The 57,671-nt window shown below is 33.9% G+C and carries 33 protein-coding genes; 20 read left to right on the forward strand and 13 right to left on the reverse strand.

Features of this window, described 5'->3' with window-relative positions:
* The first annotated feature begins 352 nt into the window (after positions 1 to 352).
* A complete protein-coding gene (locus AC23MC_RS04005) occupies positions 353 to 760 on the forward strand; it encodes a helix-turn-helix domain-containing protein (RefSeq protein WP_487567135.1) in 408 nt (135 codons plus the stop codon).
* Between the two features lie 233 nt (positions 761 to 993).
* Here AC23MC_RS04005 and AC23MC_RS04010 read toward each other — a convergent pair whose 3' ends face one another.
* From AC23MC_RS04010 to AC23MC_RS04030, 5 genes are all read right to left on the reverse strand, one after another.
* Positions 994 to 2,079 (reverse strand): MBL fold metallo-hydrolase, encoded by a 1,086-nt coding sequence (locus tag AC23MC_RS04010; RefSeq protein ID WP_487567136.1) that lies wholly within the window; start codon positions 2,077 to 2,079, stop codon positions 994 to 996.
* 10 nt (positions 2,080 to 2,089) lie between these two features.
* Positions 2,090 to 6,808, reverse strand: a complete 4,719-nt coding sequence (gene avs2 / locus AC23MC_RS04015) for an AVAST type 2 anti-phage system protein Avs2 (RefSeq protein ID WP_487567137.1) — start codon at positions 6,806 to 6,808, stop codon at positions 2,090 to 2,092.
* 234 nt (positions 6,809 to 7,042) lie between these two features.
* Complete coding sequence (locus AC23MC_RS04020) at positions 7,043 to 7,579, reverse strand: DUF4136 domain-containing protein (RefSeq protein WP_487567138.1); 537 nt, start codon at positions 7,577 to 7,579, stop codon at positions 7,043 to 7,045.
* A gap of 77 nt (positions 7,580 to 7,656) precedes the next feature.
* Entirely contained in the window at positions 7,657 to 9,651 is a 1,995-nt protein-coding gene (gene hutU / locus AC23MC_RS04025) for a urocanate hydratase (protein ID WP_487567139.1), read from the reverse strand.
* Between the two features lie 2 nt (positions 9,652 to 9,653).
* Positions 9,654 to 9,836, reverse strand: a complete 183-nt coding sequence (locus tag AC23MC_RS04030; RefSeq protein WP_487567140.1) for a C1orf53 family protein — start codon at positions 9,834 to 9,836, stop codon at positions 9,654 to 9,656.
* Positions 9,837 to 9,864: 28 nt separating this feature from the next.
* Here AC23MC_RS04030 and AC23MC_RS04035 point away from each other — a divergent pair, with 28 nt between their 5' ends.
* Positions 9,865 to 10,191, forward strand: coding sequence for a hypothetical protein (locus tag AC23MC_RS04035; RefSeq protein ID WP_487567141.1), 327 nt, complete (start codon positions 9,865 to 9,867; stop codon positions 10,189 to 10,191).
* On the opposite strand, the gene AC23MC_RS04040 is transcribed toward AC23MC_RS04035, so the two are convergent.
* The 3 genes from AC23MC_RS04040 to AC23MC_RS04050 all read right to left on the reverse strand — a co-directional run bounded on the left by AC23MC_RS04040 (position 10,188) and on the right by AC23MC_RS04050 (position 28,923).
* Positions 10,188 to 14,543: a hypothetical protein gene (locus AC23MC_RS04040; RefSeq protein ID WP_487567142.1), complete on the reverse strand. Its 4,356-nt coding sequence runs from the start codon at positions 14,541 to 14,543 to the stop codon at positions 10,188 to 10,190. The two genes, AC23MC_RS04035 and AC23MC_RS04040, sit on opposite strands and share 4 nt — an antisense overlap.
* Positions 14,544 to 14,740: 197 nt before the next feature.
* Entirely contained in the window at positions 14,741 to 22,762 is an 8,022-nt protein-coding gene (locus tag AC23MC_RS04045) for a PKD-like domain-containing protein (RefSeq protein ID WP_487567143.1), read from the reverse strand.
* Between the two features lie 425 nt (positions 22,763 to 23,187).
* The gene (locus AC23MC_RS04050; RefSeq protein ID WP_487567144.1) at positions 23,188 to 28,923 is read right to left on the reverse strand and encodes a T9SS sorting signal type C domain-containing protein; all 5,736 of its coding nucleotides are present in this window, start codon (positions 28,921 to 28,923) and stop codon (positions 23,188 to 23,190) included.
* 281 nt (positions 28,924 to 29,204) lie between these two features.
* On the opposite strand from AC23MC_RS04050, the gene AC23MC_RS04055 reads away from it, so the two are divergent.
* From AC23MC_RS04055 to hemL, 4 genes are all read left to right on the forward strand, one after another.
* A complete protein-coding gene (locus AC23MC_RS04055) occupies positions 29,205 to 31,130 on the forward strand; it encodes a T9SS sorting signal type C domain-containing protein (protein WP_487567145.1) in 1,926 nt (641 codons plus the stop codon).
* 83 nt (positions 31,131 to 31,213) lie between these two features.
* Positions 31,214 to 32,122, forward strand: a complete 909-nt coding sequence (locus AC23MC_RS04060) for a 1-aminocyclopropane-1-carboxylate deaminase/D-cysteine desulfhydrase (protein ID WP_487567146.1) — start codon at positions 31,214 to 31,216, stop codon at positions 32,120 to 32,122.
* Between the two features lie 4 nt (positions 32,123 to 32,126).
* Positions 32,127 to 32,966: a glucosaminidase domain-containing protein gene (locus tag AC23MC_RS04065; RefSeq protein ID WP_487567147.1), complete on the forward strand. Its 840-nt coding sequence runs from the start codon at positions 32,127 to 32,129 to the stop codon at positions 32,964 to 32,966.
* 17 nt (positions 32,967 to 32,983) lie between these two features.
* The gene (hemL, locus tag AC23MC_RS04070; protein WP_487567148.1) at positions 32,984 to 34,264 is read left to right on the forward strand and encodes a glutamate-1-semialdehyde 2,1-aminomutase; all 1,281 of its coding nucleotides are present in this window, start codon (positions 32,984 to 32,986) and stop codon (positions 34,262 to 34,264) included.
* Between the two features lie 42 nt (positions 34,265 to 34,306).
* On the opposite strand, the gene AC23MC_RS04075 is transcribed toward hemL, so the two are convergent.
* Both AC23MC_RS04075 and AC23MC_RS04080 read right to left on the reverse strand, forming a co-directional pair.
* The gene (locus tag AC23MC_RS04075) at positions 34,307 to 34,675 is read right to left on the reverse strand and encodes a hypothetical protein (RefSeq protein ID WP_487567149.1); all 369 of its coding nucleotides are present in this window, start codon (positions 34,673 to 34,675) and stop codon (positions 34,307 to 34,309) included.
* A gap of 77 nt (positions 34,676 to 34,752) precedes the next feature.
* Positions 34,753 to 35,217, reverse strand: coding sequence for a DUF4890 domain-containing protein (locus tag AC23MC_RS04080; protein WP_487567150.1), 465 nt, complete (start codon positions 35,215 to 35,217; stop codon positions 34,753 to 34,755).
* A 139-nt stretch (positions 35,218 to 35,356) separates the two neighbouring features.
* On the opposite strand from AC23MC_RS04080, the gene AC23MC_RS04085 reads away from it, so the two are divergent.
* Positions 35,357 to 35,617, forward strand: coding sequence for a hypothetical protein (locus tag AC23MC_RS04085; protein WP_487567151.1), 261 nt, complete (start codon positions 35,357 to 35,359; stop codon positions 35,615 to 35,617).
* A gap of 53 nt (positions 35,618 to 35,670) precedes the next feature.
* Here the strand turns inward: AC23MC_RS04085 and lysS are convergent, their stop codons facing one another.
* Positions 35,671 to 37,362: a lysine--tRNA ligase gene (gene lysS, locus AC23MC_RS04090; RefSeq protein WP_487567152.1), complete on the reverse strand. Its 1,692-nt coding sequence runs from the start codon at positions 37,360 to 37,362 to the stop codon at positions 35,671 to 35,673.
* A gap of 280 nt (positions 37,363 to 37,642) precedes the next feature.
* Between lysS and lipB the strand changes: the two genes are divergently transcribed.
* Complete coding sequence (gene lipB / locus AC23MC_RS04095) at positions 37,643 to 38,383, forward strand: lipoyl(octanoyl) transferase LipB (protein ID WP_487567153.1); 741 nt, start codon at positions 37,643 to 37,645, stop codon at positions 38,381 to 38,383.
* Between the two features lie 158 nt (positions 38,384 to 38,541).
* Here lipB and rnhB read toward each other — a convergent pair whose 3' ends face one another.
* Complete coding sequence (gene rnhB / locus AC23MC_RS04100) at positions 38,542 to 39,141, reverse strand: ribonuclease HII (RefSeq protein ID WP_487567154.1); 600 nt, start codon at positions 39,139 to 39,141, stop codon at positions 38,542 to 38,544.
* Between the two features lie 195 nt (positions 39,142 to 39,336).
* On the opposite strand from rnhB, the gene AC23MC_RS04105 reads away from it, so the two are divergent.
* The 12 genes from AC23MC_RS04105 to AC23MC_RS04160 all read left to right on the forward strand — a co-directional run bounded on the left by AC23MC_RS04105 (position 39,337) and on the right by AC23MC_RS04160 (position 56,408).
* Positions 39,337 to 42,564, forward strand: coding sequence for a SusC/RagA family TonB-linked outer membrane protein (locus AC23MC_RS04105; protein ID WP_487567155.1), 3,228 nt, complete (start codon positions 39,337 to 39,339; stop codon positions 42,562 to 42,564).
* Positions 42,565 to 42,575: 11 nt separating this feature from the next.
* Entirely contained in the window at positions 42,576 to 44,084 is a 1,509-nt protein-coding gene (locus AC23MC_RS04110; RefSeq protein ID WP_487567156.1) for a RagB/SusD family nutrient uptake outer membrane protein, read from the forward strand.
* A 52-nt stretch (positions 44,085 to 44,136) separates the two neighbouring features.
* Complete coding sequence (locus AC23MC_RS04115) at positions 44,137 to 44,970, forward strand: hypothetical protein (RefSeq protein WP_487567157.1); 834 nt, start codon at positions 44,137 to 44,139, stop codon at positions 44,968 to 44,970.
* A 150-nt stretch (positions 44,971 to 45,120) separates the two neighbouring features.
* Complete coding sequence (locus tag AC23MC_RS04120) at positions 45,121 to 47,040, forward strand: S8 family serine peptidase (RefSeq protein WP_487567158.1); 1,920 nt, start codon at positions 45,121 to 45,123, stop codon at positions 47,038 to 47,040.
* Between the two features lie 104 nt (positions 47,041 to 47,144).
* Positions 47,145 to 49,115, forward strand: a complete 1,971-nt coding sequence (locus tag AC23MC_RS04125; protein WP_487567159.1) for a putative porin — start codon at positions 47,145 to 47,147, stop codon at positions 49,113 to 49,115.
* Positions 49,116 to 49,328: 213 nt separating this feature from the next.
* Complete coding sequence (locus AC23MC_RS04130) at positions 49,329 to 50,690, forward strand: pyridoxal-phosphate dependent enzyme (RefSeq protein WP_487567160.1); 1,362 nt, start codon at positions 49,329 to 49,331, stop codon at positions 50,688 to 50,690.
* Positions 50,691 to 50,791: 101 nt separating this feature from the next.
* Positions 50,792 to 52,066: a DUF2851 family protein gene (locus AC23MC_RS04135; protein ID WP_487567161.1), complete on the forward strand. Its 1,275-nt coding sequence runs from the start codon at positions 50,792 to 50,794 to the stop codon at positions 52,064 to 52,066.
* A gap of 14 nt (positions 52,067 to 52,080) precedes the next feature.
* Positions 52,081 to 52,488, forward strand: coding sequence for a 6-phosphogluconate dehydrogenase (locus tag AC23MC_RS04140; protein ID WP_487567162.1), 408 nt, complete (start codon positions 52,081 to 52,083; stop codon positions 52,486 to 52,488).
* A gap of 8 nt (positions 52,489 to 52,496) precedes the next feature.
* Complete coding sequence (locus tag AC23MC_RS04145) at positions 52,497 to 52,724, forward strand: PspC domain-containing protein (RefSeq protein WP_248435044.1); 228 nt, start codon at positions 52,497 to 52,499, stop codon at positions 52,722 to 52,724.
* An 88-nt stretch (positions 52,725 to 52,812) separates the two neighbouring features.
* Complete coding sequence (locus tag AC23MC_RS04150; RefSeq protein ID WP_487567163.1) at positions 52,813 to 54,309, forward strand: alanine/glycine:cation symporter family protein; 1,497 nt, start codon at positions 52,813 to 52,815, stop codon at positions 54,307 to 54,309.
* A gap of 24 nt (positions 54,310 to 54,333) precedes the next feature.
* Positions 54,334 to 55,203, forward strand: a complete 870-nt coding sequence (locus tag AC23MC_RS04155; RefSeq protein ID WP_487567164.1) for a ComEA family DNA-binding protein — start codon at positions 54,334 to 54,336, stop codon at positions 55,201 to 55,203.
* A 35-nt stretch (positions 55,204 to 55,238) separates the two neighbouring features.
* Positions 55,239 to 56,408, forward strand: coding sequence for an acyl-CoA dehydrogenase family protein (locus tag AC23MC_RS04160; RefSeq protein WP_487567165.1), 1,170 nt, complete (start codon positions 55,239 to 55,241; stop codon positions 56,406 to 56,408).
* Between the two features lie 30 nt (positions 56,409 to 56,438).
* On the opposite strand, the gene AC23MC_RS04165 is transcribed toward AC23MC_RS04160, so the two are convergent.
* A complete protein-coding gene (locus tag AC23MC_RS04165) occupies positions 56,439 to 57,506 on the reverse strand; it encodes an endonuclease/exonuclease/phosphatase family protein (RefSeq protein ID WP_487567166.1) in 1,068 nt (355 codons plus the stop codon).
* Positions 57,507 to 57,671: the final 165 nt, after the last annotated feature.

Consider the following 57,671-nt stretch of genomic DNA (forward strand, 5'->3'; position numbering starts at 1 on the left):
CTCCCGTGAAGCATAAATTTCTTGTTCTGGGTTTTCCATATACATTTTTTTGTGTATAGCTATTTTAGGACAAGACAATGTGGCAATGAGGCAATGTGTCAATTTGAAAATTTGACAATGTGAAGTGGGATGGAAGATGGTAGGTAGGAGAAAAGGGTTGTGAAATTGGGATTACTTGTTGGATTTTGAAATTTTGGTGGGGGTAAAGGTTTGTGTTGAATGAAAAAAGTTTATTTTTGTGTAAACAACCTTGATTGACTAACGACTAAAGCCTAGTGGTTATTTGTCTGATACAAGAGCGATTTGTATTTTACTAACCGGACTTTACTACTAATTTTTATATTTTTGAATTATGAACACGACGACAAAACCAAAACATATTGGCCGAAACATTAGCCGGATTAGAGAATTACGTGGAATGAAACAAGAAGCGTTGGCTATGGCTATTGGCGTGAGCCAACAGACTATTTCAAATATTGAGGGTAGTGAGACTGTTGATGAAGATAAACTACAGTTAATTGCTAAGGAATTGGAAGTAACTGTTGAAGCCATAAAGAACTTTAGTGAAGAAGCTGTTATAAATTATTTTAATAATAATTTTTATGACAATAGCCAAAGTACGGTTGGTAATACCTTGTGCACTTTTAACCCTTTAGATAAAGTAATAGCACTTTATGATGAAAAGGAAAAATTATTTGAACGATTGCTTCAAGCTGAAAAAGACAAAGTGACCTATTTAGAAAAATTACTTAATAAATAATTGAAGGTTCGTTTTTTCTAGGTCTTCTCCTATCGAGATTTGTCGCTTTGTAAAGCCAACAAAACTAATTTATTTTTTCAAAAAAAGCTTTGCGTTTCAATCCGGGCTAGGGGATTGCATTTCAAATGAACTTCCGATTTAAATCCTGCAAGGTTTTTAGAGCCTTGTAGTTAAGGTGATAAATTATATTTAAGAATAATCTATTCTTATTAAATTTTTAATAAAGCTACTCATTATTCTAAATCTAAACTCAAATATTTATCATTTGAGAAAAATAAATTAAAGTTAAATTCATTAAAAATATTGTCTCTATCAATTTTAAAAATATTTCTTAAAGTTTGGTTGTCATGAGTAAAATAAAGATTGTATGTAGAGTTATAATCTCTTTTTTTATTTCTTAAAATTCTCGCAATACATTCTTTAAATGGTAAATTATACTTATTCTCACTATTTGCACTAAAAAGATAGTTATTGCATTTTATCAGATCATAAAGCTTATTACTGTTATTTCCAGTACTGCCATGATGTGAAACTTTTACCAAGTCACATTCAAATTGATTTTCTATTGAATATCCTAAATTTCGCAGTGAAGTAATAACATCGCTAGGATGTGAATCGGCTAACCATAATATCTTTTTATTATTATATTCAGTAATCATTGAAATGCTACTGCCATTTTCAATAGATTTATCTTCAGTAAAATCTTCTATATTAAAATCAACGAGTTTTATTTTATAGTCATTTGGTTTTGGTGCTTTTGCTTCACTAATTGAAGTTATTTCAGATTTTTCTAATTCATTAATGCTACCAAATGGGTACTTTTCTCTTAATTTATCTAATTTCTCGACGGATGGTGTTAAAACAGTAAGTTTCATTCCAAATAAATCAACTATATCGAGTTCAGAAGTAATGTCAATCTCCGATACTTTCTCATTAATTTTCAAATATTCATAAACCATATCTCCTTGAGAAATACTTTTAGAACTACTGATATTTAAAGATAAATTTCTGTTGCTAATATTATAAAATCTAGGGATATTATAGAACCACTGATTTACTGTGTCTTTAAACTCTCCACTTTTAATTAAATCTAAATATTTAATTACTCCACCAATATGATCATCATGAATATGTGTAAGAATCCATAAATCAATTACTTCATTGTCCTTTTCAATTTCCTTTATTTCATCTCCTAAAACAAATCGAAATGTTCTTTCAAAGCCCGAGTCAATAAAAATATTATGGTACTTATTGTCATTACCTAAAAATTTAATTCTAGCTGCATCCCCACATTCAGCTTTATAAAATTGTACTTTCATAATTTTAGATTTATTCCATTTTAAATGAAATCATATTTCCTTTTATTTCTCCATTTTCGATGAAATAAACACCGCTTAATTGTTTAAAATAGTTGTTAATACTATTAGAGTTATAAGACATCTTTTCACCAAGAACAGTCCAAATTATATCTAGATTATTATTACTCAAAAATTCTAAAAATTCCTTTTTTTTTATAAGTAATCCTTTGTAATTCTTATTTTTAACAACAATATTATTAAATTGATTTTTAAACTCTCCGTCAATTGGAGCATATTGTAAATTCATGCCCTCAAAAATTGTTTTACACGGCATATCATAACTAAATTGAGCTCCTGATTTATCATCATTCATATTACTAACTGCATTTGTAGAGGCAATTATAACTTTTAAGTTTGTATCTCGGATAGTTCGCCATTTTAATTCTTCATCACTATCAAAATAAGCAGGCGACCAAAATTTTTCGCGATTTATTAAATGATTATGATCACTACTTTCTGGCATCCAATTTCCCCAAAAATTTTGTTGAATAAGCCAATTAATCATTTTCTTTTTATGATTTTTGTTAATCAAATAACCCTGTATTTTATAAAATATTTCTTTTCGTTGTATTTGATATTTATCTTTTCCAATTGGTTTTGGCTCATCCCAAGATGCGAATTTTTTTAGGTATAGCCAATCCTCGTTTTCTAAATCTTTTTTTCCTAAAACATCTTTAAGGTTTGGTAAATCTTCTAATTTCTCAACCCATTCAGAGTTTGGTTGATTCCAATATTTATAATCTAAATCTTCCCACCATTCTTGTTTTTCATTTAGAATACCTAAATCATCACTTTCTTCATCTTCTTCAATATTTTTTATTATAAATGCCGGGTCAATATCTCTAACATAGAGCTGCCAAGCTCCTTTGTAGAATTCATATTTTTTCTCACTACTCCAGCTAAATTTATTAAGCATATAATTATCTGAAATCATTGCCAAAATTTCAAATAATGCTATTCGTTGGTATTTTTTACCAATTCGCTCAATTCGATTCTCACTGCTATAATTATAACTACTTGTTTGTTCATCAAATTGTCCATGCCATTTATAATTATAACCAATTTTAAATACTCTATCAATTATCCAGTATTTGAAAGAATTAATGTCACTTTTGCCTAACTTCCAATTTTTATATTGATGCTTTGCTTCTAAATAGGGAATGGCTTTGTTTATTACAAAGTCTTTATCTGCATTTTCAAAAGTAGAGTCAATAAGTCCAATACATTTAGTTAATAAATCATCGAGGTTTTTTATTATTGAATCATTATTATTAGTTCGATAAATATGATGATCCTTATTATAATTATTTTTTAACTTCAATATTGAATTTATGGTATTTAAAAATTTCTTTTTATTTCTATTAATAGAATTGTAGAAAAATCGATACTCAACTTCAAATGTAAAGCTAGTTGGGGCAAAGTCATCTAGACATCCATCAATATGTTTACTAAAATCTCCATATCCAGTAACAGAGTGATAAATCCTATTATTCATTAATTTATAATCTCTTTTAGCCTCTGCGTTTTCATAAGGATAATTATATTTTAACACTTCTTCTTCAGTAGGTAAGCGTTCTGGAAGAATACTTTTATAAGGAGGTCTAATTAACTTTACATTTACTTTTAGCTTTGGATTTTTATAAATTGCATATTCAATTGTATTTCGAGCATAATCTCTTAATAATATATGTTTTGGAGGGTTGCCTTTCTTGAAAACTGAATTATAAACAAACCTTGCTATTTTATTTATAGAATCAATATTTTCTGTTCTTAAAACGCAACCATAAGCAATAGCATATAATCGTTCTGATATATATAAATCATCAATATTTTTAAAAGTTTTTAGAACTTGTATTAACGCATCTGGTTGTTGTTCTAGTAGATTAACCATAGCTTTGGTTGTCTGATCTCTTAATTTTCTATTAGTGGTTGATAGAACCCATGTTAAAGTTTGTGCAGTAAGTCTTGTGGTTTCAAAGTCTAATTTATTTGAAATATCTGGAGTCCAAGCCCAATCTATTAATCTACGAATAGGATAGGCAGTATTATCATCATTATATCCACTATAATACCTTAAATGTTGTTGCCAAAAGCTATCTCTTTGTGGCATTTTATGGCTTTTTAAAACTCTAAACATTCTATCGCTATTGAAAGGATGCCCAATAACTGTAGATAATTCAATAAGTTTGCATAAATAATCATCAGTAGATATACGAAAGTATTCTCCTTTAAACCAATTGATAAACTTTTGATTGTCAATACTCTCAATTTTTCTCCAATTCAGACTATCTAATAAAAACCTATTTAACTCATCAATAACTTGTTGTTTATAAAATTTATCTTCTTCATATTCAAAATACCAACTATACACTTCAAAAATTTCAAGATTAAATTTTTCGGGCAATAATATTGAAAATGCTTCTAAAATTCCGTCATTATACCAAAATTCGTCTCTATCTGAAAGCAACTTTCCAAATTCATTTTCCTTTTTAAAAACTGTTAATACTTCAGATGGGGTGTTAAGTTTCTTTAGTAATTCATCAGCAACATAAAAGTCTCCAAATTTTTGATAAGCAAAATATAATATTTCTTCTGTTTGATTACTTTCATAATTTAGTTGAGGATTTGTAATAAATATGTTTTCTTCGATCAAATCATTCAATAAAAGTTTGTTATCTGGAAACGCTTCTTTTAGTAAACGCTTCACATCTTTTAAAAGTAACGATTTGTTTTCGTTATTATAATTTGCTAAAGCAACTTTATGAATTGCTTCAAGCACAACATTAGAATATTTATACTCTTCACGCTTTTTTTGGAATTTTAAATTTATTGAATTGATGTATATTTCAAATATTTTACTTACACCTTGAAAACCTTGAGGGAAAGTTTTATCTGGAGTATCTTTTATAGTATTACATATTAGTTGTAAAAATAAAGGTTTAGTAAATTCGGGGGCAAGTATCGGAAAATGAGGCTGTTTTAAATCGTGAAAATCGCAAAACAATTTAAGTGCTGCATATTCATTTCCTTTGAAACCTACATGAGTTTTAAAAGTTATATTGGGGTTGTTTTTTACATTTTCTGGAATTACAAAATCTAAATAAGTAGTTCGAATAGTTAAGACTAAACCAACAAAAGGGTATTTATTAAATTCATTTATGAAACCAGCAATTTGCGATTCCCACAAATTTGCTCCTGCACCTTCATTGATAGCATCAATCAGTAGTAAAACTCTAGAACCAATATGTTTTCCTATATTATTTAAAGTTTCTAAAAGTTGTTTATTTGTACAAGAAATAGATAAGCTAGAATTGATATTTTCCCAAATACTTTTATTCTCCACAAAATGTTGTCCAAGCAATAAAAGAGTTGGTAAGTTCTTTTCAATTCTTTTTTTTGCAATATCTCCTAGTAAATGTGATTTTCCATTTCCAGCATCTCCTTTGATTATTAAGTAAGGATTGTTAGCTAAATTAACATTCAACTTATTCGATATATTATCAATAAATTCTTCATTACCATGCTCAATTTCTCGCAATCTACTTATTTCTTTTTCGTAAGGAGAATGATAATTATAATCCTTTTTGACATCTTTATTCTTTTCTTCTTCTTCTCGTCTTAATTTATAAAGTTCACTTGTTTTTACTTCAATTTCTTTATTGATTTTGTTTATCGAATCAAATATCCAATTTAGTTCTATTTTTTCAGTAATTGATTTTTTTTGATTTTTGACCCAATCTGTAGTTTTTTGTTTAAGACTATTTTGGTCAGATTCAATTTTATCAAGATGGATGTTGTTCACTAATTTCCTGTAACCTTTTTCTAAAATCCATTTATCAACTATATTTAGAAATCGTTTAAAAAATAAATTGTCCTTTGCAATATCATTGAAAATTTTGGCAATTGGTAATTGAAAATTTAAGTCTTCATTGAATCGTGGACCTAAATTTTTAATTGCAGTTTGAATATGTTTACTGAAAAAATCTGGAGTTAAACCATAATCGCCAAAATAACTAAAAGATATTTTTGTTAAATAATTTTTATCTAAAATTTCATTTACAGTTTCGATATACTGACAATAGATTACTTTTCCTTTTTCTTGGGGTCTAAATCTTGTAAAAATTCCATGTAAATACAATTCATCATTGGCAATTAAAAAAACACCACTACCTGAAAAACCTTGAGTGTTGTATTCTGAGTAATCCTCTTTCTGTTCTACTTGAAATCTATTATCAATATTCTGAAGCCAAGTTGGATTTAAGACAGCTATTTCTTCTCCAAGAGTTGCTTTAGGAAATCCTTTTATTATAAAACTAGAATAAGAATGCCTTTCATTGATTACTGGTATTACAGGTATAAATTTTAAAATATTTTCAATAATAGATTTATCGAAAACTAAAACTGCAACATCTTTAGTAATTTCTGTAGATAAAAAATCAGGGTTAATTATATATTTTACTGTCTCATATCTTAATAAAAAAGGATTGTAAAAATTAACGTTAACCTCTTTTCTAATATCACAAAATTCATCATTATCTATAAAAAGACAATGCGAAGCCGTTAATACGTATACTTTATCCTTAAGATTAACATTATAAAATATTACTCCAGTTCCTATGAAACTTAAATCTTCCGAGTTTTGTAGCCTTACTGTTGAAGTAGTTATTAATTTATCAAAATAATCTGTCATATCTTTAATTTCATATTTTTATTAAAAGTAAATTTAACATCTACAAAAGACATTGTCAACTTTACTTATTAACACTTTTCTGTAAAACTATAAACTAAAAATGCAAAATTTTTACGGAAATCCGTAATTTGAGAAAGTTTCTAAAAAATAAATCAAGAACCTTACAGCATAAAAAAACCGAAGCATTTCTACTCCGGTTCTATTTGTTCACTGCAAACTGCTACTGCAAACTGTTTACTTTTTCTCAGGAGGATATTGAGCTAATATCTTAGCCACAAATTCATTAATGCGTTCGTCTTTTTTATCGATGTTTCGGGTTAAAACACCAATGCCTTCGCCTTGCCAAATGAGTTCCTTTTTTCTATTGTCAATCAAGTCGATAAATAATGTTCCTTCAACATATGAGGAAACGCTGGTGTTCATGCCACCCCACATCCAAGGGTTCCATCCCCATCCCCAACCATAACCCCATCCGGCGTTGAATTGGTTTACGTCCACTTGTTCACGTTCTTTCGTGAAAATATTCACTAATAAATCAGGCGATTCACTTTTGGTAAAACCTTTGGCAGCCATTTGTTCGTCAATGGCACGAAGGATTCTTTTTTTGTCTAAATCGGAAATCTCGACTTTGTCAATTCCGCTTTTTTGAAATGCATAGGTTTTGTACTGATTAAAATCGGCATTTTTGTCGTAATCAGAATATACTCTTACTGAACTGCACGAAGCGAGTGTAAAAAGTAGTAGTAGGGGTAAAAATTTGAGTGTTTTCATAGCTTTTTTTGTTTCAGGTTTCAAGTTTCAGGTTTCAAGTCCTGTGGGATAACTTGAAACCTGAAACTTGAAACAATTTATAATAAATCATCATCTACTAAATTAGGGATGGTAACTTTCAATAAAGGTTGCGTCTCCATTGCTCTTTTAATTGCAAAAATAGCTCCTTCGTTGCGGGCCCAATTTCTTCGGGCGATTCCATTATTTACATCCCAAAACAGCATCGATTTTAATCGTCTGTCGCTGTCTTCTGTACCATCAAGAACCATACCAAATCCGCCGTTTATTACTTCGCCCCAACCAACTCCGCCGCCGTTATGTATTGATACCCAAGTTGCTCCACGGAAACTGTCGCCAATCACGTTGTGAATCGCCATATCTGCAGTAAAGCTTGAACCATCATAAATATTGGACGTTTCGCGATATGGTGAATCGGTTCCGGAAACATCGTGGTGATCTCTTCCTAAAATGACATAACCAATTTCGTTTTTAGCAATGGCTTTGTTGAATGCTTCGGCAATTTTCATTCGTCCTTCTGCATCGGCATATAAAATTCGGGCTTGCGAACCCACGACTAATTTATTTTTCTGAGCTTCTTTAATCCATTTAATATTATCCTGCATTTGCTGCTGGATTTCGATTGGAGCGGTTTTAGCCATCTCTTCCAAAACATCACATGCAATTTGATCGGTTTTGGCTAAATCTTCCGGTTTTCCGCTGGCACAAACCCATCGGAACGGACCAAATCCATAATCAAAACACATTGGTCCCATAATGTCTTGCACATAACTCGGGTATTTAAAACGAATGCCGTCTTTTGCCATCACATCGGCACCAGCACGGGAAGCTTCTAATAAAAAGGCATTTCCGTAATCAAAGAAATACGTTCCTTTGGCAGTGTGTTTGTTCACAGCGGCCGCATGACGAACTAATGTTTCTTTCACTTTCGTTTTAAAAAGTTCAGGATTATTTGCCATTAATTCATTCGATTCTTCAAAAGAAAGACCAATAGGATAATAACCTCCCGCCCATGGATTGTGCAATGAAGTTTGGTCTGATCCTAAATCGATATGAATATTTTCTGAATCAAATCGTTCCCAAACATCTACGATATTTCCGAGATAAGCGATTGAAACCACTTCTTTTTCAGCTTGAGCTTTTCGAACACGATTTACTAAATCATCCACATTTTCAATCACTTCATTAATCCAACCTTGCGAGTGACGAATGTGTGTAATTTTCGGATTAACTTCGGCACAAATGGTAATGCAACCGGCAATATTTCCGGCTTTTGGCTGAGCACCACTCATTCCGCCCAAACCTGAAGTGACAAAAATGGAGCCTTCCGGATTTTTTTTAATTTTTCTAAAACCGTTCAAAACCGTAATGGTTGTGCCGTGAACAATTCCTTGCGGACCAATGTACATATAACTTCCGGCCGTCATTTGTCCGTATTGAGAAACGCCTAACGCATTCATTTTTTCCCAATCATCCGGTTTTGAATAGTTTGGAATCACCATTCCATTCGTTACAACAACTCGTGGAGCATCTTTGTGGGATGGAAATAAACCCATTGGATGACCGGAATACATTACCAACGTTTGCTCATCCGTCATTTCCGAAAGGTATTTCATCGTTAACCGATATTGAGCCCAATTTTGAAAAACTGCACCATTTCCGCCATACGTAATCAACTCGTGCGGATGTTGAGCCACAGCATAATCCAAATTGTTTTGAATCATCAACATAATCGCTTTTGCTTGTTCGCTTTTGCCGGGATATTCTGAAATTGGTCGGGCATACATTCTATAATCCGGACGAAGACGATACATATAAATCCGTCCGTATTTTTCTAATTCTTCTTTGAATTCGGGTAGGAGAGTAGCGTGTTGATTTGGTTCGAAATAACGTAACGCATTGCGAAGAGCTAATTTTTTTTCTTCATCCGAAAGTATTTCTTTTCGCTTTGGAGCGTGATTTATATCAATTTCATAGGATTTTGGAGAAGGTAATTCGGTTGGAATTCCTTCTGTGATTTGCTCTTTGAATGATTTGGTTTGAATTGCTTCCATTTTTATTTTTTTGGTTTTATTTGCCCGGTTTTTTTATCAAACCCATACGGACAATGTCGGCATCCGCTTTTGCAACAATGCCCTCTTTTTAAATGATATTTTTCAGTAAAACATTTATAACCTTCGGGCGTGTAATAGAAATCTTCGCCTTCGATTAATTTATTTTCAGAATTTGGTGTATTCATAACTACAAAATTAGCAACTTTGCAACAAATGTTTGTATTAGTTTTTAAATATTTAACCCCAAAAGGTTTTCGTGGACTTACTTTGTATCCGTTTGTGTTTTTAAAATACAAATCGGACAAAGAAAATGTAGTTTTGTTGAACCACGAACGTATTCATATTCGACAACAAATTGAATTGTTGGTTGTGCCTTTTTTGGTTTGGTATATCTTGGAATATTTAGTTCGATTGATTCAATTTAGAGACAGAAATTTAGCTTATCGTAATATTTCGTTTGAAAGAGAAGCCTATGAAAACGAAAAAAACCTTCACTATTTAAAGCAAAGGTCTTTTTGGCGTTTTATCAATTATCTTTAATAAATTACTTTTTCGATGGAAGTAGCTCCGTTTTGTAATTTTATTTTCAATAGTAAAGTAGAATTGTTTTTCTGTAAACTATTCAATATTAATTGATTTGCATTGACATTGTTGTATTCCGCTAATTTTTGTCCCAACACATTATAAACCAAAATGGATTCCATTAATTCGATGGTAGAATGAACGGTGACATTTTCATTAGATGTTACTCTGACAATATTCTCCAAAGAAAAATCAGGATTGCTCAGCGTTTCATTTTGATAAATAACTTCAAAACGATTGTTGAATGTTCCTTGTTCCGATGTAAATGAATATGGATTTTCTTTGATGTCGTGAATGGTATTCGTCAAATTATCTTTTAAATAAATAGCTTGATTTTCAAATAAACCATCAATGGCTGCAAGAGCAATTGTGTATTGACCACTAGTTGGAATATGAACGCCCATCGGAACAATATCATTCTCATCAAAAGGCAAACTTCTTCCTTGAATGGTTAGTTTTTCTTCCTCTAAAAGCGAATAAATTATCATATTTCCGGCAACTGCTGTATTTGCATCAAAGAAACTATCTCTGCCCATCGTTGCATTTTCTATGTAGCCGACTAAAGTTCGATCATTTAGTCCGTTTGAATTAATGATGTCAAACCACATTCTGTGTCGTTCTAAATCGGTTAAATTAGTTTGTGTTTCAATTTGGTTTGCATTTCTGTAGAACAAACTGTTGTTATACACTGAATTTCTTAAACCATTATTAAATGAAACAACATCTGAAGCCGGAGGACCATCAATCATTTGAACAAAGAAACCTTGACCTGCTCCTATAAATAAATCTGAACCTGCAGCGGGACAACAAGTAACACCTGTAAAATTGTATATATAATAATCTCCTGGTGTATAATTATAGGCATACGTATCATAAAAAGGACTTGTTATTGCAGCAGGTAACGTTCCGTGTGTCCATAGTCGTACATTTCCTTCAATTTTAGTATTGTTATTGAACAAAAATTGACTTGCTCTAATTGCTGAAGGATAGGGATTGCCAATTAAATTATAATTATCACTTAGGTTCGTAATTTCTGTTCCATTAATTCCATAATGTGTGGCTGTATTGGTGTCGCTACCTCTTGTAATTGCAGTTGTGATTTGTCCGTTATTAGGAACTCCAATGAAGCTTCCATTGAGGGTTGTTGGCGTATTTCCAAAACTATTTGGGCCACGCATGATATAACCCACGGCGGGTTGCATTGTACTTCCTGCTGCTCCAACCCAATAGCCTTGACCACCGTTTGGATTTGCAAGTGTTGTATTCCAAGTGAATATTGGACCCGGAGCAATTGGAGCGGGGATATTGCTTACATTGAATCCGGCAACAGGAGAAGACCAATAGACATAGTCTAATCTTCTAATGTCAGTATCTCTTCGGTAAATGATATTTCCGATATTGGTTGTATTATTAATTTGAACTAAACTGGAATTATCATGTATGTCAAAAGTTCCGTTGGCTTGCACATTTACCCAATCTGTTATGGTGATACTATTGTTTGAATTTACTGTTAGCGTAGCATTATTTAAAATACGTAGTGTTCCTCCTAAGCCGTTATAATTTGTTCCGGAAATTATTGGATCATTTGGTGTAACCGGAATTAAAACACAGTCAGAGCTATTTGGTATACCAACAGGAGTCCAGTTGTTGTTTTTATTCCAATCCGAATCAATTGAGCCGTTCCACGTTTTGTCACCTAAAACCGTAACGATAGTTTCGTCATTTTCAACTATTGTAGAGCCATTACAAAGGGCATAAGTAACTTGTGCTGTATAAGTTGTTGTAACAGTTGGACAAACGTTTATTGTATCAGTATTTCCAACAACAGGTCCAGATGTTCCTGAACCTTCAAACCATTGAATAGAAGTGATAGATGGACCTGCCGGAACAAAACGCCAAGCTTCATCGGTGGTTGTCCAATTAGGACTTAAACCATTTCGGCCCGGAGCAACCACAGCTTGAGAGGCAGTTGCATTTTGAATGCCAACAATAGCATTTCCATAATTCCAAGCATCACTATAGGCAAAGGAATATGAATCAATGTTTTTTTCTTTAATGTATACTTCAATGATGTTGGTGTCTTCATACAACACAATCATACCTGTATAAAGAATACTATTATCAAGAAACATAGGTACATTATTCCATCCAGCAACTAAAGCTCTACATCCTGTGTTTAGAGTGATTAATTCCCATGCAACTTCACCTCCTACGCTTGGATCTATATCGTGATAAACTCCATAAATCGTATTTGCGAATAAAGCTCCAGCTGTACTAGGTAAATTTGCATCGAATTCAAATCCCGAAGCACCACCCGCCGCTGCCGTATTAAAGCTAATCATCCCATTTGAACCCATAATACATGAATTATAGGTATTTCCATAAAAACAAAAATCAAAAGGAATATTGATTTCTGGCGACCAAATATCATCAATGTTCACACTAACAGGATTTTGTAAGCAATTAAATTGATATGGAGGATTATAGGTAATCGATTCTACGGTATACGATGAAGTATCGCCCAATTGTAAATAAGTTGCTTCTAGATCAACACACGTTGAAACAAAATTACAATCCATAGGAATTGGATCTGCTCCATTTAATCCTAATCCGCCGGATTGAACAGAAGGACATGCCAAAGCCGTGGTTCCGGTTCCTGAGCCATTTGTACATGGATTAGTAGTACAATTGATTATAAAGCTAATATTTCCACCTGCTGCACTTTCAGGATCCAAAAGAAAATAATACTGTACACCAGCAGATAGAAAAAAAGTTGAACTGGTTGAGGCACCATATAAATCATCAATACAATTCCATCCTGTATTGCTACAGCCGTCCACCACAGCTTTATAGTGGTAATCTATTGTGTCAAATGAACTTGTTTGTTGAATCGTGTAAGTTCCTGACTGAGTAGGTGTAAAAGTATAAATTGTTTCAATCCCCGGAGTTGTCCATCCACAAGTGGAATTAGGATAGCTTCCACTTCCTGAAACTATATTAACATTGATTGTTGAACCACAAGAAGCAATATTTGTTAAAGCTGAACATGGATCAACTGGCGTTGAGACGCACATTGTAAACGTGCCCTGGCCACTTCCGTTTGAATAACTATAAACCCTAACAAAATAGGTGTTGCCTATGGTTAAGCCACTTACAGTTGTAGATTCGTTTCCTGAGATAGTATTGTCTACACAGGCTAAACTTGTAGGAGTGCCACATGATCCGCTAAAAACTTGAAGCACAGCATCGCTTAAAGTGCCTGGTGTTACTGTTACATTATGATTAGTTGAAGTTGCTATAAAACTAAACCAAACATCGTCATCTGCAGTTCCTAAACAGCCGGCCATCGATTGACTTGCACCAATTGAGGAACCTGATGTTGAAGTTGTGCACGCATTGGTTGGGTTTACACTTAAATTCACAGCATTTGAGCAATTATCGTTACCAATAGGAGCGGAGCATGTTCTAGATATAGTGAATGTGCCTGTAGTTGAACTGCCAGATGACCAATGAGCAACATAAACATAGTATGTTGTACCATTAAGAGTGCTAAATGAAGCAGATTCAGGACTAGTATCGGTGCAGGCAATATTAGTCATTGAACCACATGTTCCCGTTGAAACAGAAAGTTTTATATCAAAAGAAGGTGTAGTGGAAATTGTTGTGACATTGCCATTGCCAACAAAAGTATACCAAACACCATAATTTGACATAGTGCAACCAGAAACATTAGTAATGTTGGTGGTGCCAACAGTTGTTCCGGCTAAATTGGTTGTTCCGCAAGGAAGTGGTGTTGCATTAGAACATAAGTCATTTACAGGACTTGGAGGAGCTACTCCTAATAAAGTTAAAGTTATTGTGCCATGTGCTTGATTTATTGAAGTCTCACAGTTGAATCGATTTAATTGCATGCGGTAATCTCCTGTTGCAGGTGGGGTAAAATCTATAGAAGCGGCTGTTCCTGCACATGCGGGTCCATTATCGTCATTAAATGCAACTGAGGCTGAGCCTGCAGCATTAAAAATAGTTAGTTGTGTGTCTAATCCTGAACCACAATTGGATACTCTGTATATATTTCCGGCAACCATGTTGGTCACTAGAAAGTTCCTTCTTCCTGCATTATTTTGAGGTGGAGAGCATGTAATGCTACTGCCAACAATTGTTGGTGCAGCGGTTGTGCAATGAATATTGGCGGTATAGGCAGCACACTGTGCATTACTATCAATTGTGTTATAAAAAAATAGAATAATTATTCCAATAAAACGACAAACAGGTAAAGGAAAAAAAACTCCCCAATTTTCTTTTTTCATGGTGTGGATTAAATTTGATTCCACTAAAATAAATATTTTAATTTAAAATGTAACAAAATGCTAATCATTTGTTAATAAATTGTTATAAAGTACAATTTAATCGTTAAAACGAAAAGATTGTATCAGTGTTTACTTATAAATAAAATAACGACCTCTATTAAAGAAGTCGTTATTTTTATTCATGTAAACTAAAAATATCAGAATACTTTTTTCGTAATTTTAAGATTATCAGATGTAATAATTGTAACCATCAAAACCTGATCTGCCATGAGTTGTGTATCAATTGATAATGTGGTGTTGTTAATATTGCTCACAGTTTTAATCAATCTACCTTGAATATCATAAATTTTCACTTGATCCATTGTTATGTTTCCTGTAGAAATTTGAATGAATTTTGTTCTGTCTTTGTAAACTATGACTTGATTTTCAGGTGTTTCTGGAACTCCAAGTGTTTCATTTTGATAGATTATTTTAAAACGATTTTGTTGAATTCCACCTTCGGATGAAAACGAGTAGGGAGCCAATTTTAAATCGTGAGTTACGTTCAGTAACTCATCTTTCACATAAATTGATTGATTTTCAAATAATCCGTCAACAGCTAAAATGGCTAGGTGATAGGAGCCTGAATTTGCAGTTTTAATTGTTATTGGCACTTTATCTGTTACTGTAAAAGGTAACGATCGACCTTGAATTGCAAAAGTTTCTTCATTTATGTTGGAATAAATTCCTAAAGAACCCGAAGCTTTTTCATGAGCATCAAAAAATGAATCTTTATCGTTTGAAGCTCCTTCCACATAACCAATTAAAGTCGTTGTAGATTGATTATTCGAATTGACAATATCCAACCAAATTCGGTGTCTTTCTAAATTTGAAATTGAATTTTCATTCGATGAATTTTCAGCATTTCTAAAGAAATTATTATTTGGAAAAGCATTACTTCTTTGCAAGTTATTAAAGTTTACTTGAGCTGATGCATTTCCCGGACCATCAACCATTTGAACAAAAAAGGCTTGTCCTGTTTTTATAAAATCGGAAGCAGTAGGAATTGTTGGTCCCGTGAAATTGATGAATAAATAGTCGGATGATGAATAGTTATATCCAAAACTACCGTAGAAAGGATTTGTTCCGCCAAAAGTTAAATCTGTTCCGTGCGTCCACAGTCTAGCACTACCCAAAAGAACACTACTGTTATCTGATAAAAATTGTAACGCATTGATTGCTGATGGATATGGATTTCCTAATAAATTCCAGTTGTCATCTAGGTTTGAAATTTGAGAACCGTTTAAACCTGAATAAGGTGCTCCGGTATACATACCTCTTTCAATAGTATAATTTATTGAACCATTGTTTGGAACACCGGTGAACGTGCTCGAAATGGTGGTTGGAGCCATTGCGGAATTAGATGAACCACGAACGATGTAGCCTCGACCAACTTCCATCGTGTTTCCATTTGCATTAACCCAAGTTCCTTGACTAATATTACCAAAATTACCGTTTCCATTCACTTGAATTGGATTCCATTTGTATTTTGGACCTTGTGGCGGACTTGTGTAAATTGAATTCAATAATTGATTTGCAACCGGTGATGACCAATAAACATAATCCAGTCCGTCAATATTGTTGGCTTCTCTGATGTATGTTATGTTTCCACTATTTGCAACATCATTAATTTGAACTAAACTTGAATTGTTTTCTATTTCAAAAATAGCATTGGCTGCAACAGAAACCCATCCGGTAACAGTTATCGAATTTCCGGAAGCGATAGTTAAATCTGCACTTGCCATCAACGAAATGGTATTTGCAAAAGCTTGATAATTTGTTCCTGAAATAATTGGATCATTTGCAACATTTTGAATCACAACACAATGGTCAGAAGTTGGAACTCCGTTAGGTTGCCAATTTGAAGGATTATTCCAATCTGAATTTATCGTTCCCAACCATGTTTTGGCATTGCTGGTTACTTCGATGCAATTACTAAAAGCAACACAAGGAACACTGTTTAACGTTGAGGTTACCCTAACTTGGTAGTATGTTGTTTGAGTTACAATTGGTGGATCATACGTTGCACTCGTTGCACCGGAAATAGTTGTCCATGAACCACCACATCCAACTGTGCTTCTTAACCATTGATAAGATAATGTTCCACTTCCGCTTGCTGGTGAAACAATTGTAAATGCATTTGGATTATCTATCGGTTGACAAACCGTTTGATTTCCATCAATCACAGAAGGTGTTACCGAATTTACAAATACAGTCACAAAATTAGAAGGTGCTGAACAATCCACTCCATTAACAGTTGCAATTGCCATTCTTCTAAAATATGTAATTTGAGTAATTGGACCCGGAGCATCGTAAGTTGGATCAGTAGCACTTAAAATATCAGACCACGGCCCGGCACCACCAGTTGTGCTGATTTGCCATTGGTAGCTTAAATTTACTCCGGTAGCAGCAACTGTCTCTGTAAATGGTAAAGGGTCACCACCATCACAAACCGTTCTATTACCATTTATCGTTCCTGCGGTAAGTGTATTGGCGGTTACTGTAATACAATTGCTTGCAACCGAACACAAAACGCCATTTAATGTTGAAGTAGTTATTCGTTGATAATAAGTCGTTACTGTAACTCCGGATGGCGGGTCATAAGTTGCTGATGTTGCTCCTGAAATTGTTGTCCACGGACCACCACATCCAACGGTATTTCTTTGCCATTGATACGTTAATGTTCCAGCTCCGGTTGAAGGAGTTAAAACTGTAAAAGCATCCGGATTGTTTCCACATAGAGTTTGGTCACTTCCTATTGTTCCTGCGTTTACTTCATTAATGGTTACGATTATACAATTACTAAAATCGGAACAAGGAACTCCATTTAAGGTAGAAATTGCAATTCTTCGGAAATAAGTTGTTACAGTTAAACCGGAAGGAACGTTGAGTGTGGCATTAGTTTCGCTGGTTATATCAGACCAAGTTCCGCTACAACCATCTGTGCTACTTTGCCATTGGTAGGAAATCGTGCCTGATCCCGTTGCATTTACACTTGAAAACGCAGCTGGATCGCCTCCGCTACAAATTGTTTGATTACCCGAAATTGAACCCGGATTAATAGTGTTTACCGTAATTTGAACTGGCGTTGAATTTGCTACAGAACATTCTACGCCATTGACAGTTGAAATAACCAAACGTCTAAACCAAGTTGTTTGATTAATTGGTCCCGGAGCATCATAAGTAGTACTTGTAGCACCAGAAATATCAGTCCAAGGACCTGTATTACTCAGTGTGCTACTTTGCCATTGATAGGATAAATTCAAACCTGAAGCAGGAGTAATTTGTGTAAAAGCAGCCGGATTTCCACCTAAACAAACTGTTTGATTTGAGGCGATAGTTCCCGGAAGAACATTAGGTGCAATAGTTACAGAAATTGTAATTGCAGAACCGGTACAACCATTAGAAGATGGTGTAATAGTATAAGTCACCGTTTGAGGTGATGCGGTGTTATTGTTTAATGTGTTTGGGATAATAAAAGTACCCCCGGCAGCAATACTTCCTGAATTTCCTGAGTTTCCACCGCTAACATTTGTAGTGTTATTTCTTGTCCAAGCAAAGCTCATTGAAGCATCTGTGATATTTCCATTCACATTAATTCCGGCACTTGTCCCACTACAAAAAGTAGAATTTAAAACACTTGCTGTTGCAACCGGTCTTGGTCTGATTGAAACGTTAACAATTTGTGGTGTAATGCTGCAAATGAATGAACCACTCGGAGGACCCGGATAATTATAAACACTTGGTGTAATTGTAATTGGTGTAACAACAGTTGCATTTGTGTTGTTTTGAACCGTGAGCGGACCAATATTTGCAGAGGATGTTCTGAAAATGAAAAACTGCACTCCACTTGTATTTCCAATTGGACCTCCAGATGCAGCAGAAACAAAATTCGAATCAGCACTCCATGAATAACGAACTGCAGATGATGAGAAATGAAAAGAACTAATTTGTGGAGTAATTGCTGTTCCAGAACAAACTGAACCACTTGGGATATTGTCAAGGTCAAACGTAAATCCAACATTACTAACTACTTCCACAAAAATCACATTGCTAGTTACTGTACCACAAATATTGGTAACAATTAATCTGTAAAACGTGTTATCTGCTCCAAAATTAACAAACGGAGGTTGGTAAGATACTCCTGTAGCTCCTCCAATATTAGTAAAAGTTACATTATCATCGCTTCGTTGCCATTGATACGTGTTTACTCCAGAGCCGCCTGTTACAGGTGTTGTGATTGTCAAAGCAGCCGGAGTTGATAGTAAACAAACGGTTTGCGGAGCATTGATAGTAGGAGCTGTTAATGTTGCATAAACCGTTACAGAGGCAGTTGTTGTACTGAAACATCCATTTGGAGCTGTTGCTGTTATTGTAAAAATAGTAGTTTGTGTAGTTGAAGTGTTATTAGTTAAAGTGCCATTAATTGAATTTCCGGTTCCGTTTGCTGCAATGCCGGTGAGATTTGTTGTGTTATCTCTCGTCCAACTGTAGGTTGTGCCTGCTACTGCATTTGGATTAGTTAAATTAATGGTGTTTATGGCTACTGAGTTACATCTATTTTGTGATGTCGGAGTTGCCAAAACTAAAGGTGAAGCTTGAACAATCACTTCAACGGTAAGATGATCAGACAGACATCCATTAGCGGAAGCTGTAATAGTAAAAATAACTGTTTGATCAATGTTTGTTGTATTCACTAAAGTGCCTGAAATTGTATCTCCACTTCCATTTGAAACTAATCCGGTTACATTAGTGGTGTTATCTCGAACCCAAGTGTAGGTTGTTCCTGCTATGTTATTTGGGTTGGAAATTGTTATGGTAGAAAAATTTATTTCTCCACAAACGGTTTGCGTTAATGGAATCGCATCAACCGTAGGTGTTGGATTTACGGTAATTGAAAATGTGGTGGAAGTTGAAGCACAACCATCAGTACTCGCAATAATTGTAAACGTAGTTGTTTGAACAAAATCGGTTAAATTTGTTAAACTTCCGGTTATAAAAGTCCCTGTTCCATTTGATGGAATTCCGATAAGATTGGTTGTGTTGTCTCTAGTCCAAGAATAAGTTGTTCCAGTGACATTATTTGGATTTAAAAAATCAATTTGTGTAATATTTTCTTCTGAACAAACCGATTGACTCAATGGAAATGCATCAACGGTTGGTATTGGTTTTACATCAACACTTATTACAAAAGTATCTGAAAAACATCCTTCATCAGAAACAGCATAAACAGTGAAATTGGTAGTTTGAACTGTATTTGTTGCATTGAACAACGTTCCATTTACAAAATCTCCGCTTCCTGAAGTTGGCATTCCTGTAACATTTACATCATTATCCCTTGTCCAATTGTATGTGATTGTTCCAGATAAATTATTTGGATTTGAAAAATTGAATGTTGTAAATGCTTCACCTGAACAAATTTCTTGTGTTACCGGAGTTGCGGAAACAGTTGGTTTTGGATGTACAAAAAGTGTAATCGTGAACGTGCTTCCAATACATAGTCCTGAATTTGCTGTAACATTATATGTCGCTGTTTGAATTGTATTAGTTGGATTGATAAGTGTTTGATCCAATGATAACAGACCATTTTCTGCTGTTCCTCCGGTAATTCCACCACTAACAGTTGGTAATCCCCACGAAAAAGTTGTTCCCGTTGGGATAATATTTCCGCCACCGTTGGTTGGAATTATGTTGAAATTTTCTTCGCTACAAACATAATCAATCACGTTGATGCTATAGGGTTTTGGATTGACCGTTACTACTATTGTGAATGAGTTTCCAACACAAGAACCCGAAGTCCCCGAAGTTGGTGTAACTGTGTAAGTTGCTGTTTGTACTGAATCTGTTGGGTTAATCAATGTATCGCTAATTTGAGATTCGCCGCTTTGAGCCGTTCCGCCTGTAATTCCACCTGTAACAATTGGTGCTAACCAAGAATAGGTTGTGTTAGATGGAACAATAGTTGTTACATCAGGATCACCATTAATTGGAGAAATTACAAACGTTTCTTCACTACAAATCGTGATGACTTGATCAAAAATAGTTGGCTCTTCATTCACAACCAAAGTAGCATTAATTGTTGTTGCATCTGGATTACAGCCATTTGAAACAATACAATAATAATCTGTTGCAGAATCGTTTGGAATTGTTGGATTAATTGATAACGTTGGGGTATTGCTTCCGCTGATATTTCCTCCATCAACTAATGGAATAGCACCTTTATACCATTGATAAATTAAATTTCCTCCTGTTGCATTAATTATAAAATCAACCGATTCTCCTGCACAAACAGTTTGAGTAATTGCGGGTTCTAACGTAATTGCCGGAATGTCATTTACAATTAAAATTGAATAATCAGAAGTTACAGGATTACACGGACTTGTTCCGATAACAATACAATAATATTCTGTTGAACTATTTGCAGGCGATAATGAACTTATTGAAAGTGAAGCGGTTGTGGCTCCCGAAATAAAAGCATCATCGGTTAAAGCAGTTACACCATTATACCACTGGTAAGTTAATCCCGTTCCGTTTGCAATTACTGAAAAAGTTGCAGTGTCATTACTACATAAAGTTTGTGTAACAATGGGTTGTGTGCCAATAGCAACATTTTCATTCACAATAATAGTGGCAAAATCAGTTGTTACAGATGGAGTACAATTTCCTATAATTTCGCAATAATAATCAGTTCCGTCATCCAATAGTGAGACTGGATTTAAAGTTAGAGTAGGAGTATTGGCTCCTGAAATATTTCCGCCATCAGAAAGTGAAATAGCTCCTTTAAACCATTGGTAGGTTAATCCTGCACCATCGGCTGAAGTAGAAATTGAAACAGAATTACCCGAACAAACCGTTTGAGAAACGACAGGTTGTAATTTAATTTGTGGTGATTCTACAACTACGATAGTTCCGGTTGTTGCAAAACATCCTGTTATAGAATCAGTGAATGTAAAGGTTGAATTTCCTAATAAAATTCCGCTCACAAGTCCCGAATTGTCAATCGTTGCAACGGATGGGTTATTACTAATCCACGTTCCGCCGGAAGAGGGCAAAAGTTGAATTGTATTTCCTAAACAAACTTCGGTTGGTCCGGATAAGAGTGGTGGAGCAGTAACATTTACTGTAATTGTTGCAGAATTTGAACAATTGTTTCCATCCGTTACAGTATAAGTTATTAAAGAAGAACCTGATGAAACTCCACTTACAATTCCACTAGAATCGATGGTAGCCACAGAAGTATCTCCACTTGACCAAACTCCACCCAAAGAAGTGTTAAAGAGTGTTGTTGTTGTAAATGGACATAAATCTGTAATTCCCGTAATAGGATTTACTGTTGGTAGCGGATGAATCGTAAAACTTCCTGCACTTGTTGCATTGCCTGACGGACTTGTAACACTAATTGTTCCTGAAGTTGCACCGGAAGGAACTGTTGCCGTAATTTGAGTGTTATTTATTATGGTAAATGAAGCGGAAGTTCCGTTAAAATAAACATTTGTTACACCGGATAAATTTGTTCCGTTGATGGTAATTAAATCTCCTGAGTTAGCACAACTACTGGTAGGAGAAAAACTAGTTATTGTAATGCCTAATGTATAATAAACAGTGATTTGAATGTAATCTACTGAAGCAGTTCGGTTAAAGTTATTTGATTCATTTTCAACTAATAATGCCACACCAAAATTTGCGTCATTTATTTCGGCAGGAGTCCAAGTTGTTCCCCATAAATTGGTTGCTCCACCATAATTTGCAACAGCCATTGATGTTGGCCAATCAATTGGGGATGCCAAATTGTTTCCAACGACGTTTCCATTTTTAACTAATCTTAGTATATCGTCATCGACGCTGTCTCCGTTAATGTTAGAATTACTACGTCTCATAATAGAAACTTGAATTCCATTAATTGTTGCACCGGCTGGAATTGTAAATCCATAGTTACGACCTCTTAAGTATCTGGAATTGTCACCATCACCTAGGCTGCAAGTGGCATAGTTGAAGTCATCGGCTGTTATGGATCCTGGATTAGACCAATTTGTTCCAAATCCTGATGTGAAACCGATTCCGGCATCATTTGGGCCTTGCGTTTGAGCATATATAGATGAGCTACAAAAGATTAAAAGTAGCGTAATAAATTTTATTTTAAATTTAGTTAAACTTAAAAAAAAGATGTAATGTTTCTTCATGATCTACACGGTTTAGATATAAAAGTATTTAGTTGAATTTGAAACTTTTCGAATCATTAGTGATTAGAAAAGCATAGTTGTCATTAAGCAATATGAATTGGGGACGCATATTGGTTTAATGAAAAAAATTTTGAAAATGGAATTTGGAATACAGTTTCAAAAGCCGATACGGAAAAAATAGAAATCTATTTATCCGAAATTTAATTTTGGGAAGTGTTTAAGGAAATGGTTTTGTAAAAATAATTGGAAATGAGCTATTTACAATAAATAATCGTTGAATGAGTTGTAAAACTCGACAAAATGAATTATTTTCAAATAATCCATTTTATTTTAACAAAAAAAACCGTCTGAGTTTTTTTCAGACGGTTAAAGTTATTTCAGTTTATTTTATTATTTCAATAAAATATGTTTGTAAGAATTACTTTTTAAAATAAAATCTTTTTAATTGTCACATTATCGTTTTCAGTAATTATTTTCAATAATAGCGTTTGATTACTTTTTTGTTCATTTAAGATGAACTCATTAGCATTAACAGATTGATATTGATTTATTTTTCTTCCTAGCATATCAAAAACTTGAATTTCTTTGATTTGTTCATTTCCTGATCGAACAACAATTCTATCATTGGTGATGACTTTTATTCCAAAATTTTCAATATTATCTATTCCTAACGTTTCATCTTGGTATAATAATTCAAAACGATCATTATAAACACCTGTATTTACTGTAAAAGTATATGGGTTTGCAGATAAATCATGAACCGTATTTAATGCTTTGTCTCTTAGATAAACAGTTTGTTGGTTTGAGAATATTCCATCAACAGCAGCAATTGCAATTGTATAAATACCATCATTATTTACTTTAAAACCAAGCGGAACAATATCATTTGAATCAAAAGGCATTGGTCTTCCTTGAATACTAGCTTTTTCGGTTTCAATTAATGAATATAAAATCATTGCATTACCGGCTTTTGTATAAGCGTCAAACATACGATCTTTTTGATAGGTTGCACCTTCTACATAACCAACTAATGTTCTACTCATTGTTCCGTTTTGAGCAACTAAATCAACCCATATTCTATTGTGTTCATTCTCTGAATTTCTTTCATTTAGGTTTGCATTTCTATAAAATTGAGCATTGTTATTTCTAACCCTCATAGAGTTTGTAAAGTTTGCAGTGGATGTTGTTGCAGCTCCGTCGTTCATAATTACAAAGAAACTTTGTCCGGCAGGAATAAATCCGTCATAGGTTTCAGGACCACTTAACGTTCCTGTTCCATTGTGAATGATATAGTCTGCAGAAGTATAATTATATACAAAACTACTATAAAATGGATTTGGCGTAGAGTTGTTTGGTAATGTTCCGTGAGTCCAAACTCTGATAGAACCCTCTAAATTTGGGTTTGCAGCCATGAAATCTGTGTAACGAATGGCAGACGGATACGGATTACCAATTAGGTTAAAATTATCGTCCATATTTGTTATAACAACACCGTTTGTTCCTGCATAATCTGGTCCGGTATAACTGCCACGTGCAATAGGAACACTTATATTTCCATTATTTGGCACACCTATAAAGTTTGCAGTGAATTGTTGTATTGTTGTGTTAAAAGAATTTGGTCCGCGAACAATATAACCTTTTCCGGGGATCATATTTTCATTGGCATTAGACCAAGTTCCTATACCAGCATTGGTGTTGGCAAGAGTTGTGTTCCAGAAAAATCTAGCAGAAGCAGGAGTTCCTGTTGAAACAGCATTTACATGGAAAGGAGTAACTGGTGAAGACCAATAAACGTAATCTAATTTTCGTATGAAAGCATTTCTTCTATACAGAATGTTACCTGTATTTGTTGCGTTATTTATTTGGACAAGACTAGCATCATTTTCAATTTCAAAAAGAGCAGTTGGTTGAACTTCTACCCAATCTGATACTGTTATTGCATTATCTGATTTTATAGTTAATGAAGCTCCGTTTAATACTCTTAAATTTTTTGCTAACCCTTCATATTCAGTTCCGTCAATTTCAGGATTATTCGGTGTAACTGGAATTGTAACACAGTCTAAGCTATTTGGAACTCCGGCAGGAGTCCAGTTGTTTGGTTTGTCCCAATCTAAATCGATAGATCCGTTCCAAATTTTATCTTCGATTACTTGAACTTCTGTTTCATCTGTTTCAACTACAGTTGATCCGTTACAAAGTTCATAGGTTACTCTTGCTGTATAAGTTGTTGTTGTTAGCGGACATACTTCAATAGTATCAGTTGTTCCAATCATTGGCCCTGAAGTTCCGGAACCTTCAAACCATTCTAGCGTTGTGATAGGATCTCCAGATGGAACAAATCGCCATGCTTCATTTGTTACTGTCCAGTTTGTGCTTAACGAGTTTCTGCTCGGAGCAACTATGGCTTGAGAGCCAGTGCTATTTTGAATACCTACTACTGCGTTTCCGCCATTCCATGTAGAACAAACATTTTTTTCTTCAATATAAACTTCTATCACATTAGAATCTTCATAAAGCACCATCATTCCTGTGTAAAGTATTGAATTACAAGTATTTGAGTACATTGGAATATCGTGCCAAGAGGCAACTAAGGCTCTACATCCACTATCAAGGTAAATTAATTCCCAGCCTACCGTACCGCCTTTACTAGGGTCAATATCGTGATAAACACCATAAATAGTATTATTAAATAAAGCACCAACTGTACTTGGTAGGTTGTTAGCAAATTGCCATCCTGCATAACCACTGGCATTAGATGTATCAAAAGTTAATGTTCCATTAGAGCCAATTAAACAAGAATTATATGTGTTTCCAAAAAAGCAGAATGAGAAAGGCAAATAAATTTCACTAGACCAAACATCATCAATATTGACACTTACAGGGTTTGCAAGACATTCAAATTGATAAGGAGGTGCATAATCGATAGATTGAACAGTATAATTTGTTGTTTGCCCTAATTTTAAATAAGAAGCTTCTAAGGTTGTGCATGTTGAAGGAGCATCACAGGCAATTGGATCTGGATTTGCACCACTTAATCCTAATCCACCTGAGGTAACAGAAGGACACCCTAAAGCGGAAGTTCCTATACCTTCACCGGCAGAACATGGAGTAGTTAAACAGTTAATTTGAAAACTAACGCTTCCACCTATACTATTCTGAGGATCAATCATAATGTAATAAGTTGTTCCTGCAGACATGTAAAATGTATAACTAGTTTGGGCACCATTTATTGCTTGGATACATGCCCAACCTGTGTTGTTGCATCCAGTTGCTGTGGATTTATACTGATAATTTATTGTTGTGTATGAACTTAATTGTTGAATTGCAAAAGTTCCAGACATTGTTGGAGTATAGGAAAAAATACGCTCTAAGCCAGGAGTCGAATTTTCACAAGCTGAATTTGGATATAAACCTGCTCCGGATTCAATAGTTGCATTTGTCACTGTTCCACAGCCACTAATGGTAGTTACAGAATCGCAGGGGTTTTCCGGAGTAGTAACACACACAGAAAATGTTCCACGGTTACCAGAATTATTCCCGTAACTGTAAACTCTAAAATAGTAAGTTGCTCCAATTGTTAATCCTGTAACAGTAGCAGATTCCGGAGAGTTTGAAGCAGTTAAATCTTGACAAACAATGCTTGATAAAGAACCGCAAGACCCATTGAATATTTGCAAAACGGCATCACTCAATGTGTTTGGATTAACAGTTACAGTATGTAAAGTTGATGTAGCCACAAAACTAAACCAAACATCATCATCGGCAGAACCGGCACATCCGGATTGAGATTGTGTTGCTCCAATAGTAGTTCCAGTTGTTGAGACAGTACATGTTGAATTAGAATTTACCGCAACATTAAAGGCACCACTACAATTATCATTTATAGAATTAACACAAATTGAAAATGTTCCTTGACTAGTTAAGTTTGCACTGCTATAGACTCTAACATAGTAAGTGTTTCCAATAGTTAATCCCGTTGCATTTGCAGTTTCAACTGAACTTCCACTGGTAGAATTTCTACAAATAATACTAGTTAAAGATCCACAACTTCCGCTAAAAACCTGAAAAACAACATTGTCCATTGTACTTGGAGTAACAGTAATCGCTTGTATGTCGCTGAGAGCAACAAAGCTAAACCAAACATCATCATCTGCTGTACCTGAACAACCTGTTTGAGATTGTGATGCATATTCTGAAGTACTGCTTGTTGTATAGGAACAACTCGAATCCGGATTAACAGTTAGTGCAATTGCATTAGAACAATTATCATTTAATGCATTTGGAATCGTTGTAACACAAAGATTAAAAGTTCCTTGACCAGTCCCATTTGCAAGATTATAAACTCTAACAAAATAGGTGTCGCCCACTGTTAATCCTGTTAATGTTGCGACTTCATCACTATTATCATTGTTAGCATTTCTACAAACAACACTTGTTAAAGAGCCACAATTTCCTCTAAACACTTGTAAAACGGGGTTCACTAAAGTACCGGATGAAACAGTCACAAAATGATAAGAAGAAGTTGCAGTAAAGCTATACCAAACGTCATCATCAGCAGTTCCAGTACAACCTGCTTGAGATTGAGAAGCATATTGGGTTGTTCCGCTTGTAGTTAATGTGCATGTTAAGTTTGGATTTACCGGTAATGTTATAGCATTTGAACAATTATCGTTTACGGGATTTGGTATAGTTGTAACACACAAAGAAAACGTTCCTTGTCCCGTTCCATTTGCTGCACTGTGAACTCTTACATAATAAGTAGCACCAACAGTAAGTGTTGTAAATGTGGCTACTTCATCATTGTTATTGCTGAATACATTTCTACATAAAACACTCGTAAGTGTTCCGCAACTACCACTGAAAATTTGTAAAACTGGATTCACAAGCGTTCCTGCTGAAACAGTAACGGTATGATTAGTTGAAGTAGCAACAAAGCTATACCATACATCATCATCAGCTGTTCCAGAGCAACCGGCAAATGATTGACTTGCAGATTGAGTTGTTCCGCTAGTTGTTGCAGTACAAGTTAAATCAGGATTTACGGTTAATGCAATTGCATCAGAACATTCATCATTTATGCTTGTTACACAAACAGTAAAGGTTCCCTCACCACTTCGATCGTCAGCACTATGAATTCTAACAAAATAAGTGTTTCCAATAGAAAGACCGGTTAGGGAGGCAACTTCATCGCTATTGTCGCTGTTTGCATTTCTACATGAAATACTAGTTAATGAACCACAGTTTCCGCTAAAAACTTCTAATACTGGATTTGCCATTGTTCCGGCAGAAACAGTTACAAAGTGTCTAGATGATGTAGCTACAAAACTATACCAAACATCATCATCTGCTGTTCCTGAACAACTTGCTAGTGATTGGGTTGCATTTATCGATGTACCGTTTGTTGTTGATGTGCAAGTTAAGCCTTGATTTACAGCTAATGAAGTTGCATTAGAACAATCATTATTCACCGGAGGTACAGCTGAAGTTAATGAAATATTATCTATAGCCGCTGGTGGCTGTGTTCCTGAACCATTATTGTTTACCCATTCAAAAATTAATCTAAATGAGTTTCCAGCATAATTGGTTGGCAAATTAACAGTTGTATTAGTCCAGCTTGCTTGATTGTTATAATCGCCAATTAAAATTCTGCCTGTTGGAGCAGAACCTGTTGGACCAACTGGAGTACCGTAAGTGGGTGTAAAACTTGTTGGTGTAATCCAAACTCTTAATCTGTCGTTTGTTCCTTCACCTCTTCCAATCCAATCAAAAGATAATTCAATGGTTGTTTCTCCAGACGGAATAGTCACATTTCTATACAAATGTGTTCTTCTTGTTGTTGTTAAAGTATAAGCATGTGGAGGTATTAAACTCAACGTATTATTTGATATGTAAGCACAACGAAGACCTGAGTATCCGGCAGACGCTCCACTGTTACAAACCCATTGGTTTTGCGACGTTGATCCGGTTGTTGCAGTCCATCCGTTTAAACCAAAAGTTAAACCTGATTCAAACCCTCCATTGGTTCCAGGATTAATGTGAACCGTTTGTGAACCGGCGTAATGGAAAGTAAATAGTAAAAATACAAACAGTGACCTTGATAAAAGTTTTAAGCTTGTATCTTCTTTTTTTATGCTATTAATTAGTATAGAATTATTTTTCATGACTTATTAATTTTAAAATGAGTTTTTATTTCTTAATTTTTGACTCAACAAATATATTTAAAATCCGATAAAGTGTATATAAAAATCGATGAAATGCATTAAAATGTAATTTTTATAAGAAAAGTAGCATTCAAATGTTAAAAAAACAGGCACTTTATCGATGGGTTTTAAGATGATTTTTAATGTTTTGGTTGTCAATTCTTTATTTTGTTAAAAAAAAGTTTCTCCAAAAAATGATATAATAAAATAATTACTTAAATTTGATTTTTAAGTTTTTAATTATGAGAAGATTAATCAATGTTTTTTTGGTAGTTGCAATTGGATTCTTCGGTTTTCAATCGCATGCTCAACTATTTGTTAACTCCGGAAGTTTTCTATATGTAAACGATCAATATGTTACCGTTACGCAAGATGTAAATTTGGCTACTACCGGAAATATCTATTTGCGTAACGAAAGCCAATTGCTTCAAAAAACAACAGGTAGTTCTGCTAATACTGGATTAGGAACGCTTTCTGCATTCCAAGAAGGAACTTCAAATAATTTTGGATATAACTATTGGTGTTCACCGGTTGGAGAGCCATCAGTAGCTTTTGGAAATTCTAATTTTGGTATTTCTTTATTGAAAAGACCAACCGGATTAACAACTTTTGGAGGAGAAGCAATTACTACCGGATTAAATGGTACTACTACAAACTCAGCTCTAACTATTTCAAGTCGTTGGATTTATACCTTAACAACTGCTAATCAATACTCAAGTTGGAACTCTATAGCCGCAGCTACTTCTATTGGAGCTGGTCAAGGTTTCACCATGAAAGGCGTGAGTGGTTCAGATAACACTACCGTTTTAGGTGTTCAAAATAATCCCGGAAACAATCAACGTTACGATTTTAGAGGTAAACCAAATGATGGAAATATAAATATTCCGGTAGGAAATTCAGTAGCTGGAGGTACATCTTACACCGAAAGTACTTTGACAGGAAACCCTTACCCTTCGGCAATTAATTTGAATTTGTTTTTGTTAGAAAACAGTGGTTATACAGTTGATTATGGAACAGGTATCGCTACCCTTACAGGTGCTCCAATCATAAATGGAATAGCCTATTTTTGGGAACATCAAAAACCGGCTACTTCACACGTTTTGACTGATTATGTGGGAGGCTACGCAACTTATGTGCCTAATGGTGCTACTGTATTTTCACCCGGAACATACACAAGTGCTCCTTGGAATACTTACAATGGTGATGGTTCGCTAAATACACCAGGAGCATTAGCAGGAACAAATTACCGCAGAATGTTTTCTCCTGTTGGTCAAGGATTTATCATCAAAGGAGCTGTAACTTCCGGAACTGCAGTGATGAGAAATCGTTACCGCGTTTTTAACAAAGAGGGTGTAGCCGAAAATTCTCAATTTGAACGAAATGCGTCTAATTATGAAACAAATTCAAATTCAGATACAAATTGGCATGACATCCCGAATTTAACAGGAACAGATTATACGCAATTTTCTAAATTGCAAGTTCCTCAAATTAGAATACAAACTATTTTAAATAATCAATTCACAAGAGAGGTAGTTTTGGCATTTAATCCAAATTCTTCAGATGGTTTTGATGTTGCTTTTGATGCTCCGGCACAAGGAAGCAACTTGCCAACAGATGTTTATTTACCTGTAACTAATGACAATCAATTTGTAATTTCAACATTACCATTTGATATTAATAAAAGAATTCCATTTGCTTTAAAAGCTGTTAATCAATCAACATTTAGAGTGTATGTGGGTGATATAATTAATTTTGATGGTGCAGATAATGTTTTCCTTTTTGATAAAGAAACTAACATCTACCATGATATAAAAAATAGTTTTGTAGATATTAACTTGCCAGCCGGCGGAACAACAACAGATCGTTTTGAAGTTACTTTCTTAAATGAGACATTAGGAAATGAAAATATAAAAAGTAATCAATTTATGATTGTTCAAAATAATGAAAATGAATTACTTTCAATCAGAAATCCTAATTTAGTTGATATAAAATCAGCAACATTATTCGATATTACCGGAAAATTAATTTTCACTAAAGAAAAATTAGGAGCAGAAGAAATCTATTCGTTTTCAACGGTTGGATTAAGTGATAGCATTTATATCATAAAATTAATTACTACAGATAATCAAGAAATTAGTAAAAAAGTATCTATTTTTAAAGTCAATTAAAATTTATTTACAATAATAAAAAGGAGACAGTTCGTTAGAGCTGTCTTTTTTATTTGATAGCATTTGAATACCTTTGCAACACTATGATTTTTGAGGTTTTTAATCAGGAAATAAAAGAATTCGATAATAAAATTTCACTTTTTATCAAAAGAGAAGATATAATTCATCCGTTTATTTCCGGAAACAAATTTAGAAAGCTAAAATACAATCTCTTTCAAGCAAAAGAAAAAGGATATTCTACGTTATTAACTTTTGGGGGAGCTTATTCAAATCATATTGCAGCAGTTGCTTTTGCAGGAAAAGAGTATGGTTTTAAAACTATCGGAGTAATTCGAGGAGAAGAACTTTCTTCAAAAATAAATGATAATCCCACACTGTCATTTGCTCAACAAAATGGAATGCAATTTTATTTTGAAACAAGAGAAAAGTACCGATTGAAAGAGTTAGAAAGTTATAAGAACGATTTAAAATCATTGTTTGGAGATTTTTATCTCCTTCCCGAAGGAGGAACAAATGCATTGGCGATTCAAGGTTGTAAAGAGATTTTAACAGAAGAAGACAATGCGTTTAACTATATTTGTTGTTCAGTTGGTACAGGTGGAACAATTTCCGGTTTGATAAATGCTAGTTTACAGCATCAGAAAGTAATTGGCTTTCCGGCTTTAAATGGTCATTTTTTAAAAGATGAAATTTCTAAATACACCAATAATAAGAACTGGGAATTAAATGAAGATTACACCTTTGGAGGTTATGCAAAAACCACAAATGAATTAATAAATTTTATAAATTCATTTTATGATAGCACTAAAATACCATTGGACCCCGTTTATACAAGTAAAATGATGTTTGGGATTCATGATTTAATTCAGAAAAATTATTTTCCAAAAGGTTCAAAAATCTTAGCCATTCACACAGGTGGATTGCAAGGAATCAAAGGGATGAATGAAAAATTAGAAAATAAAAAATTACAAAAAATAAAGTTCGATGTTTAAAAAAATGCTCTTCGTTTTAGGTTTGTTGTTATTGGTCTCCTGCTCAAGTTCTAAACCGGTAGTGAGAACCACTAAAAAAAGTACACCCGTTACTAGAACAACAAAGAAACCGGTTGCAAAATCGACTTCAGGGAGTAAACAAACTCAAACTACATCAAAACCTACTACAGAAGTTTTAGAAGCAACATCTAACGTAAAAGTAACCACAGAAATGGTTTTAAAATATATCGATGATTTTAAAAATATAGCCAAAGACAATATGCATCAACACGGAATTCCAGCTAGTATTACCTTGGCACAAGGGATTTTAGAGTCTGGAGTTGGTCAGGGTTCATTAAGCAAAAAAGCAAACAATCATTTTGGTATAAAATGTCATAAAGAATGGACAGGGCCTAGTGTTCGCCATGATGATGATTCTGCTCAGGAATGCTTCAGAAAATATGACGATCCAGCCGATTCTTACCGTGACCATTCATTGTTTTTAACATCAAGAAGTCGCTATGCCTCTCTTTTTGATTTGCCTAGCGATGACTACAAAGGTTGGGCAAAAGGACTTAGAGCTGCGGGCTATGCAACCGACACAAAGTATCCCGATAAACTAATTAGTTTGATAGAACGTTATCAGTTAAATCAATATGATGAAGAAGTGTTAAGAAGTTCATCAACAACTTCAAGAAAGGTAGTTTCTTCAGGTAAAACTGTAGAAAAGGAATATGTGGTAACCAAAGGAGATACTTTGTACTCACTATCAAAAAAATTCAATATTTCAATAGACGAGCTAAAACGAAATAATAACATGAAATCAGATTCACTTTCTGTTGGACAGGTTATTTATCTAAAATAATTCAAAAAAAAACACCAATGCAATACCAAAGAAGCAGCAAACTATTTGCTGAAGCTGAAAAAGTAATTCCCGGCGGAGTGAATTCTCCCGTTAGAGCATTTAAAGGAGTGGGTGGAACGCCTATTTTTGTAAAAAGTGCCAAAGGAGCCTATTTGTTTGATGAAGACGGAAATAAGCTCATTGATTATATTAATTCGTGGGGGCCAATGATTTTAGGTCATGCTCATGAGCCTGTTATCGCTGCTATAACAGAAAGAGCAAAATTGGGAACTTCCTTTGGAATGCCTACCGAACTGGAAACTAAAATAGCAGAACTAGCCGTTTCTATGGTGCCCAACATTGATAAAATTCGTTTCGTAAATTCGGGAACAGAAGCCTGTATGAGTGCTATTCGTCTCGCTCGTGGATATACAAAGAGAGATAAAATTATCAAATTTGCGGGCTGTTATCATGGGCATTCCGATTCATTTTTAATTCAAGCAGGAAGTGGTGCCAGCACTTTTGGCATTCCAAATAGTCCAGGTGTAACCCAAGGAACTGCTAAAGACACCTTGTTAGCCAAATACAATAATATTGACAATGTTAGAGAATTATTTGAAAATAACAGAAATGAAATCGCTGCTATAATTATTGAACCGGTTGCCGGCAATATGGGATGTATTCCTCCGCAAAATGGTTTTTTAGAAGGTTTAAGAAGATTGTGTGATGAAAACGATACCTTATTAATTTTTGATGAAGTAATGACAGGATTCAGACTCGCAAAAGGAGGAGCTCAAGAATTATATGGAATTAAGGCTGATATTGTTTGTTTTGGAAAAGTAATTGGCGGAGGTTTGCCTGTTGGTGCGTTTGCAGCTCGAAATGAAATAATGAACTATTTAGCTCCGTTAGGGCCGGTTTATCAAGCAGGAACATTATCTGGTAATCCGTTGGCTATGGCTGCCGGTTTGGCAATGTTGTCTGAACTAAATTCAGATACTGATGTTTTTAAACGATTGGATGAAAAAACAGCATATTTAGAAAAAGGGATTCGTGAAATTCTGACTCAAAATAATGTTGTTTTCACTATAAATAGAGTAGGATCAATGATTTCTGTTCATTTTAACGAAACGCCGGTAATTGATTTTGAAACTGCAAAAGGAGGTGATAATGAAATGTTTAAAAAGTTTTTTCATGGATTGTTAAACGAAGGAGTTTATATCGCTCCATCCGCTTATGAAACATGGTTTATTACGGATGCATTATCCTATCAAGATTTAGATTTTACAATTGAAGCAATAAATCGCGTAACAAAATAGAGTAAAAAAAATCCCGGTTTTGCCGGGATTTTTTTTATTTATTTATTCTTTTCGTCCAGTTAATTTAAAATGGAGCTCTTTATTTGAATTCAATTTTTTTAATTGGTCATCATTCAAAGAACTCAATAATTTCTTACCAAATCTATCATAAACAATTCTTTTTTCTTCATCAGATTTAGCATTTATTAATGCTTCATTTCTCATCACTAACATTTCTAAAAAACTATTAGTCACTTCTGGAGAAAGTTCTAAGAGATTTGAAAGTTCTTTTACATCTTTGTATGCTTCTTCTTTAGGATTTACTTTTTGATCTCTTGATTTTGTATTAGACTCCAATTTTAAATTTGATTGAGCATTACCAGAAAAACCAAAAGCAACCATTAATAGCACTATAGAAACAATTTTTTTCATAATTAAGTTAATTATTTGATTAGTTAATAAGCGAATATAAATCAAAATGACTAATTAACAAAATATTATCTTGAAATTTATTTGCGTTCCTTTTGATTTTTTCCTTTTGAACCTCTTCTATCTTGCATTTTATCTTTTCTGTTGGCTTGTTTAGTTTCCCATTTTGCATATTGATCAGCTGTAAGAATTTTTTTCATCTCTGCTTTCGTAGCAATTTGCTCGTCTAGCATTTGATTTTTCATTGCAAATTTTTCGTCTTTAGTCAGAGATTTGCCGGCTTCTTTGTTTGCTTTCCATTCCGCTTTTTTAGCTTCTCTTTTTTTGGCTTGTTCCAAAACAATTTTTTTCACATCTGCTTGTTGCTTCGTGTTTAAATCCAAATCGAGTGTCATTCTTTTAGTTTGAATTTCAGCTTGTTGTTCTGGCGTCATGCTTTCACGGTTTTCCATTTTAGCTTTTCTGTCTCCTTTTTGAACACCTTTTTCTTGTGCAAATGTTAGAAATCCAACTAACAAAACTGCGGTAACAATTAATTTTTTCATTTTTCTTTGATTTTAATGATTATACAGCTAAGACTGTTATCTTTTAAAAAGGTTTAATTAGTAAGTTTTTATTAACGTATTGTTTGAAATATATAATTTTATATATTGCGAACAATTAACCATAAAAAACTTTATAATTATGAATGAATTTGACAATTCAAATCAAAAACCAATGTCAGTAAAAGACTGGCTTATTACTTTATTGATAATGGCAATCCCATTAGTTGGGTTTATTATGCTTTTTGTTTATGCTTTTAGTGATAGCGAAAATGTAAATAAGAAAAATTGGGCAAAAGCTCAATTAATTGTATTGGCAATTGTAATGGGTTTATTGTTGCTTTTCTTTATTCTATTTGGAGCATTATTTGCTTCGGCAATGGCTGGTTCTCAAAGCTACTAAATAAAAAAATCCCGACTTATAAGGTCGGGATTTGCTTTTTTATTGATAAGGGTTTATCCTTTTAGTTCAACCGTTTTTAAGTCGCCATCAACATTTACTTTTACTAAATTGTGTTTGGCTAAACCTTTCATAGCTGCATCCCATTTTTTCCCGCTTAAAGTTGCTTTGTCTTTTAATTCTATTAAGGAAATAGGGTTTGATGATTTTAATATTTCGATAATTACTTTTTCATCGTCGGTCAATTCCACTTGTTTTTTCTCCGGTCTCATTTGTGGGAAGAAAAGTACTTCTTGAATCGATTGATTATTGGTTAAAAACATAATTAAACGATCCATTCCGATTCCTAAGCCTGATGTTGGGGGCATTCCGTATTCTAAAGCTCTCAAGAAGTCATTATCAATAAACATTGCTTCATCATCGCCACGATCGGCTAATTTTAATTGGGCTTCAAAACGTTCGCGTTGATCAATTGGATCATTTAATTCAGAGTAAGCATTGGCAACTTCTTTACCACAAACCATTAACTCAAAACGTTCCGTAAGTTCAGGATTGCTTCGGTGTTCTTTGCAAAGCGGACTCATTTCTTTTGGATAATCGGTGATAAAAGTGGGTTGAATAAAATTGCCTTCACATTTTGCTCCGAAAATTTCATCAATTAGTTTTCCTTTGCCCATTGTTTCATCAACAGGAATTCCCATTTTTAAAGCGGCGGTTCTGATTTCTTCTTCTGATTTTCCGGAAATATCAAATCCGGTAAATTGAATGATGGCATCAGTCATCGTAACACGAGCGTAGGGAGCTTTGAAATTGATTGTATGTTCGCCAAATGTTGCATTAGTTGTTCCGTTGACGTGAGTGGCACAATATTCTAATAGATTTTCGGTGAATTCCATCATCCAGTTGTAGTCTTTGTAGGCTACATAAATTTCCATTGCGGTAAATTCCGGATTGTGGGTTCTGTCCATTCCTTCGTTGCGGAAGTTTTTGGAAAATTCGTAAACACCGTCAAATCCACCAACGATAAGCCTTTTGAGGTATAATTCGTTGGCAATTCGCATATATAATGGAATGTCTAAGCTATTGTGATGCGTCATAAACGGACGAGCAGCTGCTCCGCCGGGAATGGATTGTAAGATTGGGGTTTCAACTTCAAAATATCCTTTGTCGTTAAAAAACGTTCGCATCGCATTGAAAAGTTTTGTTCGTTTTACGAAAACTTCTTTTACGTGCGGATTTACGACTAAATCAACGTATCGCATACGGTAACGAAGTTCGGCATCGTTAAATGCGTCGTGTACTTTTCCGTCTTCGTCTGTTTTTGGTAAGGGTAATGGTCGTAATGTTTTGCTTAGAAAAGTAAATTTATCTACACGAACACATTGTGCTCCCACTTTTGTAGTGAATAATTCGCCTTCGATGCCAACAAAATCTCCTAAATCAGTCAGTTTTTTGAAAACTTGATTGTATAAGGTTTTGTCTTCGTCAGGACAAAGTACGTCGCGATTCAAATAAAGTTGAATTCTTCCGTCGCTGTCTTGCAATTCGGCGAAACACGCTTTTCCTTGGTCGCGAATGCTCATGATTCTTCCGGAAATGATAACCTTTTTTCCTTCTTCAAAGTTTTCTTTTGCTTGTTTGGAAGTGTGGTCTACAGGAAATAAATCGGCAGGGTATGGATTTATTCCTAACTGACGAAGTCCGTTGAGTTTTTCTCTTCTGATAATTTCTTGTTCCGAAAGTTGCATAGCATCGATTTTTTAAGCGTGCAAAGATAGGAAATTTTTGGATTGTTTGATTGGTGGATTTTTGGATTGTTGGATTTTTAGAATGAATGATTTTTGAAATGGGATTTTTATATGAATAACTCTTTAGCCCCGATTGAGCCGGTAGCTCCCGATTTTTCATCGGGACTAAAGGCGAAAGCGGGAACATTGATGGCTGAAAAAGCCCGAGCCTTTCGCTTCTAAAAAAATGAAGTATATATATTAAGGTATAAATTGTATTTTTGTATTTTATTTTACGATTATGAATAAAGTTGTTTTGGTTGAGGATTTGGGATCGAGAGATTATAAGGAAACGTGGGATTTTCAGGAGGAATTATTTAAGGATGTGGTGGATTTGAAAATTCGGAATAGGAGAGAGGAAGCAAATTTGGAAACGCCGAATTATTTTTTGTTTGTGGAACATCCGCACGTTTATACGTTGGGAAAGAGTGGTGATTTGAGTAATTTGCTTTTGAGCGAAAAACAGTTGGCAGATAAAGATGCGACTTTTTATAAAATAAATCGCGGCGGTGATATTACGTATCACGGACCGGGTCAGATTGTGGGTTATCCGATTTTGGATTTAGAAAATTTTTTTACGGATATACATAAGTATTTACGTTTGCTGGAAGAAACGATTATTTTGACTTTGGCAGAATATGGTTTGAAAACAGAACGCAGTCCGGGAGAAACCGGAGTTTGGTTGGATGTAGGAACGCCATTTGCCAGAAAAATTTGTGCAATGGGAGTTCGAGCTTCACGCTGGGTGACCATGCATGGTTTTGCTTTGAATGTGAATGCGGATTTGGGTTATTTTGATAATATTATTCCGTGTGGTATTCGGGGGAAAGCAGTAACTTCTTTGCAAGTGGAATTAGGTTTGGAAAAAGTGGATGAGGAAGAAGTGAAAAAGAAAATTTTAAAACATTTTGCGGAACTTTTTGACTGTGAGTTTAAATCTGCTGTTTTGAGTAGTTCTTTGAATGGAACACGGATTTTATAGATTTAATGGATTCTCAAAGATTCTTTAATTTTGATTCACTTTGCTTGAAATAGATTCTAAAGGATGATGATTTTTTAATTAGTAATTTTTTTTAGAACACAGATTTAGAAAATTAGTAAAATTTTAAAAATTCTTTTTGTATCTAAAAATCCAAGAATCTATAAATCCAATTTCAATTGTTCCGGCAACAACCGAAAACTCAATCGGTGGTATTTAGTTGTCCCGTATTTTGCAATAGCTTCCCGATGTTCTTTGGTTGGGTAGCCTTTATTTTTTTTCCAGTTGTACATTGGAAATTCTTCATGAATTTGATTCATATAATCATCTCGGTAGGTTTTGGCTAAAATGGATGCGGCTGCAATGCTCATATATTTACTGTCACCTTTTATAATGCAAGTGTATGGAATGTTATTTAGTGGTTTGAACCGATTACCGTCTACAATAATATATTCCGGTGTAGGAGTTAACTTCATAATACTTTCTTGCATTGCCTGTATTGATGCGTTGAGAATGTTAATTTTATCAATAATGATTGGTTCAAGATGAGAGTAGCTAAATGCAATTGCTTGTTCTTCTATAATTGGTCTGAGTTTTTCTCTTATTTTTTCTGAAAGTTGTTTCGAATCATTCAATAAGTCAAGTTTGAAATCTTCCGGAAGAATAACAGCAGCAGCAGTTACAGGTCCAGCAAGGCAACCTCGGCCGGCTTCGTCGGTACCTGTTTCTATTAGGAATTGTGAGAATCTTAAATTTAACATAAAAATAATTTAAAAAAAACGTTAAAGTCAACGCAACCATTTTAATAAAAGAACATCTAACTATTAGTTTTGTTGCAATTTCTTAAGTTCGTTTGAATTTTTAACAAAAATAAAAAATATTATTCCGAAGTAATATTTGTTTATTTAAGAAATTATTAAGAAGTTTGCGGAATAACTAACTCAAATAAATTTAATATGAGATCGAAATTTAAATGGATTTTTACGCTTTTTGTAGCGTTAACAATGCAGTTTTCTTTTGCTCAGGAGAAAACTATCACAGGTACAGTGACTGAAAGTGGCTTACCTCTTCCTGGTGCAACAGTTCTTGTTAAAGGAACAACAAGGGGTACTTCAACTGATTTTGATGGGAAGTATTCTATTAAAGCAAAAGCAGGTGAGGTTTTAGAATTTTCATATGTAGGTATGAAAACTCAAAATGTTACTATTGGTGCTTCTAATACTGTTAGTGTTGCTTTAGAGAATGACACGACTCTTGATGAAGTTGTAGTTATTGGTTACGGTACAACGACAAAAGAAGCGTATACAGGTACTGCTACCAAGGTTAAGGCGGAAAATATTGAAGCGAAAACAGTGTCCAACGTGTCTCAAGCTTTAAGAGGTGAGGTTGCGGGTGTAACTGTTATTACAACTTCAGGTCAGCCTGGATCAGATGCACTTGTTCGTATTCGAGGATTTGGTTCTATTAATGGTAACAGAAATCCATTGTATGTAGTGGATGGAGTTCCTTATTCAAGTGATATTAGTGCAATTAATCCTGCAGATATTGCAAATATGACCATTTTAAAAGATGCTGCTGCAACTTCTGTTTATGGTTCTAGAGGTGCTAATGGGGTGATTTTAATTACAACTAAAACTGGTAAAGCAGGTAAGACTGTTGTTTCTGCTGAGTTTAGAAGTAGTATTAATACAATGTTTTTGCCTACATATGATGTGTTAAGGTCTCCTGAAGAATATACTGAGGTAGCTTGGGAAGCAGTGAAAAATAGAGGACAATTAGAAAATGCTCCTGATCCCGTAGCTTTTGCTAATGCAAATTTGTTTGGTGGTGCAGGTATTAATACTAATTACAATTTATGGAATGCAGCTGGTTCAGAATTAATTAATCCTGAAACAGGTAAATTTAATACTGGAATATCACGTAGATATACTCCTGAAGATTGGTCTGATTATGCATTCAGAACTGGTTATAGACAAGAAGCAAATGTTCAGTTTAGTGGAGGAAGTGATAAGACAAAGTATGCACTTTCTTTTGGTTATGTAGATGATGAAGGTTATGGTATCAATTCTGACTATACACGTTATTCAACTAGAGTAAATTTAGAGCATAGACCAGTTGAGTGGTTAAAAGTTGGAGCAAACATAGCTTATTCTGGTTCTAGATATACAAGAAATGGACAGTCTGAAGATACAGGAAGTATCTTTTTGATGGCAAATAATGCTCCTCCAATCTATTCAATCTTTTTAAGAGATGAAGATGGAAATACTATAGTTAATCCAAACACAGGAGATAATTTCTATGATTTTGGAAATCTTTATGGAAGAGGATTTTCTCCTTTAACAAATGGTATTGCAGATGCAAATTATAACTTAATTAGAGATTATGCACATACATTAACTGGAAATTTCTCTTTTGATATTAATATTACCAAAGATTTGGTATTTGAAACTCGTTATGGAGGTCAGTACGAAAATTGGGACTATATTAACATGGATAATGTAGAAGCAATTTCTGGGAATCCTGGAAACCCATTAGGATATTTGTCAAGAGAAGATGATGAGTATAAAAATCAAAACTTTTTGCAATTGTTACGTTATACTAAAACTATTGGAAATCATGGTTTAGAGGCATTTGCTGCTCATGAGTCAACTCAATGGGAAAGAAATTATTTTTCAGCGGCTAAACAAAATGCTATTATCTTTGGTGCAACTGATTTATCTCTTTATACACAAATTGTTGGAAAGCCGACATCGTATACTAGAGGTTATACTTTAGAAAGTTATTTTGGACAAGTGAGTTACAATTATGCTCAAAAATATTATGTCTCTGCCTCTGCAAGACGTGACGGATCTTCTCGTTTTAGATATGATAAATGGGGAACATTTGGTTCAGTTGGTTTAGGTTGGATTGTTTCTAAAGAAAGTTTCTTTGAAAATGTGAAGTTCAATGATTTTATGAAATTCAAAGCTAGTTACGGTGTTATTGGAGATACTGGAACTCGTTTAAGATACGGATGGCAAACATCAATTATTGGTGCAACTGATGAATATGCTTTTTCAACAAGTTCAGAATTAGTTAATCCAGATTTAACTTGGGAAACTTCAAAAGTAGCTCAAGTAGGTTTTGAAAGTAGTTGGTTCAATAACACTTTAGATGTTAACGTGGATTACTATGTAAAAAATACTGATAATTTATTTACTAATCAAACAGTTGCTCCTTCATCAGGTTTTCAAACAATTTTTTACAACAGTGGTCAATTACGTAATAGTGGTTTAGAGTTTGATGTTGCTTTACATCTTTTTAAACCAAAAAGTCCTGAAGGTTTTTTATTGTCAGTAGGAGTTAATGGTGAGTTGTTAAAAAATGAAATTACTGAAATGCCATATGATTGGTTAACTAAAGAAACTAAAGATCTTGATTTGCCAAATACTTTTTATGGTTATTCTGAAGGGGCTTCAATTTTTGATTTCTATATGCGTGAGTGGGCAGGGGTTGATCCTGCTACAGGAGCGGCTTTATGGAATATGAACTATAATGATAGAAATGATAATGGAATTTTTGATAGTGAAGATGAGCATATTACATCACTTTCAAGATATTTGTTCGATAATCCAGATGCAAATATTCAACAAACAGTTACTACAAACTATGGTCAAGCTACCCAAAAGTATGTTGGGAAATCTGCCTTGCCAAAAGTTAGAGGTGCTTTCCGTTTGAATACAGCTTATAAAAACTTTGATTTAACTGCACAGTTTAGTTATAGTGTGGGTGGTTATGCTTATGATGGTTATTATGCATGGTTAATGGATAATAATAAAATTGGACAGGATAATTTTCATACTGATATTAGAGACAGATGGCAACAACCTGGTGATGTAACAAATGTGCCAAGAGTTTCTGATAACTTTGGTGCAGATGCACAAAGCAACAGTGTTTCTTCACGTTTCTTAACAAAAGCAGATTATTTATCATTAAACAATGTTAAATTGGGTTATACTTTTCCTGAGCGTTTCATTAAAGATGCTAAACTAAGTAAGTTAAATATTTATTTCTCTGCGGATAATTTGATGTTTTTGAGTGCCAGAAATGGTTTTAATCCATCTACTTCAGAAGCTGGGTCATCTAATATTTACAGATATAATCCATTAACTAATTTTAGTTTTGGCGTAAAAGTTGAATTATAAAAAAAAATAATATGAAAAAAAGATTTTTAATTTACTCGTTCTTTGCTACTGTGACCATTGGTCTTGTTGGTTGTAGTGAAGATTTTTTAGATCCTGTAAGAGATACTTCTGTGCTTACGGACGAAGATTTTGCAGATAATTCTGCAGCAAACCCTGCTTTAATTGAGGGTACACTTACTGGTGTTTACACTTATATGGCTCGTCCATTTGGTATCTTAGGAAATCCTCCTGGACGTCATTATGATTTCGGTCATAAAGGAATTGATATATGGACAGATATGTTGACTGGTGATATGGCTTTATCTCTGAATTCGTATAATTGGTATGCTAATTTTACTAATTTAGTTTCTACAAATGATTTTTCTCAACAAGAGAATCAACTTGTTTGGACATACTTTTATAAAGTTGTTAATTTATCAAACATAGTGATAGAAAATTTAGGTGGAAATGATGCCGTTTTAACAACACAAACTAGTCGTCACATGATGGGTCAGGCTAAGGCTGCCAGAGCTTATGGGTATTTTTATTTGTCGCAATTGTACCAAAGAGAGTATAATCCTACTCAGCCTATCCTTCCAATGTATGACGGTGTTCAAAGTTTGTTTGCTAAACAACCAGCATCAGATGTTTATGCTTTAATTATTGAGGATTTAACAACAGCAATTGATTTGTTGGGTGATTTCGAAAGAACAGCAAAATATCAAATTAATAAATCAGTAGCTCAAGGTTTGTTAGCTTATACATACGCTGCTATGGGAATGTATCCTGAAGCTAAAGTTTTAGCAGATGAGATTATTGCTACAGGAGGTTATCCTCTAACCACATCTGGTCAGTTAGCTTTCCCTGGAGCTGGTTCTGGTTTTAATAGTGTTAGCACTCCGTCTTGGATGTGGGGATTTGATATAACTCCAGATTTAGGTTATGGTCTTGTTTCTTGGTGGGGTCAAATGGATGTATTTACATATAGTTATGCTGGTGCAGGTGATCGTAAATCAATAGATAATGCTTTATATGCTCAAATACCGGCGAATGATATTCGTAAGACACAATTTTCCACTGCTGCATCAACTCCTTTAATGCCTACTAATAAATTTTTCCACCAAGGAAGGGTTGCTATGGGGCAAGCAGTTGTTGAAACAGATTATATTTACATGCGTATTGAGGAATTCTATTTATTGAGTGCTGAGGCTGCTGCTATGACTGGTGATGAAGCTGCTGCGAAATCAAGATTATTAGAGTTGATGACTATTCGTTTAGGAGGAGCTGCTAATGCTGCTGCTTATGTAAACCCACTTTCGGGAGCTGCATTAAAAAATCAAATTTATTTGCAGACTAGAATTGAATTATGGGGTGAAGGAAAAACTTATTTTGCCATGAAACGTAACAAAGCAACTGTTACAAGAGGTACTAATCATACTTATTTAAGTGGTCAATCTTATTCTTTTGACGATCCGCGTATGATTTTCAAAATACCTCAGGTAGAATTAAATAACAATCCAAATATTACTGAGCAAAATTAATAATAAATTAAACTCTTAAAGTATGAAATTAAATAGTATAAAATTCTTTTCAATGTGCATTGTGCTCTTTTTTGGAGCTTTAGTGTCATGTGAAGACGAATCTTCAACAGAAGATTTAGTAGGTAGTCAAAATTATGTTAGTTTTGAAAATAATAGAACAGCTCTAATTTCAACTGGTGAAACAGTAGTAGTTGACGCTAAAGTGTTTGCTTCTCAAGTTTCATCTGTAGACAGAACTTTGGAATTAGTTTTGATTACTGCTCCCGTAACTGCTACTAGTCCTGATCGTGTAACTACTACAGCTGACCCTGCTGTTTTTTCCATGCCAGCTTCAGTTACTATTCCAGCAGGTTCTAAGCAAGCTTCTTTTCCAGTTACTATTTTAGGTTCTGGTTTGGGTAGTACAGGTAAAACGATTGTTATAGGTATAGTTCCTCAAGAGGGACTTATGGTTGCTACTACTTATGCGGGAACACAGGATGCTGGAAATTTTGCTACAGCTAGTAAAAGACTGGTTATAACAGCAAAAGAAGTATGTAATGCTAACCCTCTACGTGTTCAAATTTACACAGACCGATATGGTTCTGAAACAAGTTGGGATTTATTTAATAGTAATGATTTAGAAAATCCAATTGCTAGTGGAGGTCCTTTTACTGATCAAACCACTAATAACGCTTTTAAAAAGCCAGATGTTGATTTATGTTTGGAGAGTGGTAGTTATACATTCGTTGTGTATGATTCTTATGGCGATGGAATGAATTCTGGTACAGGAGCAGGTTATTATCGTTTAGTAACAATGAATTCTGACTTTAGTACTGAGATTTTAGAAATTGCAAAGAATGGTACTTTCGGTGCTTTTGATATTGTAGAGTTTACTCTTCCATAATTTATAATGAAATAGTTTAATTAAGCCGGTAAATAAATTACCGGCTTTTTTTATTTACTTTTATGCTTGCTTTTTTATTATATTTGTATTTCGCAAATTTTGAAATTTAAAATTTAAAATAAATTTATTATATTTGATAAAAAAATTAGAATGAAAAAAGAATTATTATTGTTTGCCTCTCTACTTTGTATAGGGGTTAGTACCGCCCAAAATAAGGATGAAGTTAGTAAAATTGTTTCAACTTACAATCCTGAAAGTTTTAGTCGTTTAAAATCATCTTTTGATAAAATAGATTTGTTTAAGCAGAATAAAATTGATGCTTTTTTGTTAGCTAATCCAACTGTTCAGATTCAAAAAAAATCTGATGACAAATTGTATAGAATAGTTGATGTAATTGATGGAAAACCTATTTATGTTTCTACCGATAATCGTTCTGCAGCAATAGCTTCTAGAACAAATAGATTATATCCCGGTGGTTCTTTAGGTCTTAGTTTAGAAGGAGAAGGTATGAATGTCGGTGTTTGGGATGGTGGTTGGGTCTTAAAATCGCATGTTGAATTTAATACACCTGTTGCAAGAGTTGTTACACCAGACAACTTAGCTATTACACCTGAAACAAATTTTCATGCAACTCACGTTGCCGGTACAATTGGTGCAGCAGGCATAACAAGTTCAGCAAAAGGGATGGCTCCAAAGTCTACCATTAGATCTTATGATTGGAGCGGAGATTTAACAGAAGCTTTAGTTGATATCTCTCAAAACGGATTGTTGATTTCAAACCATTCGTATGGTGTGCCTATTTATAATGATAGTAATGAATTGAACGTGCCTATTTGGTATATGGGATGCTATAACGACACTGCTGTATCTTGGGATCAATTAGCATATGACTATCCTTATTACCTAATGGTTGCATCTGCAGGAAATTCTGGAACAGATTTTTATGAAGGTGGTTTGGCAGGTGGTTATGACAAACTAACAGGTAATAAAAATAGTAAAAATAATTTAGTTATCGCAAATGCTAATCCATCAGTTCACCCTATTACGGGTAATATTACCTCTCTTGTAATTAATGTTGGCAGTAGTCAAGGACCTACAGATGACGGTAGAATTAAACCAGACATTGCTGCAGACGGAACAAATGTTTATTCCACTTTTGATACTAACAATAATGCTTATGATGCAATTTCTGGAACATCGATGTCTTCACCGGTTGTTTCAGGAACGTTGACGTTACTGCAGGAACATTATAACAATTTAAATTCAAACTTTATGAAATCTGCAAGCCTTAGAGGTTTGGCTTGTCATACTGCTTTGGATGATGCTGAAATTCCTGGACCAGATACTCGTTTTGGATGGGGACTTTTAGATGCTCAAGCGGCGGCAAATGTCATTACTGGGAATAATAATGGAAGTGCCTTACTACTAGAATCAACATTAACCAATGGGCAAACTTTTACCTATACATTTAGTGCTTCCTCAGCTTCTACTTTAAAAGCTACGATTTGTTGGACAGATCCAGCAGGAACTTCCAGAAACGGTCAATTAAATAGTCCAACTCCAGTATTAGTGAATGATTTAGATTTAAGAGTTTCAAATAATACAACTACTTTTTTACCATGGAAAATAGATTTAAGTAACCTAGACGGTGGAGCTATTCAAGGAGATAATTTAGTTGATAATATTGAAAGAATAGATGTGGTTAGTCCAGTTGCTGGTCAATATACCATAACTGTTAGTCACAAAGGTACTTTAACAAGCGGAAGTCAAGCATTTTCATTAATTTTAACTGGAAGTGATTTAGTTTTAAACACAAACGATCTTGCACTACAAGAAGTAAAAATTTGGCCAAATCCTGCCAAAGATGTTTTAAACATTTATATTCCTTCTCTTGAAGATAATACGATGATGACTATTTATGATATTCATGGTAGAACTGTTTATGCTCAAGAAATACAAAATCAAGAATTAAACCACTCAATAAATACAGGCAATTTTTCAAGTGGAATATATTTCTTGAATATTCAAAGTGGCTCAAGTTCTTTAACTAGAAAAGTTATTGTTGAATAAATTTTATTCAAAAAGTTATAATATTGTGAAAGAAGCAAACCTTTAGGCTTGCTTCTTTTTCATTTTATATTAAATCAATTACATTTGCACAAAAATAAAACCTAATGCGTATTATTCTTGCTGTTGTTTTTTTATTTATAACTTCTTTATCAGTAGCCCAAACTAAGTTAGGATCAATTGGTTCAGCAAGAGGTGGAGACAATTCAGGAAAAGAGAAAAAAGCAAAAACACCCGGATTACTTAATTCTGAGCCAGCCAAAATCTCCGAATACAAAATAATTACAATCGAAAGAGACACAACGCATTACGATACTTCCTTAACAATTAAAAAAGAATACAAATACAACTATTTACGCAAAGATAATTTCGGATTGCAGCAATTTTCCAACGAAGGTCAAACCTATACTACGTTAGATTTTGGAATAAATCAATTTAATCCCTATCCGGAAATTGGTTTTAATGGAAAACATTTCAACTTTCTAAAAGCAAACGAAATCAATTATTACCACGTTCCCACACCTTTAACAGAGTTGTATTTTAAAACCGTGATGGAGCAAGGACAAAATCTTGATGCCTTTATAACATTAAACACATCAGAAAGGCTCAATTTTTCTATCGCCTACAAAGGACTTCGATCGTTAGGAAAATATACAAACCAACTATCGAGCACTGGTAATTTTCGTTTCACAACCAGTTACCAAACAGAAAGTAAACGATATCAACTTAAAGCACATTTTACAGCACAAGATATTCTTAACGGCGAAAACGGAGGAATAATAAATTTGCAAGATTTTGAAGCAGGAGATGAAGACTTTAAAAATCGTGTTCGTCTTCAAGTTTATTTAAACGATGCAGAAACCTTTTTAAAAGGTAATCGTTATTTCTACGACCACTATTTCCGTATTAACAAAAACGATTCACAAAGTAATCTTTACCTACATCACCAAATCAATTACGAACATAAATTTTATAGTTACAAACAACCAACCATTGCAACTACGATTATTTCAGACGAAGGAAACACTATTGTAAAACGTTTTGGCGATTCTTATGTGTTGAGCAACATCAACGATGAAACTCGCTATAACAGAATGTATAACAAAGTTGGAGCTTTATACGAAAACAAATTACTAGGCGAATTTCAGTTTTTTATAGAAGATTTCAGATATAATTATTTCTACAATAGAGCAATTATTCAAGGTGATCAAGTGATTCCAAGTAATCTAAACGATGAAATTCAATCTGTGGGAGGCCAATATACCTACCAAAAAAACAAATGGAACGGAAAATTCTCTTATACAACTTCCATTACAGATCAAAGTCTATCAAATCTCGACGGAAAACTAATCTTTAATTACAACGAAAAAAACAGCATCGATTTACGTTATCAAAACTTAAATCGCCTGCCAAACCACACTTTTTCGTTATTTCAAAGTAGTTATGTAAATTATAATTGGTCAAACAATTTCAAAAACGAAAAAATAAATAACATCGAAGCCACACTAAAAACCCAATGGATAGATGCTGCTCTTCAACTCACAACACTCAACGATTATCTCTATTTTAGCCAAGACGAAGCACCGGAAAACCAACAATTGATAACACCAAAACAATACGATAAAACCATAAATTATCTGAGCATCAAAGCCGGAAAAGATTTAAAATTCTGGAAATTAGGTTTTGATAATACCGTTCTTTACCAAAAAGTAGATCAGGAAAATGATATTCTAAACGTGCCCGAACTCACCCTTCGAAGCACTTTATATTTCACCGGACATTTCTTCAAAAAAGCATTATTTCTGCAAACCGGTGTAACAGTCAACTATTTCAGTAAATACAAAGCAAATGGCTATAACCCAGTTATAGCCGACTTTTACGTTCAAAACACGCAAGAAATTGGCAATTTCCCTATGGTCGATTTCTTCATCAACGCCAAAATAAAAACCGCAAGAATCTACCTCAAAGCGGAGCACTTCAATGCCGCCATGACCGGATTCAACTACTATTCCGCACCAAATAATCCGTACCGCGACTTCATAGTTCGCTTCGGAATGGAATGGAATTTCTTTTTATAAGAAGCGGAAAGGCTCGGGCTTTTTCAGCCATCCATGTTCCCGCCATCCGCTCTATCTTTTGCTTTGCAAAAGGATGCCGCTCCTGTCGGGGCTAACAGTCAACCATCAAAAATACCATTTCAAAAGACCAACCATCGAACCATCGAATAATCAAACAATCCAACAATCTAACAATCCAAAATTTCCTATCTTTACACCCGAAAAACAAATAGAATGAAATTCGCAAAAAACATATTAGAAACAATCGGAAACACACCGCTTGTTAAAATCAACAAAATAACACAAGAATTAGATTGTTTAGTGCTTGCCAAAGTAGAAACATTCAACCCCGGAAACTCTGTAAAAGACCGCATGGCAGTCAAAATGATCGAAGATGCCGAAGCAGATGGCCGATTAAAACCCGGCGGAACCATCATCGAAGGAACATCAGGAAATACTGGAATGGGCTTGGCTTTAGGAGCAATCGTAAAAGGCTACAAGTTAATTTGCGTCATCACCGACAAACAATCCAAAGAAAAAATGGATATCCTTCGTGCCGTTGGAGCCAAAGTAATCGTTTGTCCAACCGACGTAGAACCAACCGATCCACGTTCCTATTATTCCGTATCCAAACGATTAGGTTCAGAAATTCCAAATTCTTGGTATGTGAATCAGTACGATAATCCATCCAATGCAATTGCACATTACGAACAAACCGGTCCAGAAATTTGGGAACAAACCGAAGGTAAAGTAACACATTTTGTCGTTGGAGTAGGAACAGGCGGAACAATTTCCGGAGTAGCAAAATATTTAAAAGAACACAATCCAAACGTGAAAATTTGGGGAGTTGATACCTATGGTTCAGTGTTTAAAAAATACCACGAAACTGGAATTTTCGACGAAAACGAAATCTATTCCTATATCACAGAAGGTATCGGAGAAGATATTTTACCAAAAAACGTTGACTTTTCACTTATCGATGGTTTCACCAAAGTAACCGATAAAGATGCTGCCGTTTTCACTAGAAGATTAGCTTTAGAAGAAGGAATTTTTGTGGGTAATTCAGCCGGATCTGCAATCAAAGGAGTTTTGCAATTAAAAGAACATTTCAAACCCGAAGATGTTGTAGTGGTTTTGTTTCACGATTCAGGAAGCCGTTATGTTGGCAAAATGTTCAACGACGATTGGATGCGTGAACGCGGATTTTTAGATGAAGAAATTACCACAGCCATCGATTTAATCAAAGGACACAAAGATAAATCATTAGTAATCGTTCGCACAGAAGAATTGGTTTCTCATGCCATCGATCGATTAAAAAAATTCAATATTTCACAAATTCCGGTAATTGACACCTCTGGTTTTGTAGGTTCAATAGACGAGTCTGACTTGTTCAAAAGCTACTTTTCAGATAAAAACATTGCCGAAAAACCAATTCGCGAAATCATGGGAAAACCGTATCCTATCGTTCAAGAAAACACGCCGGTAGAAGAAGTTTCCAAACTCATCAACAAAGACAACCAAGCCGTTTTGGTTCAGTTGGAAAACGGAAAATACCACATTATTACCAAGCACGATATTATTAGTTCGATAAAATAAGTTGAATTAAAAGCATAAATTTTAAAATCCAATCTTTTTCAGGTTGGATTTTTTTATTACTTTAGCATTAACATTTACGCCATAATTTTACAATACACGCCATGAAAGAAGATTTCCTCCATTATGTTTGGCAATACAAAAAGTTTGCCTTTACCAATATTCAAACCGTTTCCGGTCAAGAACTTACAATTATCCATTCCGGTTACTATATTCAACAAGCGGGCCCCGATTTTTTTAATGCTCAGATTGTTATTGACAATCAGAAATGGGCAGGAAATATAGAAATTCACTTAAAATCTTCCGATTGGTATGTGCATCATCATGAAACCGATGCGAATTATGACAACGTAATTCTTCACGTAGTTTGGGAGCATGATACCGATGTATTTAGAAAAAATAATACTGTTATTCCAGTCCTTGAGCTTAAAAAATATGTTTCAAATGAAGTTTTACATCAATATAAACAATTGTTCACTCAAAAAACATGGATAAACTGTGAAAATCAATTAACAACCATTGACGATTTTACGATTTCCAACTGGAAAGAGCGTTTGTTTTTTGAACGTTTGGAGAAAAAAGCAAATGATGTTGAAATTCTTCTTCAAAAAAACACCTTTGATTGGGAAGCAACTTTCTTTCAACTAATGGCAAAAAGTTTTGGACTCAATACTAATGGCGATGCTTTTTTGAAAATGGCAGAATCTCTACCTTATTCTGTTATAAAAAAAGAACGACATGAAGTAGAAAATATTGAAGCACTTTTTTTTGGTACAACTGGACTTCTTGAAGAAGAAAATGAAGATTCTTACTATAATGATTTGAAAAAGAGATGGAATTATCTCAAACATAAACATCAATTGAATAATATATTTTTTCAACAGGTTCAATTTTTTAAGCATCGACCTGATAATTTTCCATCCATCCGATTAGCTCAGCTGGCACAGTTAATCGTGAAACATCAACATTTTTTTCAATTAATAGTTAAAGCTAATTCAACAGAAGAAATTTATCCTTTTTTCAATTCTACTGTTTCAGAATATTGGAAATTACATTATGTTTTTGATAAGTCACATTCTAAGAAAAATAAAATCTTGTCTAAAAATTTTATCGACTTACTAATATTAAATTGTATTCTTCCTATTAAGTTTGCCTACGGTTATGCCAGCGGAAATATAAATCCGGAAGAACTCATTGCTTTAGCAAGTGAAATTGCAACAGAAAAAAACACAATCATTGAAAAATTTGCTCATTTTGGTTTAGTTTCAACAAATAGTTATCATTCTCAAGCAATTCTTCAATTAAAAAAAGAATATTGCAACACAAATAAATGCCTAAATTGTGCAATTGGACAAAAGTTGATTAACTTTACTTCTTAAAATAAAAAAGCATCATGGAAAAAAATGAGGTCAAACAAACATTCGGACAAAAAACAAAAAAATACTTTATTCGTTTTTTAATTTTGCTAGTTGTAGCCTTTTTTGGCTACTTTGCCTTTATTTATTATGTTCCCTATTCAGAGGGAGTTCGCTCAGGAGAATTAATTAAATTTAGTAAAAAAGGAGTAACTTTCAAAACGTGGGAAGGCGAAATGAGCCAAGGAATTTCTGGTGCACAAATTTTTCAGTTTACAGTTCCAACCAAAGAAAAAGAAGTCATACAAAAAATGGAAAATCTTCAAGGAAGATATGTAAAACTAACGTATGTTGAGCGATATAAAACGTTTTCTTGGTGGGGCGACACACGCTATTTTGTTACAGCAGTTGAAGAAGAACAGTCTCCATTTATTAATCCAAAATAATTTTTTAAATGAATTGGATCACTTCCATTAGACTTTTTTTTGAGAAACATGGTTTTCATGTATCGTCACGTTTAGCCGATAGATTAGGCATGAGAGCTACTAATGTCCGACTTTTTTTTATCTACATATCCTTTGTAACGGTCGGTCTTGGGTTCGGAGTTTACTTAACTTTTGCTTTTTGGTTAAAATTGAAAGATATGATTTATACAAAACGAAGTTCTGTGTTTGATTTATAGCAAATTTCAAAAAAAATGTATGATACTTTTTTTAAACGCATTTTTTTTTGCATCTTGCTGAACTAAATTTTAATCAAAAATTAACTTTATGAAAAAGTTACTCTCACTTTTTACCTTATTATTACCAATTATTGCTTTTAGTCAAGAAAAAGGATTAGATGAAAAGATAAATGACGTTATAAAACCTATCGTTGATTTTATGTCTGGAATTTTCTTCTATAAACCGATGGAAGCTTTCGGATTTGACATGCCCTTGGTAGTTTTATGGCTTGTCGTAGGAGCTACTTTTTTTACTGTTTATATGGGTTTTATTAACCTGAAAGGAATTAAACATGCCTACCAATTAATTAGAGGTGATTATGATAAGCCTGGAGATGAAGGAGAAGTTTCGCATTTTCAAGCATTAGTTACTGCATTATCAGGAACGGTTGGACTTGGTAATATTGCAGGTGTAGCAGTTGCCATCTCTATTGGTGGAGCAGGTGCAACTTTTTGGATGATTTTAGCGGGATTTTTAGGGATGTCATCAAAATTTGTAGAATGTACATTAGGTGTTAAATATAGAAAATTAAACGATTTAGGCGAAGTATCAGGAGGTCCAATGTATTATCTTTCAGAAGGTTTACGCAGAAAGGGATATGCTGGTTTAGGAAAAGTATTAGCTGTTGTTTTTGCAATATTAGCAATTGGAGGTTCATTTGGAGGAGGAAATATGTTTCAAGCAAACCAATCGTTCGCTCAATTAGCAAATGTTTTTCCCATTTTTGAAGGAAAAGGATTTTGGTATGGATTGGTTGTAGCCTTTTTTGTTGGAATTGTAATTATTGGAGGTATTAAGAAAATTGCAAAAGTTACCGATAAAATTGTACCCTTTATGGTTGGGATGTACGTCATCACTTCTTTAATAATAATTTTTGTAAACTTTGCTCATATTGGAGATGCTTTTAGAGATATATTTTCAGGAGCATTTACCGCAGACGGAATTACTGGTGGTGTAGTTGGTGTTTTAGTTGTAGGGTTTCAACGAGCTGCTTTTTCAAATGAAGCTGGTGTAGGATCTGCCGCCATCGCTCACTCTGCTGTAAAAACAGATGAACCCGTAAGTGAAGGTATAGTTGCTTTATTAGAGCCTTTTGTGGATACCATTATTGTATGTACCATGACAGCTTTGGTGCTTATTTTTACCGGTTATGCCGACGACACACAAGGAATGACAGGTTCTGCATTAACATCCGCAGCATTTAGCAGTGTTTTGCCTTGGTTTAAATATGTTTTGTTAGTTGCAATTGTACTTTTTGCTTTCTCAACGATGATTTCATGGTCTTATTATGGAATGAAATCATGGACATATTTGTTCGGAAATACCAAGAAAATGGAAAATCTTTACAAATTTTTATTTTTGATTTTTGTTGTATTAGGTTCCTCAGCCAGTTTAGGTGCAGTTATCGATTTTTCAGATATGATGATTTTAGGAATGGCGTTTCCAAATATTTTAGGTTTGTATTTCCTTTCCAGTGAAGTGAAAGATGATTTGAAAGATTATTTCAAAAGACTAAAGTCCGGAGAAATCAAAAAATATGAATAAAACAGAAAATATTAATTTTATCTTATGAAACTTAAATCCTATTTCCGTTTGTCAAAACAACAACGAAATGGGATTTTTTCGTTGTTTCTTCTCTTAATCATAGTTCAATTAGGTTATTTTTTTTGGATATCAAAACCAAATCCAAAAACAAATGACGTTAATAAAGAATGGTTGGCAATGCAACCCGTTATTGATAGTTTAAAGAATTCAGATAATAGTACGAAACCAGTTATTTATCCATTCAATCCAAATTTTATAACCGACTATAAAGGATATAAACTAGGAATGTCTGTCAAAGAATTAGACAAACTTTTTGCCTTTCGAAGTCAAAATAAATTCGTTAATTCTGCTAAAGAATTTCAAGCTGTTACTGGTGTTTCAGATAGTTTGCTTAACGTAATTTCACCTTATTTTAAATTTCCGGATTGGGTAAATCAACCCAAAAAACAATATACTTCCTATTCAAATAATAAGTTTGAGAGCAAAAAAACAATTGTAAAAATTGATATTAATCAGGCATCTCAAGAAGATTTAATTAAGATCTATGGAATTGGGCCAGCAATTTCAGAAAGAATTTTAAAGCAAAAAGAAAGCCTTGGCGGATTTCTTTCTATGGAACAAATGCATTTTATATGGGGATTAAGTCCTGAAGTAATTGAGAACCTTAATAAACACTTCGTAGTAACTGCCGAACCTAAAATTAGTAAAATTGATATTAATAATGCTTCGGTTAAAGAATTAGCTAAATTTCCTTATTTTAATTATACCATCGCAAAAGAGATTGTAACGCATCGCAGTATGAATGGTGAAATTAGAAATATTGAGGATTTAACAAAAATTAAAGGTTTGCCTAACGAAAAAATCAAAATTATAGCCTTATATTTGGAATTCTAAAAAAAATAGACATTTTAAGCAAATAATTTTATTTTATGAATTCAGAATACTTTACGGAAGAACACCAATTATTTAGAGCAACTTTACGCGATTTTTTACAAAAAGAAGTCGTGCCTCACATTGAAAAATGGGAAAAAACAGGAACCATCGAACGATTTATTTGGAAAAAATTTGGCGACATGGGATTTTTCGGATTAACTTATCCTGAAGCGTATGGTGGAATGAATTTGGATCTTTTCTACACAGTTATTTTTTTAGAAGAACTACAAAAAATTAAGTCATCCGGTTTTGCTGCTGCCATGTGGGCTCATTCCTATTTAGCGATGACGCATTTAAATGCAGAAGGCGACGAAAAAATTAAACAAGATTATTTAGTGCCAAGTATTTCAGGTGACAAAATTGGAGCTTTATGTATCTCTGAACCTTTTGGAGGTAGTGATGTAGCAGGAATGAGAACTACAGCTACAAAAAAAGATAATAAATATGTGATTAATGGATCTAAAACATTCATTACTAATGGAGTTTATGCCGATTACTACGTAGTAGCTGCAAAAACGCAACCAGATCTTGGAAATAAGGGAATCAGTATTTTTTTAGTAGATACCGCTACCAAAGGAATATCGGCAACAAAACTTGATAAATTAGGTTGGAGAGCATCGGATACTGCAGAAATTTCTTTTGATAATGTTGAAATTCCATTAGAAAATTTAATGGGAGAAGAAGGAAAAGGTTTTCCATACATCATGCAACATTTTGCTTTAGAGCGTTTAATCATGGCTATTAATGCTCATGCTCGTGCAGAATATGCTATTGAATATACGATAGAATATATGTCGCAACGCGAGGCATTTGGAACTACCATTAATAAATTTCAAGCGTTACGACATACCATGGTTGAGCATGCTACCGATGTAGAACATTGCAAAATTTTTAATTATGCAGCAGTAGCTCGATTAAATAAAGGTGAATATGTGGTGAAAGAAGCAACAATGGCTAAATTAAAATCAACTAAAGTAGCCGATGAAACCATTTATAGTTGTCTTCAAATGTTAGGTGGTTATGGTTATATGGAAGAGTATCCGTTGGCAAGATTATTGAGAGATAGCCGTTTAGGGCCAATTGGCGGAGGAACTTCAGAAATCTTGAAAGAGATTTTGTCCAAAATGATAATTGACAATCAAAATTATAAACCTGCTGTGGAATAATTTTTACTAAATGATATCAGAAAGCGAAAATCAATTACGGTTTTCGCTTTCTTCGTTTATGCCATCTCTTATAATTCCATTAATTTCTTTCTTTTCTTCACGTTCAAGCGTTTCAATCAATTTTTTCTGTTCTTTGTTTTTTTGGTTGATATGAAAAGAACTGTAGATAGGAAAATGATCCGAACCAAAATAATCTAACGTTTTTAACTCTTCTACAAAAACATCCGTAGAATGAAAAAACAAATCAATCGGAAATCTAAAAAACCAATATTTAGCATGAAAAGTAGAAAACAAACCTCTCCCAATTCTGGCATCAATTAATTCACTGGTTTTTCTAAATAAAAGTGAAGATTTTGCCCAAGCAACATTGTTAAAATCGCCAACAACTACACTAGGCTCAGATTTTGATTTCACCACTTTGGCAACACTCAACAATTCACCGTCTCTTTCTTTGGCATTTTCTTCTTCGGTTGGACTAGGTGGCGGAGGATGAACGCCAAAAAGGTTAAAAGTAAATCCGTCATTCGACATAATCTTAGCCTCAATACTCGGAATATCATCGGCAACAAAATAATGCACTTGATGTGAAATAATTTTTAATTTGGAAAATAAATGAATGCCATAGGTGTTTTCCAAAGCAACTTTTACATGAAATGGATACGTTTTGTCAAAATGTGAAAGTGCATTTTCCCATTCTTGATTTGATTCCATGGTTAAGAAAATGTCGGGATTATGTTTTTCTATTAATTTGATAAAGCGATCATAAGCAGAATTGTCTTGGTAGATGTTTGCAGAAATAATACTAATAGTTTCTGAGCAGAAATTTGTTTTTATCTTGATAGGTATAGAATGAAACTTTGTGTAAGGAAACAAATCCTTTACATGAAATGCAAGGGTAAGTAAATTTAAACTCAAAACAACAAAAAATAAAAGGTCTTTATTCGCTATAAATAATAATCCTAGAATACATGTGAGAAGAAGAAGCTGAAACAATTGCACTTTCCCAAATTCAAAAAATCTAAAAAACCAATGCGGATTTTGAACAAGTGGAATAAAACTTGAAATAATTAATAAAATAGAGAAAATATAAAAGAGCATATTTTTTTTTCAATAAAAATAATCAAAAAAAAGTAATTGAAATTTTTTATATAAATGTAATCGTAAGTTTTCTAAAAATCTTCTTGATGATTGATGTAAAAAATAATTCAAAATTTATAATTCAAATTTCAAAATAATTACTACTTTTGCACCCTAAATGAGAGG

This window comes from Flavobacterium sp. T50_26 (genome assembly GCF_057652995.1).

Excerpts from the sequence above, each read along its gene's own strand:
- AC23MC_RS04005 (WP_487567135.1), top strand. The coding sequence starts at position 353 with ATGAACACGACGACAAAACCAAAACATATTGGCCGAAACATTAGCCGG.
- AC23MC_RS04010 (WP_487567136.1), bottom strand. The coding sequence starts at position 2,079 with ATGAAAGTACAATTTTATAAAGCTGAATGTGGGGATGCAGCTAGAATT.
- avs2 (WP_487567137.1), bottom strand. The coding sequence starts at position 6,808 with ATGACAGATTATTTTGATAAATTAATAACTACTTCAACAGTAAGGCTA.
- AC23MC_RS04020 (WP_487567138.1), bottom strand. The coding sequence starts at position 7,579 with ATGAAAACACTCAAATTTTTACCCCTACTACTACTTTTTACACTCGCT.
- hutU (WP_487567139.1), bottom strand. The coding sequence starts at position 9,651 with ATGGAAGCAATTCAAACCAAATCATTCAAAGAGCAAATCACAGAAGGA.
- AC23MC_RS04030 (WP_487567140.1), bottom strand. The coding sequence starts at position 9,836 with ATGAATACACCAAATTCTGAAAATAAATTAATCGAAGGCGAAGATTTC.
- AC23MC_RS04035 (WP_487567141.1), top strand. The coding sequence starts at position 9,865 with ATGTTTGTATTAGTTTTTAAATATTTAACCCCAAAAGGTTTTCGTGGA.
- AC23MC_RS04040 (WP_487567142.1), bottom strand. The coding sequence starts at position 14,543 with ATGAAAAAAGAAAATTGGGGAGTTTTTTTTCCTTTACCTGTTTGTCGT.
- AC23MC_RS04045 (WP_487567143.1), bottom strand. The coding sequence starts at position 22,762 with ATGAAGAAACATTACATCTTTTTTTTAAGTTTAACTAAATTTAAAATA.
- AC23MC_RS04050 (WP_487567144.1), bottom strand. The coding sequence starts at position 28,923 with ATGAAAAATAATTCTATACTAATTAATAGCATAAAAAAAGAAGATACA.
- AC23MC_RS04055 (WP_487567145.1), top strand. The coding sequence starts at position 29,205 with ATGAGAAGATTAATCAATGTTTTTTTGGTAGTTGCAATTGGATTCTTC.
- AC23MC_RS04060 (WP_487567146.1), top strand. The coding sequence starts at position 31,214 with ATGATTTTTGAGGTTTTTAATCAGGAAATAAAAGAATTCGATAATAAA.
- AC23MC_RS04065 (WP_487567147.1), top strand. The coding sequence starts at position 32,127 with ATGCTCTTCGTTTTAGGTTTGTTGTTATTGGTCTCCTGCTCAAGTTCT.
- hemL (WP_487567148.1), top strand. The coding sequence starts at position 32,984 with ATGCAATACCAAAGAAGCAGCAAACTATTTGCTGAAGCTGAAAAAGTA.
- AC23MC_RS04075 (WP_487567149.1), bottom strand. The coding sequence starts at position 34,675 with ATGAAAAAAATTGTTTCTATAGTGCTATTAATGGTTGCTTTTGGTTTT.
- AC23MC_RS04080 (WP_487567150.1), bottom strand. The coding sequence starts at position 35,217 with ATGAAAAAATTAATTGTTACCGCAGTTTTGTTAGTTGGATTTCTAACA.
- AC23MC_RS04085 (WP_487567151.1), top strand. The coding sequence starts at position 35,357 with ATGAATGAATTTGACAATTCAAATCAAAAACCAATGTCAGTAAAAGAC.
- lysS (WP_487567152.1), bottom strand. The coding sequence starts at position 37,362 with ATGCAACTTTCGGAACAAGAAATTATCAGAAGAGAAAAACTCAACGGA.
- lipB (WP_487567153.1), top strand. The coding sequence starts at position 37,643 with ATGAATAAAGTTGTTTTGGTTGAGGATTTGGGATCGAGAGATTATAAG.
- rnhB (WP_487567154.1), bottom strand. The coding sequence starts at position 39,141 with ATGTTAAATTTAAGATTCTCACAATTCCTAATAGAAACAGGTACCGAC.
- AC23MC_RS04105 (WP_487567155.1), top strand. The coding sequence starts at position 39,337 with ATGAGATCGAAATTTAAATGGATTTTTACGCTTTTTGTAGCGTTAACA.
- AC23MC_RS04110 (WP_487567156.1), top strand. The coding sequence starts at position 42,576 with ATGAAAAAAAGATTTTTAATTTACTCGTTCTTTGCTACTGTGACCATT.
- AC23MC_RS04115 (WP_487567157.1), top strand. The coding sequence starts at position 44,137 with ATGTGCATTGTGCTCTTTTTTGGAGCTTTAGTGTCATGTGAAGACGAA.
- AC23MC_RS04120 (WP_487567158.1), top strand. The coding sequence starts at position 45,121 with ATGAAAAAAGAATTATTATTGTTTGCCTCTCTACTTTGTATAGGGGTT.
- AC23MC_RS04125 (WP_487567159.1), top strand. The coding sequence starts at position 47,145 with ATGCGTATTATTCTTGCTGTTGTTTTTTTATTTATAACTTCTTTATCA.
- AC23MC_RS04130 (WP_487567160.1), top strand. The coding sequence starts at position 49,329 with ATGAAATTCGCAAAAAACATATTAGAAACAATCGGAAACACACCGCTT.
- AC23MC_RS04135 (WP_487567161.1), top strand. The coding sequence starts at position 50,792 with ATGAAAGAAGATTTCCTCCATTATGTTTGGCAATACAAAAAGTTTGCC.
- AC23MC_RS04140 (WP_487567162.1), top strand. The coding sequence starts at position 52,081 with ATGGAAAAAAATGAGGTCAAACAAACATTCGGACAAAAAACAAAAAAA.
- AC23MC_RS04145 (WP_248435044.1), top strand. The coding sequence starts at position 52,497 with ATGAATTGGATCACTTCCATTAGACTTTTTTTTGAGAAACATGGTTTT.
- AC23MC_RS04150 (WP_487567163.1), top strand. The coding sequence starts at position 52,813 with ATGAAAAAGTTACTCTCACTTTTTACCTTATTATTACCAATTATTGCT.
- AC23MC_RS04155 (WP_487567164.1), top strand. The coding sequence starts at position 54,334 with ATGAAACTTAAATCCTATTTCCGTTTGTCAAAACAACAACGAAATGGG.
- AC23MC_RS04160 (WP_487567165.1), top strand. The coding sequence starts at position 55,239 with ATGAATTCAGAATACTTTACGGAAGAACACCAATTATTTAGAGCAACT.
- AC23MC_RS04165 (WP_487567166.1), bottom strand. The coding sequence starts at position 57,506 with ATGCTCTTTTATATTTTCTCTATTTTATTAATTATTTCAAGTTTTATT.